Raw genomic sequence first — 49,512 nt, forward strand, 5'->3', positions numbered from 1 at the left:
GGGGCACGGGCGGCGTGGGGGGCGCCGGGCTCACCGCAGCACCTTCCGCATGTCGTGGACGGCCTGCCAGGTGCCGCGCCAGGTGCCGGTGACCTTCGAGCGGCCCGTGCGCGGCCGGTAGGGGACCTCCGCCTCCCGCACCCGCCATCCGGCGTCGGCCGCGCGCACCACCATCTGCAGGGGGTAGCCGCTGCGCCGGTCGGTCAGGCCCAGCTCCAGCAGGGCGAGGCGCCGGGCCGCCCGCAGCGGGCCCAGATCGCGGAGCCGCAGTCCCGTGCGCCGGCGCACCATCCGGGCCAGCGCCAGGTTCCCGGCCCGGGCGTGCAGCGGCCAGGCGCCGCGTCCGACGGGTCTGCGGCGAGCCAGGACGAGGTCGGCCTCGCCCTTGCGCACGGGTGCGGCGATCCGTTCGGCCGCGCCGGGGTCGAGTGAGGCGTCGCAGTCGCAGAAGGCGACGATCTCGGCCTCGGCGGCGAGCAGTCCGGTGTGGCAGGCGGCGCCGAAGCCGCGGCGCGGCTCGTGCACCACACGCGCCCCGAGCTCGCGGGCGACATCGGCCGAGCCGTCCGTCGAGCCGTTGTCGACGACGACGGCCCGCCAGCCGTCGGGAATCCGGGGCAGCACCCAGGGCAGTGCCCGGGCCTCGTTCAGACAGGGCAGCACGATCTCCCCGCGAAGGGCTGTGGGGTGGGTCATCCGCCTCACCTTACGAGAGCAATACGGTCATTTCGGTCATCGGGCACGGCGAAACGCGGCCGCCGACCACCGCAGCACCGCGCGCCCGCCGACGGCCCGGCGGTCACCGGCTCAAGGGGCCACCGCCTCAGGGGGTCACCGTGCCGACCGCGGCCGCCCCCGGCACCTGCGCCGTCACCCGCTCCGGCGGTCCTCCCGAAGGCCCCCGCAGCGGCTCCTTGGCGAAACGCGCCATCCCCTCGGCGAAACCCACCTCCGGCTTCCAGCCCAGCTCCCGGCGCAGCCGCTCCGAGGACGCGGTGATGTGCCGTACGTCCCCCAGCCGGTACTCCCCCGTCACCACCGGCTCGGGCCCGCCGAAGGCCGCCGCCAGCGCCCGGGCGGCCTCGCCGACGGTGTGCGGTTCGCCGCTGCCGGTGTTGTACGCGCGCAGCGACCCCCCGGGCCGCTCGCCGAGCGCCTCCAGGGCCGCGACGTTGGCCGCCGCGACATCGCCGACGTGGACGAAGTCCCGGCGCTGCGCACCGTCCTCGTACACCCTGGGCGGCTCGCCGCGCTCGAGCGCGGAGCGGAAGAAGGAGGCGACCCCCGCGTAGGGGGTGTCGCGGGGCATCCCGTAGCCGTAGACGTTGTGGTAGCGCAGACTGACGGCCCGTCCGCCGGTGGCACGGGCCCACACCGCCGCCAGGTGCTCCTGCGCCAGTTTGGTGGCGGCGTAGACGTTGCGCGGGTCGGCGGGGGCGTCCTCCCCGACCAGGCCGGGTTCCAGGGCGGCACCGCACTCCGGGCAGGGCGGCTCGAAGCGGCCCGCCTCCAGGTCGCGCGGCGGGCGGGGCCCGGGCCGCACCTCCCCGTGGCGGGGGCAGAGGTACCGCCCCTCCCCGTACACCACCATCGACCCGGCCAGCACCAGGCGCCCCACCCCGGCCCGGGCCATCTCCGCCAGCAGTACGGCGGTGCCCAGGTCGTTGGCGCCCACGTACGCGGGGGCGTCCGCGAAGTCCCTGCCCAGGCCGACCATCGCGGCCTGGTGGCAGACCGCGTCCACCCCGCGCAGGGCCCGCGCCACCGCCTCGGCGTCGCGGACGTCCGCCCTCACCCCGCTCCCGCCGGCCTTGGCGTCGCAGGTGGTGTCGGCAGCGGTGTCGAGCACCACGGGCTCATGGCCGGCGTCCCGCAGGGCCTCGACGACATGCGAGCCGATGAAGCCGGCTCCTCCGGTGACCAGTACGCGCATGAGGGCACGCTAGGACCGCTTCCGGCGCGGCGCCCGTCACCGGCCGGGCGCGTCAGCGATCCGAGGGAGAGGCGGTGCCCATGCCCACCCGTACGGAGCAACGGGTGTGTGATCGACCATGCCCGCCCGCCGCTTCTGGCCATCCGGGTGCGGTCCTGCCAGGATCCCTGCCATGGCCAACGATCTCCTGCGTGATGTGTATGTCGTCGATGCGGTGCGCACCCCGATCGGCCGGTACGGCGGGGCACTGGCCGGGGTACGCCCCGACGACCTGGCCGCCCATGTCATCCGCGCCCTGGTCGACCGCACCCCCGACCTCGACCCCGCCCGGATCGACGACGTCGTCTTCGGCAACGCCAACGGCGCCGGCGAGGAGAACCGCAACGTCGCCCGTATGGCCGCCCTCCTGGCCGGCCTCCCGGTCACCGTCCCCGGTGTGACCGTCAACCGGCTGTGCGCCTCCGGTCTGGAGGCCGTCCTCCACGCGGCCCGCGCCATCGCCTGCGGCGACGCCTCCGTCGCCATCGCCGGCGGTGTGGAGTCCATGTCCCGGGCCCCCTGGGTGCTGCCCAAGCCCGAACGCGGCTTCCCGGCCGGTCACCAGCAGATGTACTCCACCACCCTGGGCTGGCGCATGACCAACCCCGCCATGCCCCCCGAATGGACCGTCTCCCTGGGCGAGGGCGCCGAGCAGGTCGCCGACAAGCACGCCGTCACCCGCGAGGCCCAGGACGCCTACGCGCTGGCCAGCCACCGCAAGGCCGCCGCCGCATGGGCGGACGGCGCCCACGACGCCCAGACCGTACCCGTTCCCGGCACCGACCTGGCCCGTGACGAGTCCATCCGCGAGACCACCTCGATGGACGCGCTGGCCAAGCTCAAGCCCGCCTTCCGCGCCGACGGCGGCACCGTCACCGCCGGCAACTCCTCTCCCCTCAACGACGGCGCCGCCGCACTCCTGCTCACCGACGAGGCCGGCCTGAAGGCCACCGGCCGCACCCCCCTGGCCCGCATCGGCGCCTCCGCCACCACCGCCGTCGAACCCAACCTCTTCGGCCTCGGCCCCGTCCAGGCCGTGACCCGCGCGCTGGACAGGGCCGGCCGCGCCTTCCGCGACCTGGACGTCGTCGAACTCAACGAGGCTTTCGCCGCCCAGGTCCTGGGCTGCCTGGCCGAATGGCCCGACCTCGACCCCGCCGTCGTCAACCCCCACGGCGGCGCCATCGCCCTCGGCCACCCGCTGGGCGCCTCCGGTGCCCGCCTGGCCGGTGCCGTCGCCCACCACCTGGCCGCCACCGGCGCCCGCACCGGCCTCGCCGCCCTGTGCATCGGCGTCGGCCAGGGGCAGGCCCTGGTACTGGAGCGCTGAGCGGACCCGTACGGCCGTACGCCCGGCCGTACGCCCACTCACGCGACCGCGTGTCCTGCCACCGGGGCCCGCCGCATGACGGCGGGCCCCGGTGGTACACGTGGCCGCCATGGAGTGGGAATGGTTCGCGGCACCCGACTACTGGCTGAGCCGCCTGGTCCTCCAGCGGGGCCTGGCCGCCGTCTACCTCGTCGCCTTCGTCTCGGCGGCGCTGCAGTTCCGGGCGCTGCTCGGCGAGCGCGGTCTGACGCCGGTGCCGGACTTCCTGCGCCGGGTGTCCTTCCGCGACTCCCCCAGCCTGTTCCACCTGCGCTACTCCGACCGGCTCTTCGCCTCCGCGGCCTGGCTGGGCGCGGCGCTGTCGGCGGCGGTGCTGCTGGGCGCGGCCGACCGGGTGCCGCTGGCGGTGTCCATGGCGATGTGGGCGCTGCTGTGGGTGCTGTACCTGTCGATCGTGAACGTCGGCCAGACCTGGTACGCGTTCGGCTGGGAGTCGCTGCTGCTGGAGGCCGGCTTCCTGGCCGTCTTCCTCGGCAACGCCGACGTCGCCCCGCCACTGCTCACCCTCGTCCTGCTGCGCTGGCTGCTGTTCCGGGTGGAGTTCGGCGCGGGGCTGATCAAGTGGCGCGGCGACCTGTGCTGGCGCAGGCTGACCTGCCTGGACTACCACCACGAGACCCAGCCGATGCCGGGCCCGCTGAGCTGGTTCTTCCACCGGCTGCCGCGCCCGCTGCACCGGGTGGAGGCGGCCGCCAACCACGTCACCCAGCTCGTCGTCCCCTTCCTGCTGTTCCTCCCCCAGCCGGTGGCGAGCGCCGCCGGACTGGCCGTGGTCGTCACCCAGCTGTGGCTGGTGGCGTCCGGCAACTTCGCCTGGCTCAACTGGCTGACGGCCCTGCTGGCCTTCTCCGCCATCGACGGCTCCGCGGTCGCCGGCGCCCCCGCCCACGGCCCCACGCCCCTGTGGTTCGGTGCCGCCGTCATCGCCGTGACCGCTCTGGTGGCGGTGCTCAGCTACCGGCCCGCGCGCAATCTGCTCTCGCGCCGCCAGCGGATGAACGCCTCCTTCGACCGGCTCCACCTGGTCAACACCTACGGCGCCTTCGGCAGCGTGACGCGCGTGCGGCACGAGGTGGTGATCGAGGGCACCGACGAGGAGCGGATCACCGATGCCACACGCTGGCGGGAGTACGGCTTCAGGGGCAAGCCGGGGGACGTGCGCCGGCTGCCGCGCCAGTACGCGCCGTACCACCTGAGGCTGGACTGGCTGATGTGGTTCGCCGCGCTCTCGCCCTCCTACGCGGCCCCCTGGTTCGCCCGGCTGCTGCACAGGCTGCTGGAGAACGACCCCGACACCCTGCGGCTGCTGCGCTCCAACCCCTTCCCCGGCGCCCCTCCCGTCCACGTACGGGCCCTGCTGTACCGCTACCGCTTCACCACCTGGCGGGAGCTGCGCTCCACCGGGGCGTGGTGGGACCGCGAGCTGATCGGCCCCTACGGGCCGCCGGTCTCCCGGCGGCCCGCGGACACTGATTCGAGCGCGGACGGGGAAACGGACACCGACACGGACGCGGAGGCGCCGTGAGGGCGGCCGTCAGCCGCGCAGCCGGGCCGTCTCGGGCGAGGCGGTGTCCAGCGGCACCGACCAGGCGTCCAGCACGCCGAGCTGGACGGCCTGCCGCCGCAGTACGGCGTCCAGCGCCCAGTCGGCGGCCACCCGGATCCGGTTGCCCGGCATCGCGGCGAGGTGGTAACCGCGGGTGACGAGGTTGGCGACCGGGCCGGACAGCGGGATGCCGAAGGGGTTGGCCGCGGCCTGCACCCCGCCCAGGTCCACGACGAAGCCCAGGTCGCTGTGCTTGTACGGGCGGCGGGTGCCGACCCCGTAGGAGGCCATGACGTTGTTCGCGGCCGTCTTGCCCTGCCGGTGGGCGTGCTGGGCGGTCATCGCCGTGTACTGGCCGGGGTTGGTCAGGTCCGGCACCGCCGCGGCGTCGCCGCAGGCGAACACCTCGGGGCGGCCGGGGACGTTCAGGTACTCGTCTACGATCAGCCGCCCCTTCTCGGTCGGCAGACCGAGCTGCTCCACCAGCGGGTCGGGCCGCACCCCGACACACCAGATCAGCGACCGGGTGGGGACGAACTCCCCGGTGTCCAGGAGGACGCCGTCCTTGGTGGCCTCCTTCACCGAGGTCCCGGTGCGCACCTCCACCCCGCGTTTGCGCAGCACCCGGTCGGCGGTCTGCGCCAGCTTCTCGTCCAGCCCCGGCAGCACCCGGTCCGCGATGTCCAGCAGCATCCAGCGGGGCCGGGCGTCGGCCCGCATCCCTGTGGCACTGCGGGCGTGCTGGCGGGCCAGGGAGTCGGTGAACATCTTGCCGTGGGCGGCCACCTCGGTACCGGTATAGCCCGCGCCGACGACCACGAAGGTGGTGCGCGCCCGGCACTCCTCCGGATCCTCGGCGTTGGCGGCGAGGGCGACCTGCCGGCTGATGTGGTCGCGCAGGTACAGAGCCTCCGGCATGCCCCGGAACCCGACCGCGTGCTCGGCCACCCCGGGGATGGGCAGCAGCTTGTTCACGCTTCCGACGGTGAGGACGAGCCGGTCGTAGCCCAGACTCTTCTCGGCCCCCTCGGGGTCGGTGTAGGTGATCGAACGCCCGTCGAGGTCCACGCCGTGCACCTCTCCCAGCACCAGCCGCACCTTCGGCAGCGTCCCGGCCAGCGACACCGAGACCCGGCGGGCCTCCAGGAGCCCGGCCGACACCTCGGGCAGCAGCGGCAGGTACAGGAAGTAGTCGTTCGGGTTCACCAGCACGATCTCGGCCGCCCCGCGAAGCTTCCGCGACAGCGTCCTGGCGGTCTGGTAACCGGCGAACCCGGCTCCGACGATCACAATCCGGGAACGGCTCACGTGCGACTCCAGTCCTCGGGACCAACGACCAGGGCAACCGCGTTTCCCGCCTGCGTCCCGGCAAACCCGTCCCGGCCCCTGCCACGGCCTTCCGGCCCCGGCTCCCCCGCCGGTCTCGTACCCGCACGGGCCCGTACGGCCCGCCACACCCGGACGACTGGGCACACCGACGCACACGGTGGGTGACGAAGCCGCCTCCCCGGAGCCCGACCGGGAGCGAAGTGATCTTCCGGCCCCGGGCCCCGAGGGGTGAGCGAGCACTCCCCGGAATGCGGTATGGTTTCTGTGCGCGAACGGCGAGGGACAAGATCCCGGACCGGGAGAGCATCGGGACGTGGCGCAGCTTGGTAGCGCACTTGACTGGGGGTCAAGGGGTCGCAGGTTCAAATCCTGTCGTCCCGACAGAGGAACACGGGCTTAGTGCCCAGGTCAGGGCCTTGTTTCACTTCGGTGAGGCAGGGCCCTTTGATCGTTCTCGGGGCCTGTTGTCTCACGATTTCTCACTATGCAGTTTTGGATCTTGCTCAGCCGAGCAGTTCGCTCAGCTTCTCCGACCCGACTCTGAGGCTCTGCGGGTCGGGGTGCACGTAGACCCGTTTGGTGAACGACAGGTCACTGTGCCCCGCCCACGCGGAAACCACGGTGTCGGGTACGCCGTTGTTCGCCATCCAGGACAGGCAGGCGTGCCGCGCGTCGTACAGCCGCACCCGCCGGACCCCGGCGGCCTCCATGAGCTTGTACGCCTCGCGCCGTAGCTTGTCCGTCTTGAACGGCCGCCCCAGCTCGTCCACCAGGACGTAGCCACTGTTCTCGTAGCCGTCGCCGGCCGCCGCCTTCTCTCTCTCCTGCAACGCCCGGAAGACCACCAGCGCGGCCCGGACCGGAGCGGGCAGCGGCAGAACACGCCTGCCCGCCTCGGTCTTGGTCGACTTCTCCACCACCTTGTTCCGCTGCCCTGCGGGCAGGGCCCGGTCGTAGACGATGGTTCGGGTGTTTCCGATGGCGATGGTGCCCGCGCCGTTCAGGTCGACGTCCTCAGCCCACCGAGCGCCGCAGACCTCGGCCGGCCGTTCGGCGATCAGGGCGAGCAGCATCGGAGCGAACAGCCGGTGTCCGTGGATGCCTTCGAGGAACTGCCGCACCTCATCCTGATTCCACGGCTTGCCCTTGCGGCTGTTGCCCTCGGCCTTCTGCTTCGCCTCCCGGGAGACGGTGACGTGCTCGGCGACGTTCCGGGTCACGATGCCGCGGCGGACGGCCAGGTTCAGGGCGGACCGCAGGCGACCGAGGGTCAGCCGCACCGACCGGACGCTGAGCCCGGTGCCCGGCTTGCCGCCGCGGCGCCGGCCCTCGGTCACCATCCAGTCGATGAACTCCTCAACGTCCTCTTCAGTGAGCTGCTGGACGCGCTGGTGCCCGAGGCGGGCACGGGCGGGACGGATGGCGTTCTCGTAGTTGGAGGCGGTCGCCTCCTCTACGTCGCGCGTCGCTGTCTTCAGCCACATGTCGAGCAGTTCGTTGACCGTCATCTTGCTGGGCACGATCAGGGTTCCCGCGCTGCGCTGGTGCAAGATGCGGGCCCGCTCGGCAACGGCCTCGGCCTTGGTGCCCTTGGTGACGGTGAGCTGCTTCCGCTTGCCCTCGGGGGTCTGGCCCGCGTCGACCACGAACCGGTACCGCACAGTCCCGTCCCGCAGCGTGATCTTCTTGATGGGGTCACCCATCTCCGCTCCTGTCGTGCTCGCGGTGCGGGTCTTCAAGCGCCGCCTGGCGGCCCGCCGGAGTCATCAGGTTGTAACGACGACGCCGGCCGCGGGGGCGGGACCAGCGAGTGAAGTCCAAAAGCGCTGTTCCGTCGTCACCTTCCGGGACTCGCAGTGGGCGTTTTCCGTCTGCCCAGTCCCATGCCGTCTCGGCGTCCACGCTTCCGCCGCCGGTCAGGTGAGCGCTGCCGTCTGTCGTGTCCGGCAGCAGCAGCGCGGAGGGGTTCACGCCGAGGGCGACGGACAGAACGACCAAGTCGTCGGCGTCCACACGGCGGATGTTCGGGGGCTTCTCCTGGTAGTCCGGCTCGTCAACCAGTCGCCCATTCTCGATCTTGTTCAGGGCGTCCGCGCTGATCTTGCGACCGCTCTCCTCCACCCTCTTGGCGAGAGCTCGGAGACTCAGCCCCTGCGCTTCTCTGAGCCGCTTGATGTTCGCGGCCACCATCTTCCCTGTCGGTCCCAACTCAATCCGTCCTGTCGCCATGATCCTGACGCTATCAGTCTGCATAACGCAGACGATTGCCTGGATCTTGCCGTATCGGGCTGTTCGCCTTACGCTCTGCATCATCACCGACTTTCGCTCGGTGACGCAAGTACTTGTCTCTAAAAAGTAGACAGGAAGTGTGATGACGCAGATGAATCTCACTGAGGGGCAGCTCGCCGAGCGGCTGGGCGTCAGCGTCCGGACGCTCCAGCGGTGGCGGTGGCAGAAGACCGGGCCGCGCTACTACAAGCTCAGCCCCGGGCGGGGCGGACGAGTCCGGTACCGGCTGGCCGATGTCGAGCGGTACGAGGCCGAGCGCCTCGCCGCCCAGGAGCGAGGCGCCGCCGCATGACGACGAAGCGCCAGACCAAGCAGCCGACCCTGGCGGAGGTCAGGAAGTGGCCGGCCACTGTCAGCGTCGCCCAGGCCGCGACCGCGCTCGGCATCTCCAAGTCCCACCTGCACGCGCTCATCAGCCGCGGCGAGGCGCCCGTGCGCACCCTCCCCCTCGGGCGTTGTCAGCGGGTTGTAACCGCAGACCTCGTCACCGTCCTGTCCGGAGGAAGTGAGGCGGCATGAGCCAGAACAGCAAGAAGCCCCGGGGTGGGCGCCCCGGGGCCTTGAAAGCAAACCTGCTGGGTGGCGGGTCTGACACGTGCACTGTAGCGCGCTCCGAGGTCAACCGCGAGAAAGCCCGGTGGCACATCACCCTCGGCAGCATCCGCGCCCACCTGGACGAGCAGCCCAGCCGCCAGTCGCGCCGGGCCGCCGCCCGCCGCTGGTGCGCCGCCATCACCGCCATGGGTGAGGAGTGGACGCCATGAGCACGCTCGACTCCGCCCTCTGGCTTGTCCGTCACGGCTTCTCAGTCTTCCCCGCCGACCATCCCGGCGCCGGCCAGTGCACCGGCATCGGCCGCGGCCACGACCCCGAGACGTGCACCGACCGGGGCAAGCACCCGTGTGTGCCGTTCACCCGTGTCCACACGCTCGACGAGCGGCAGGTGCACCGCTGGTTCGACGGCCAGCTGCGCAACGTCGCCGTCGCGGTCGGGGCCTGCGCCGGCCCCGGCGGCGCGCGGCTCCTGGTCGTCGACTCCGACCGGCCCGGCGCCATTGAGAACGCCGCCAGTGCGTTCGGCCACCGGCACACCCCGACCATGCGCGTGCACACCGCCAAGGGCGCCCACGACTACTACTGGGCCCCGGCGGGTGCGCAGCTCGGCAACGGACTGGGGCAGCTGCGCGGCAAGTTCGACGGCGACGTGCGCGGCAGCCGCGGCTACGTCATCGGCCCCGGCTCGGTACACGCCACCGGCACCGTGTACGAGCTGGCCGATCCCGAGCAGCCGCCCGCCTCCGCACCGGCGTGGCTGGTGACCGCGCTGCAGCCGTCGGCGCAGCAGCCGCCCCGAGGCGCGGCCAGCGCTCCTGCCCGGGGCAGCGGTCCGCTGCTCGCCCTGGTGCGCGTCGTGCTGGAGAGCCCGCAGGGCGCCCGGAACAACCGCCTGTACTGGGCAGCCTGCCGGGCGTTCGAGCACTGCCGCAGCGGCCAGCTGGAGCCGCGCGCCGTGGCGTCCGCGCTCGCCGACGCCGCCACCCATGCCGGGCTTCCCGAGGCCGAGGCCCGCAAGACCATCACTTCCGCATACCGAAGGGGCGCCCGGTGACCGATGACCGCGGCGAGTCCGTCGACGAGACGGCCCGCAAGATCCTGGACGAGAACGGGCTCACCGGCTTTCCGCCGGCGCTGCTGGCGCTCGTCCGCTCCACCGACGGACCGGCCTACCGGGTGCCGGCCGGGTACCGGGTCGACTACTCGGGAGTGTGGGCCGTCCGGGAGACCAAAGACGGCGAGATCCTGACCCGGGTGGCGTGGGCGCCGCTGCTGGTCGCCACGGTCTACGTCGACCCGGCCGGAGACCAGAACATCGAGCTGGCCTGGATGGACCGGGGGCGGCCGGTCACCCGCACCGTGCCCCGGTCGGTGGCCCGGCGCGGCCGGCTGCTGGTCGCCACCCTCGGCGACGCCGGGCTGCCGGTCATCGAGGCCGACGCCAAGCAGGCCGAACGGTGGCTGGCCGCCGTGGAGTCGGCCAACTACGAGGCGATCCCCCGTGTCGACCTGGCCCGGCAGCTGGGCTGGCAGAAGAACGGCGCGTTCGTCACCTCCCAGGACACCCCGAACCGGGTGGAGGTGAAGTACGAGGAACAGAAGTCCGCGCTGGCCGCCCACGTGCCCTGCGGGACGCTGGAGGGCTGGCAGCGGGCCATCAAGCCGATGGACGCCTACCCGGTGGCGCAGATGGCGCTGTACGCCTGCCTGGCCGCGCCGCTGCTGGAGCCGGTCGGGGTGAACTCCTTCACCGTCGACATCAGCGGCCGGTCGACCCGGGGCAAGACCACGGCCGCCATGGGCGGCATGAGCGTGTGGGCCGATCCCAGCGAGAAGGCCGACGGCATGTACTCGTGGCGGACCACGATGCTCGCGGCCGAGAAGCGGCTCAACCTCGTCAACGGCCTGCCGGTGGTGTTCGACGAGACCAAGCTGGTGCGCGACCCGGAGATGGTGCACGCGCTGCTGTACCAGATCCCGAAGAACCACGGGCAGGCCCGCGGCGGCGGCTGGCCGTCCGGCCTGCCCTGGCGGACAGTGGTGCTCTCCACCGGCGAGCAGTCGGTGCTGACGTTCACCACCGACCAGGGCGCCGCCGCCCGCGTGCTGCAGCTCAAGGCCGCGCCGTTCGGCACCGGCGGGGCCGAGTCGGCCGCGGCCGCCATCGAGGTGCGCGACGGGTGCAGCGAGAACTACGGCGTGGCCGGCCCCCAGTTCATCGAGAAGCTGCTCGCCCTGCTCGCCGACGGCGGGAAGGCCCGGCTCCTGGCCCGGCACCGGGAGCTGACCGAGGCTCACCGGTACGAAAGCGACATGAGCGCCCGCCGGGCGCCGATGGTGGCCTGCCTGGCGCTGGCCGCCGAACTCGCCCACTCCTGGGGCATCGTGCCCTTCCCGCCGCCGCAGCACGACGTGTGGGCGCAGCTGTTCGCGGCCAGTGACCAGACCGACAACCGCGGCGAGATGGCGCTGGACGTCGTGCGCGAGTACGTCGCCTCCCACCGGCGGGAGGTGTGGAGTCCGCACACGGCCGACGAGCAGCCGTTCAGCGGCTGGATCGGCCGGGAACTCCAGGTCGACGGGAAGACCACCATGGCGCTGCTGCCCGAGCGGCTGAAGGAGGCGCTGCGCCGGGCCGGATACGAGCTGGAGTCCGTCATCCCCAGCTGGCGGGAGAGCGGCGCCCTGGTGGAGAGCCCGTCCTACCGGCCGCCCTACCTGCTGGCGAAGAAGCTCAACGGTCCCAAGGTCCGCATGTACGTCTTCGCTCCGTCCGTCTTCGCCGCCGACGACGAGGACGGAGAGTGACGTGACGCCCCAGCCGCAGGGGAAAACACTCCCTCTCTCCGGCCCAAGTGCGTACCCCCGGCCTGCTGGGGCGTATGTGCAGGTCGGAGGCGGTATCGCGGGGGTACGCAGCCGTGCGTACCCCCGCCGGGGCGGGACCGGGGGGTACGCAGCCGTGCGTACCCCCTGGCGATCATGCGTCACCGCAGATCAGACGGCTTTCCCCTTTCCTGCCCGGTGGGGGTACGCACCCCCGGCGGACAGAGAGCCTGAACTTTCGGCGCACGCGCCAGAAGGGACACACTCCGTGATCAAAGATCCGGCGGACCTCCGCCACGAGGACGGCATCGTCTGGACCGAGGACACCGAGCGCCTGGACTACGTGCGCGAGTACGTCGACCAGGCCGCCACCAGCCGCCGCCGACCCGTCCCCTGGCGCGGGGCCGGCCGCCGCGTCGGATACTCCGTCCTCGCCCCCGCCGCCCCCAACAACGGCCAGCCCGGCATGTTCACCCGCCGCGTGTTCTGGGTGAACGACCACGACCGCAGCGAGCAGCCCGACGGCGTGTACGCCACCGGCACCCCGAGCGAAGGCGTCGACCCGCGCACCGTCGCCCCCGGCGCCTGGGGGCGGATGACCGACCGGGCCTGGGGCGCCCCTCGTACCCCGGCCGCGGTGGCCGAGCGGATAGAAGCGGCCCGGGCGAAGCAGGAGCGCCGCCGCCGGCAGCGCGCCGAGCTCGCCGAAGCACGCGAGTACGGACTGACCGCCCGGCACGCCGCCAAGCTGCGCCGCTGGCAGCGCCAGGACGACGGCGGCGACGCGGCGTGAAGCCCCCCTCGGCCTACACGCACGGCCCGGGCGTGCACGTGCCCGCCCGGGTCTGCGCCCTGCTCGACCTCCTCGCCCGGCTCGACCGGGTGCGCGTCCAAGTCCGAGGCCGTGACCCCGAACTCGACGCCGTGCTGTGCGCCATCCGCGACGCTGGCCGCCACTGGCGCGCTACCGCCACCGGAAGCCCCGTGGCCGAGCAGCCGGAAGCCGGGCCACGCTCACCGTGGCTGAGCACCACCGAGGCCGCCGGACTCCTCGGCATCACCGACCGGGCCGTCCGTCTCGCCATCGCCAGCGGGCGCCTGGACGCCGAGAACATCGGCGGCCGGTGGCGCGTCAGCCGCGAAGCGGTCGCCCACTACCAGGCGGCCCGCCAGCAGCGCGCCGCATAGGAGCCACCCGTGACCGACCAGCAGCAGACCCCCGAGACCCCCGGGCGGCGCATGAGCCGCCTCATCCGCGCCACCTCCCCCGTCCGCGCCCGCCGCGCCCTGGCCGACGCCATCCGCGGCAGCTGGAACAGGAAGGGGCAGCAGCAGTGACCGCCCAGCTCCCCTGCCCCCCGCTGTTCGACGGGCACACCGCCGGCGCCTACACCCTCCCCGACGAGCTGACCAAGCTGCGCGACACCTACACCGCGGTGCAGGCCCAGCCCTACCCCGAGCCACCCGAGAACCCGTGGGAGGTCATCCAACGCGTCGCCGTGGAAACCGTCGACGCCGTACACCACGGCAAGCCGCTGCCCGACCCGGCGCAGATCGAAGCCGCCCGGGCCGCCGAGCGCGTCCACCAGGACGTCCTGGACATGCTGCAGCAGTGCCTGGACATCGCCGCCCGGCGCGTCTCCAGCGCCCTGCACACCATGGCCGAGGACATCATCACCGAGCATCTGCGGCCCGCCCACGACCAGACCGTGGAAGCGTTCCGCGACGCCCTGGCCGTGCTGCGGGCACACGGGGAGATCCGCCCCCGTCACCTGCTCACCGCGCCGCCGAAGGTCCGCAAGGCCGCCGAGCAGCTCGACGTCCTCGCCGAGCGGTACGACCGCATCCACGCCGCCCGCTCCGCCCTGTGGAGCAAGGGCGTGCGCTGCACCGAGGACCCGCAGAACAAGTACGGGGCCGTGCGCAACTACCACGCGCTGCACCCGGTGCGGCTGGCCATGGCCCGCGCCCCCTGGCACGGCCTGAGCACCCGTGACTTCCTCATCTGGATGCACGACCACGGCGGGCAGCTGTGGCTGCCCACTCCCGACGAACAGGCCCAGGCCGTCGCCGACGAAACCCACATCGGGCAGAGCTTCCCCCGCCGCATCACGGCGTAGGGCAACAGGTCCGGCGTCAAAGCCACCCGCGTGTGGAGTACGCAGGCCGGCCACACAGCGGGAGCCATGGCCGGAGAGCGAGGCTTCTCCTTCGTTCACTCGCACCGACCCGGCCAGCGCCGACCGGCCCGCACCCCCTGGGCATGAGGGTGCGGGCCGGAGCCACACCCCGCACAGACAGGAGACAGCACATGCCGAGCAGGGCACACAAGGCGTGCAGCACCCCCGGCTGCCCCGAGCTGGTACCGCCGGGCAAGGTCGGCCGCTGCCCCGACTGCAGGCGCAAGGCCGAGCGAACTCGGGGCAGCGCGCACCGCCGCGGCTACGGCACGCAGCACCGCGACCGCTTCCGCCGCGGAGTCCTCGACCGCGACCCGGTGTGCGTCGAATGCAGGGCCGCCCCTGCCACCGTGGCAGACCACTGGCCCCGGTCGCGCCGCGAGTTGGTCGAACTCGGACTCGATCCGAACGACCCGAAGCACGGCCGCGGCCTGTGCCACCCGTGCCACGGCAAGGCCACAGCCGCCAACCCGCAGCAGCGCGGCGGCTGGTACGCCGAGCAGTGACCGGGGTGGGGCACGACTCCCAAGAGGGCACCGAGGCGGACCGGGGAGGAGAGGAATTGAGCGCGCCGCAGGTGAAGCCGTTTGCGCGGGAGGCCACCAGGGGTGGGGCATGAACCATGATCCACCCCGAGCCAGACCGCCGGGGAGGGCTCGGAAGATCCGCTCAAGCGGATGGACTCAACCAAACGATCAAGGAGCGAGGTGATCTAGATGCCCGGTCCGAGGCCGAATCCGGCGAAGCCGTACAGCCGCCACCGGCCGAAGGAGACCCGCGGCGGCCTGGTGCTGCTGCCGCCGACGTGTGACCTGCCGGTGCCGCCGTTGCCGCCTGGGCGGGAGTGGTCCGAGGCCGAGCGGCAGACCTGGGAGGAGCTGTGGACGGGCCCACAGGCCAACCAGTGGGATGACTCGTTCATCCCGGTGGTGGCGATGTTCGTCTGCCACTGCTCGGCCATCCTGGCGGGCCGGGCGTCGGCGTGGATGGCGCAGGAGGCCCGGCATCTGTCGGATCGCCTGGGTCTGACGCCGCAGGGCATGGCGGCGCTGGGCTGGGCGCTGCCGGATTCGGCTGCCCCGCCGGCGCCTGTGGTGCCGCTGAGGGGTGCGTGATGGTGTCGCAGCGGCGGGCGGCGCGGGCCGGGCTGCACCGGGCCGCCGGGGCCGATGACACTCCGCCCGCGTGGCTGTGGCAGTTCCGCTTCGCCGACTGGGGCCTGCCTGGTGTGCCCTCGGCCGAGGAGCCGGCCGCGGTCGCGGCGATCGTGGCAGCCCGCCGGAAGTGGCAGCGGGCACGGCATGAGTGGCTGACGTCCCGGGGCCTGGTGATGTGGTCCATGCCGGGCTTGTCGTGGGCGGAGTTCCGCCGGATCGAGCGGGAGGAGCCGCACCGGGTGCTGCGCCCACCGGCTTAGACGTCTTCACCGGCCACGGCCGCGTACAGCCCGTGGCGCGGCTTGCGCACCTGGCCCTGCTCGACCAGGACGCGCAGCGCGGCGTACACCTGCGACTGTGAGCGGCCCGTGGCGCGCACCAGTTCGGCGGCCGCTGCTTCCCCCTCAGCGAGCGCGGCGAGCACCAGCGTGGCGGCCGTCGGGTCGCTGCTGCGGGGTGCTTCCGCTGCCGGCCTGCTCTCGGGCCGCGAGACCGACTGTGGGCGCTTCTGCGGTTCGGCTGTGGTCACGCGTCCGTCGGGCAGCCATACGGCGTGCCCTTGCCCCACGAGCCGTTCGATGGGCCGATAGACGGCCCGCCAGTGAACGCCGAGCATCTGCGCCAGCTCGCGCGGGGCCGCCGGGCCGTCGGCGAGTGCGGCCAGCAGCCGCCCCCGTACCGTGTCGGGCTTCACCCGCCAGGTGGGCCGCGGCGCGGGGATGATGGGCTGCCGGGGCAGCGGGACCACGGGCAGCGGCCCGTAGCCGAGGCGGGCGGCCTCCTCCGCCACGGTCAGGACGGGGTCGGCGTCGCCGAAGTCGAACCACTCGCCGTGCGTGCGGCAGGCCGCGAACCGGTCGTGCAGCAGGGATTCCAGGCGCTGCCCGCCGAGGACCTGCCACAGCAGCACCAGCGGCACGGGCGACCCGGTTTGCAGGTCGGCGAGGCGCTCCTCGGGATCGTCGGATACGCCGATCTTCACGGGGCGGACGACGGGCGAGCCGATCAGGTACACCCATCGCCGGGACACCCGCCCCCGGCTCGGCGGCAAGGGATCGTCGTTGGTCTGCGCAGTCGTCACGGGAGGCTCCTCGCCGGTCTCCGAGGCGGCCCGGGCGGGCCGCGCCAGGTGTGCTGCCGGCAACGTAGCCGCAGCGGCTGACACTGACCCCGGACACACGAAAACCCCCCTCCCAGACGGCCCCGGGAGGGGGGTTTCCCTGTCGTCCCTGCCTCCCTGGCAGAGGGTCTGTGCAGGTCAGGGCAGGGAAGAGGGGCGAGGGAGCCGGTCAGGGAGAACTCCCTTGCCCTGGCGGTCCTCCCTCACTCTTCGGTGCCGTTCTCGGCCCGCCGGCCGAGGGCGGTTTCGACCTTGGCGCGGTCCACGACCATCACCCCGTCGCTCTTGTGGGGGGCGGCGTCGACGGCCTCCAGCACCTCCCGCAGCTCGCGGAACTTCCACCCGCGGTACTCGGCCGGGTTCCGCTCGGCCAGCCGCTGCAGGACCTCCTGGGTGCGCAGCCGCGGGGCGTCGCCGAGGACGGCCGCGATGTCCGCGAGCGGGTCGACGGACGGCCCGCCGGCCACGTGGCTGGCGGTGGTCACCCCGGCCCGCTTCGCCTTGGCCCGCTCGGCGATCGCGGCGGCCTGGTCGCCGTCGATGTAGTGGGTGCGCACCGTGATGGACGTCTGCCCCTTGGGCAGCGGGATGCCGTCGCCGGCCACCACCACCGTGCCCTTGTCCTGTCCGCGGCGCAGCTTGTGCGGGGCGGCGCCGCCGTCGACGGCCGTCTCACCGAGCGCCATCTTCGCCTGCGTCTCGGTGCCCAGCACCAGCGAGGCGCGGATGTGGGCGCCCTCGCGGACCAGCTTGGGCAGGTTCTCGTCGGTGGGGTCCTGGGTGCCCTGCCACAGCGTGACGTTCACGGCGCGGCCCTGGTTGTGCAGCTTGCGGGCGGCCATGAAGTACCGGGAGGTGGCCTTCTTCCCGCCGTAGGGGCGGCCGTCCTCGCCCTTGATGGGGCACATGAACGCCACCTGCGCCTCGTCCACGATGAGCACCAGGGGGCGGAACCGCGGGTCGGTGCGGGCCATCTCCCGGGTGACCCCGTTCGCCGAGCCGGACTCCTTCAGCGCCGCGTTGCGGTCCTCCATGTCGCCCACCGCCTCTTCCAGCATGTGGGTGGCCTCCATGACGTGCTCGTCGGTCGGGCCCTGGATGAGCACCGTGGCCAGGCCCTCGAACATCGCCCAGTCACCCACGCCTTTCAGGTCGGCGATGCGGAACTCCACCGAGCCGTCCAGCGCCAGCCACAGCGCCAGCGCCCGCAGCGCGGCGGTCTTGCCCTGGTTGGACAGGCCGGTGATGAGCAGGTGCCGCTGCAGCAGGGAGACGGCGGCGGCGTCCCCGCGCAGGTCCTGGCCCCACGGGGCGCTGCCGGTGTAGTAGTCGGCGCTCATGTCGGCGTCGACCACCAGCGGGGACGGGCCGATCGGCTCGTCCAGGGCGCCGGAGTCGGCGATCCACAGCCGCACCGTGCGGGCCGCGGGCGGGATGGTGATGAACACCTCGTGCTCGTGGCGGCCGAGGTTCTCCGCCAGCTTCCGTCGCCGGCCTTGCACCTCGTCCGTGGACACCCCCGAGGGCAGGGTGACGTCGACCTCGACGCCGCATCCGGCGATGGTGATGGGCGAGAGCATCGACGCGCCCGCGTCCCCCATCTCGGCGATGGCCTTGCGCAGCGGGGCGATACCGAGGTCGCGCAGGGCCTTGACCACGATGGACGGGGTGATGGGCTCGCCCTCACTGCTGCGCTGCGCGTGCGGCATCGCCCACGCGGGGGCGGTCTGCCGGCGTCTGCCCAGGTCCCACAGGCCCAGCAGGCACAGCCACGGGCCGAGCATGACCAGCGGGCCCCACACCACCGAGCCGATGATGACCGCCCAGTGCACGGCCTCGATCACGGCCAGGGTGGGGGCGAGAATCCAGGTGGGGTCTTCGGTGGCCACCGCCAGGGCGCCGCCCAGGGCGAGCAGTCCGCCCGCGCCGGCGACGGTGCCGACCGCGGCGGACTTGGCCAGCTGCTGCGGGGCCCGGATCAGCTCCATGCGCCGCTGGTGGCGCTGCTGCCGGTAGCGGGTGCCGCGCTCCTCCCACTCCTTGGCCTCCTCCCACTTCCCGGCGGCCTCCGCCGCCCGGATCATCCGCTCGTAGCGGGCGGCGGTGCGGCCGTCCCAGGCGCGGCGGGCCACGATCCGGGTGCCGCCGAGCACGTACAGGCTGTGCCGGACCGCCAGCCGGGCCGCGGTGCGGGTCCGCTCATGGGTGGCCGCGGTGCGCACCGCCCGGCCCGAGCGCACCCACACCGGGGCCCGCACCACCGTCGCTGGCCCCGGTGCGTCGGCGGGCCGGGGCTGCTCGGCGGCCTGGGCGGCCAGCTCGGCGTCGGTGTCGAACTTCAGCAGGGACACCTTCGGCCGGGCGTGCCCGTTGACGCGGGCCGTGGTCTGTTCGGTCATGCTGGATACCTCCGTCTCTCGAAAGTGGGGAACGGGGCCCGGGGCGGGCGGCAAGCTGGCAGGCCGTGCGCCCGCCCCGGGGGTCTCTACCGGCGCAGCGCCCTCTCGCAGCGCCTCAGCCGGTCTTCGGCGGCCTTCCGGGCCGTCTTCGCGGCGGCCCGCTCCTCCCGGCTGGCGGCCTTCTCGGCCGCGCGGGCGGTGGCCAGGTCGTTCTTCGCGTCCTCGAGCTGCCGCTGCAGCGCGGCCTGCTCGCGGGTGGCCCGGTCGGCGGCCGCGGCGTCGATGGCGTCCAGCTGCCGCTGGATGCGCGGGTCGACGGCGTCGGCGAACGCCTGCTTGGTGCCGCGGGCCACCAGGGCGGCCCGCCGCCGGCGCTCGGCCGGGGTGTAGATGCGGGTCGGGGTGCTCACCGCTCCTCCTTCTCGGCGGTCTCGGTGAGGGCGGCGGCCTGGGCGAGCTGGGCCCAGACGGCGGCCCGGGTCACGTACCGGTCGTGCAGCTCGCCCTGCTCGCTGGGCGCCTTCCGCAGCAGCTCCTCGGCCTTGGCGCGGTAGTCGAGCGAGTCCATGACGTTCTCCTTCAGGTGTGGGTGGTCGGGTGGTCAGCGGCGGTTGAGCTGGTCCCACTGGGCGGCGAGCTGGTCGGCGGCCTTCTCGGCCTCGGCCTTGGTGGCGTGGAAGGACACGATGTGTCCGCCGGTCATGCCGGACCGCAGCCCGATGGCGGGCTGTCCGGTCTCGGGGTCGGTGGTGGCCTCGGTGGTGTACGCGGAGCGGGCGGAAGTGGTGCGGCGGAACAGGCCCATAGCGGGCTCCTCTCGGATCGGTGGGCCGGGACTGTCCCGGCTCCCCGCCCCCGCCCGCCGTGGTGGCCGGGCGAGGACAGGCAGCCGGTCAGCCGCGGCGCTCCGCGACGGTGCGGAGCACGTCCTCGATCACGTCGGCGGGCAGCAGGCCCTTGTCGATCGCGGCGAGGGTTGCGAACTGCTGGGCGATCCGCTCGCGGCCCTCCATGAGCTGCGTGGAGTACTTCGCGTTGCTTTCCTCGTTCTTCTGGGCCGACTTGCGCAGCAGGGCGGCGGCCTCTTCGAGGTAGCGAGACATGAGTGGTCCTCTCAGGTGGACTGGCTAGGTGGTTAGGCGCGCTTCTCGCGGTCGGCTCGGATGTCCTGCCACACCGACCGCAGCACCAGCAGGCACACCGTCAGCGCGACGGCGGAGACGGCGACCGCGACGGCCGAGACGGCGACGGCCAGCAGGAAGACCGAGCCGCCGACTCCGGCGGCCACCCACTTCCCCGTGTTGCTCGACTGCGGCGCCGGCACCGGGTGCGGGTGCTGGCACACCGGCCGCTGCTGGGCCTGGGCGGCCTGGACGGCGGCCAGCAGCAGCGCGTACTGCTCCGACTGCTGGGCAGCCTGCACCGCCTCGGCGGCGGCCTTCTCCACGTCGCTCATGACTGGACTCCGTTCGACTCGGGCCGGTAGCCACCGGCCAGCAGCTCGGCGGCCTGGGCGCGGTACTGCGAGGCGGTCGACTCCGCCACCCCGAGCGCTTCGGCGACGCGGCCCAGCGGCAGCCGCTCGGCGTCCCCGCCGGCCTCGGCCAGCACCATCCGGGCCACCCTCCGCACGGCCCGCTCCTTAGGCGTCAGCCGCAGCTCGTCCTCGGCTTCGACCGCGCGCCGCTCCACTTCGAGGGCACGGGCGCGCGCTTCGGCAGCAGCCAGCCGGGAGCGCTCGGCGTCCGCCCGCCGGGCCTCTTCGCGGGCTTCGGCGGCGGCCTTCTCCTCCTCGGCTTCGGCTGCGCCGCGCCGCGCTTCGGCGGCGGCCCGCTCGACTTCGGCGGCACGCTCGTTCACTTCGGCCGCGCGCAGCCGGGCTTCGGCAGCAGCCGCCGTCTCCAGCGCCCGTTCCTCCACCTCGGCCGCCCGCGCCGCCTTGTCCGCCTCGGCCCGCTCGGCAGCGGCCCGCCGCTCCAGCTCGGCCGCCTCCAGCGCGGCAGCGGCAGCGGCCTTGCGCTCCTGCGCCTCCTTGCGCTCCGCCTCGGCCTCGCGGGCGCGGGCCTCGGCCAGGACGGCGGAGTCCAGCGCCTCGGCCTCCAGGACGGCCAGCCGCTCCGCGGCGGCCGTCTCCGCCTCCACCTCGGCCGCGGTGGTCTTCACCGAGCCGTCGGCCCGCAGCTCGGCCCGGCGGCGCTCCGCCTCCCGCTCCTTGGCCCGGATCGCCTCCTGGGCCTTACGGTCGGCCTCGGCCTCCCGGCGCTCCCGCTCGCGCTCCTCGGCCGCCTGGGGCAGCGCCAGGGCCTCCTCCACCGTCAGCCCGTAGCGGGCCATCGTCAGCGGCAGACGCTCATCCGAGGGCGCCTTCTTGGCCTTGCCGTAGCGGCGCTCCAGCATCACCCGGTAGACGCGCAGCGCCTGCTCCCGCGCCACCACGGCCGAGTAGGACAGGCCCCACAGCTTCATGCGGCGCCACATGCTCCAGGTGCGGGCCGGGGACAGCAGCCACCGCAGCAGCGGCACCCCGCCGGTCTCCCGGCCGGCCTCCAGGTCGGCGGTGCGGATGACCAGGAAGCGGGCGGCCTCCACCGCCACCACGAACAGGCACGGCATGACCGCGTGCATGGCCGCGGCCACCGGATCGGCCAGCGGCCCGTGTTCTCCGGCGTTGGCGTTGAACCACACCGTCGCCAGCGTCAGGCCGTGCGCCACCGGCCGCAGCCACGGCCAGGACACCCCCCGACGCAGCAGGTACAGGTCGGCAGCCAGCGCCACGATGATCCCGGCGTCCACCCCGATGGGGAACCACGGCGCGAAGCCCCCGAAGCCCTTCTCCACGGCGAGCTGCCGCAGGGCGGAGTAGGACCCGGCGAACCCGATCCCGGCCACCACCGCGCCACCGAGAACGGCGACGCACAGCAGCAGCCGACCAAGGATCGCGGCCCGGTCCCGGCCCGTGCCCGAAGCGGCGGCCCGCGTGCCCGAAGCCGCGCCCGGTGTGCTCGAAACGGCGGTCACAGCGGTACTCACTGCGCGCCCACCTCCTTCAGGACGGCCCGCACCGCGCGGTGCGCGGACAGGCACACGCCGTGCCGGTCACCGGACCGGTGGGCGGTGATCAGGGCATCGAGCAGCAGCTCGACCGGGGGAAGCGGCCGGGCCGACCGGCCCGCCGCCGAGATGGCGGCGGACTCGGTCGGGCGCGGCACCGTCACGTAGCGGGAGGTGCTCACCGCTGCTCCTCCTTCGGGGCGAGCAGCACCCGGCGGGCCGTCTCGAAGCGGGCCAGCCGCTCGGCCGCGCCCTTGATGGCGCCCAGCTCCACGTCGACCGCGCGGTTCAGGTTCGCCAGCTCCTCGCCGTGCTGCACTGCCAGCCGCTCGGCCGCCGGCTGCTCCTCCAGCAGCTCCAGCAGCCGCTCGATGACCACCGACATGCGGCCCACCATGCGGGGCGCCGCCTGGTCCTCGGCGAAGTCCAGCGCGGCCACGTCCTCCAGGACCCGGCGGGCCGTCTGAACGGCCGCGAGCCGCTTCACCGGGCACCGCCGGCGGTACGCGCGGCGGCGGCCAGACGGGCCAGCTGCCGCAGCTTGTCGGCGTGCGCCTCCAGCTGGTCCGCGAACGCCTCCAGCGCCTCGGGCGCCAGCTCGGCGCACAGCGAGTCGCCGCTGGCGTCCAGCGACACGAACGGCTCGGCGGTGTGCCCGCTGGAGAACGGCCACTGTGAGACGTCCGCGGTCAGGATCTCCTCCGTCTGCGGGTCGCCGAACGTCGGCGCGGGCAGCGAGATCGGCAGGCTGTGGTGCGAGACGTCCTGGATGAACGCGGCGTCGTCCTCGACGTGGTCGACCACGCACCAGGTGGGGCAGGGGATCGCCACCAGGGCGCCGCCGATGCGGGCCTGCACCATCCGGCCGGCGGCCTCGGACCGCGGGGCGGGGATGGCCGGCGCGGCCAGCGCCTCGGACTTCGGGGTCAGGAAGAACGGGATCGGCTCATCGGCCGAGTTGACGGCACTCTGTACCTTGTTGCTCATGGTCTGGACTCCCTTGTGTCTTCGCTTCGGAAGGGGTCCGGCCACAGGCGCCGTACCGGTGGTGGTGCACCGGGCGGCGCCGTCTCACAGATGTCTCACGGACTCTGCGATGAGGGCCGGTCTTTGGAGTCCTGACCTGGGCTTTAGCCGCTCTCTCTGTACTGCATGGACCGTGTGGACGATTCCTCGTTCACTGGGGGTCAAGGGGTCGCAGGTTCAAATCCTGTCGTCCCGACACTGTGACCAGCGGGTCTGCCGGATACGGCGGGCCCGCTGTTTCACGTTCGGGTGACGGTGATGCCCGGGTGATGCCACCGCCCGGGTCGGCCGGTCACCCGTCACCGTCCGGCGTCTCGGCTCACGCGGCCTGAGCCGTTCCGGTCGGCCCGTGGTCGCGGTCGGCGCGCTCCAGGGCCAGCTCCCCCATCAGCCGCTCGACGGTGCAGCGGGCCACGTGCACACCCTCGCGCCGCAGCGCGCGGGTGATCCGGCGGGCGTCATAGGTGCCGCCGGACTCAGCAGGGGCCTGTTCGATCAGCGGCATGAGCTGCTCGTCACGCAGCCGGCGTACGGACTTCGGCCGCCCCTGCGGGCGTAGTAGGCGGACTCGGGCCAGCCGTGATGTGTCCCGGCATCGGGTGAGCGGACGGCACCGGGAACAGCACGAGAAGGGCGCCGATGTCAGCTCGACAGGTCCATGAGACGCCGCATCAGGTTCTGCTCCTCCTCGGCGGCCTCATGAACCCTCTTCGAGGCATCCCGGAGGCACTCCCGCGACGACGTGACTCCGGCCTCGTGCACCAGCCCGGCTACTTCGGTCCACCTCTTCGCAACTTCCCGGTAAGATTCCGAGATGTCATGAAAGTCACCGATGCCGGTGAGTTCGGCTGTCTCTTCGAGGAAATCCGCCCACATCGTGCGGAACAGCCCTCCGCCGGTTCCCGCATCCTCCATGACCGTGGAGATCTCGGGAAGACCGTCCTCGGGCGACTCGAGGGCGTCGAGCCACTGTGGCATCAGATCGGCGACTTTGTGCATGCCCTTGAAACCGAAGTTGGAAATCGGAGGGTTCAGGAATCTCTCTGCCGCCGCCCTGATGCCCCTACGGGCGGCTTCCCCCAGATCAGGAAGGCCACCCTTCCGGGGCTCCAGGGTGAAGGCGCGGTTGCGCGAACTCATCGGACCTCCGGGCTTACGCGCGGACGCGAGGGATTCACCGGAGGCCCATCGCAGACCGAGCGGCCGGGTTTCCACCAGGGCGAAACGGTCTCCGTCGTATCCGACGCAGGCGACATAGTGGGCCGCGAACCGGAAGTCATCGGTTGAGTAGTCCAGCAAGTAGCGGTCGAGCTTGAGTCCGACAAAGTTTCCGGAATCAAGCTCTGCCAGCAGATTTTCTTTCGCCCGCCTCGCCGAGGACGTCTCGTGCACCGACAGCCGCAGGTTCAGTGCGTCCGCGAGGTTCGCGGACAGCAGGTCGGGCTTGATGCGGCCACCGACGAACGGCGTCGGCATCTGCTTTGTCCGCCAATAGATGAACGACAGACCACCTGCCAGACCGAAAACGAACGACTCCGACAGGTCGATGTCCCGCTGCCGCAGCAGATTCACGAGGGTGGTCGACTCACAGTGACTACCGACGAACGGGTGTTCCTCCAAGAGCGACACCTGTCCACGCCTCCCTTCCTCCGCGGTAGAGCGTAGCGCAACCCTCTGGAATGCAATTGCGGACTTCCAAGATCGGAAAGCAGCTCACTCGGTCACATGACGCGACACCAGGAAGTTTCCCAGAAACAGGTGATCCATCTCCGTCTTGAGGAAGCAGGACAGGGCATCCGCGGGTGAGCAAACGATGGGTTCACCGGCAACGTTGAACGAGGTGTTGATCAGACAGGGAACCCCGGTCAGCTCGGTGAACTCACGCAGCAGCTCGGCGAGCAGCGGGTTGCTCCGCTCAGCGCTGTCCCGTAATCTCACGAGGCTGAGGGTCATGCCGTGTCCGGGTCGGCGCCGATGGCACCGGCCGAGCGAAGCGAACGCCCGAGGTCTTTGGTGAGGATGCGGGGGTGGCGCCGCCACCACCACAGGTCGGGGCCGGGCAACCTGTGGAACTGATCGAGTGCTTGGCCGTCGTCGTCGATGGTCACGGCCTTGTACTGGTCGTCCAGAGCTTTGATCCGCGGGGTCCAGAGCTGGACGACGTGTTCGTCCAGCAGGAGCCACGCCTCGTGCAGCCAGTTTCGGCAGTAGAGGTCGTTGGTGTACTCGTGGATGTCGTCGCCGTAGCCGCGCTCGATGACGCTCACCAGGGCAGCCCACGCGTTCACCCTTTCAGCGACCGTGAATGCCGTCCGCCAGCCGCGCTGGTGCAACAGCTCTCCCACCTCGGTTTCAGTAGCCACGGGCGTGAGGCTCTCATGCCGAATCCGTCCGGGCGACCGAGATGTGTCCCGTCAGAGGCCGGCGGCCCCGCAGCATGATCAAGATGAGACGATCTCGCCGTGGCTGGTGTGATCACGGCGTCGGAGCCGTCCTGGATAGCCCCGTTCAGCGGGCTGAGCCCGAGGCAGTTCGGGAAGCTGGTGACCGTTCTGCGGCGCCAGGGTGCGGACGCCGTCCGCAAGGGCCGGCCGTGGAGCCTTCCGCTGGAGGACCGGGCCCTGCTGGTCGCGGCCTACTGGCGTACGAACCTGACCATGCGGCAACTCGCCCCGCTGTTCGGGGTGTCCAAGTCGGCGGCGGACCGCATCATTGACCACCTCGGGCCGATGCTCGCGCTTCAGCCCCGCAAAAGGTTCGCCAAGGACACCGTACTCATCGTGGACGGCACCCTGGTCCCCACCCGCGACCACACCATCGCCGAGCGGTCGAAGAACTACCGGTACTCCACCAACCACCAGGTCGTCATCGACGCCGACACCCGCCTGGTCGTCGTGGTCGGCCGGCCGCTCGCCGGAAACCGCAACGACTGCAAGGCATGGGAGGAGTCCGGCGCCAAGGCCGCCGTCGGCAAGACCATGACGATCGCCGACGGCGGCTACCCGGGCACCGGACTCGTCATCCCGCACCGCCGCGAGCGCGGCCAGGCCGGACTCCCGGACTGGAAAGAGGAACACAACAAGTCCCACAAGCAGGTCCGAGCCCGCGTCGAGCACGCCTTCGCCCGCATGAAGACCTGGAAGATCCTCCGCGACTGCCGCCTCAAAGGCGACGGCGTCCATCACGCCATGCTCGGCATCGCCCGGATGCACAACCTCGCCCTCACCGGATAGCGAGCGGGCCGCACAGCGGCCAACCATGCCCGAGGCAACCCGAAGATCATTTACGGGACAGCGCTTAGGTGTCGAGCAGGACTTCGTTGTAGCCCTGCAGGTCGAGCAAACCGGAGCCGCTGGCCAGGACGACGATCACCGGTTCAAGGGCGTGCGCGTCGGCCTTGGCCACCACGTCCAGGGCCGCGGCGACCGCGTGACCCGCCTCGGGGGCGAGCAGCAGGCCCTCGGTCCGCAGCAGGAGCCGGCCGGCCTCGAGCGCCGTGCGCTGGTCGAAAGCGACGGCGTCCAGGACTCCCTTGTGCCGCAGCAGGCTGACCAGGGGGGAGCTGTGATGGTTGCGCAGGCCGCCGACGTGGTTGGGCGGGGGTATGAAGTCCTCGCCCAACGTGTAGCCCAGCACCTCGGGTGTGAATCCGCCCAGATCGGTGCGGCCGTACTCGTAGACGCCCTTGGTGAGCCGGGGCGCCGCGGTGGATTCCGCGGCGAGGAAGCGAAGATCCGCTCCGTCGGCCTTGGCCCTCAGATGAGGGCCGATGAGTCCGCAGAGGTTGCTTCCGCCACCCGAGCACGCGATGAGGTGGTCGCCACGGCCCTCGACGCCGAGGGCCTCGCCGTGAATCTCCCTGAGCTGCGTCGCCACCTCGAGCCCGAGCAGGGTCTGGTGGAGGTAGACGTGCGGCATTCCGCTGCCGGCGAGATACGCGGCGGAGGGCCGGCCCAGGGCGTACTCGATCGCGTCACTGATCGCGGTGCCGAGGCTGCCGGGGTGGTCCGGCACGTCCTGGAGGATCTTCCGTCCGATCGCGGTCCGAGGCGATGGTGACGGCTGGACCTCGGCGCCCAGGAGTTCCATGTAGTGCCGCCGGTATGGCTTCTGCTCCAGCGAGCACCTCACCATGAAGATCTCGGCCCGCAGACCGAACATCCTCGCGGCCAGCGCGACACTCATCCCCCACTGGCCGGCCCCGGTCTCGGTGACGAGCGTGGTCCGTCCCTCCTCGGCCGCATAGTAGGCCTGAGCGATCGCGGTGTTCAGCTTGAAGCTGCCGGTGGGCAGGACGTCTTCACGCTTGAGGTAGATCCTCGCGCCCGTACCGAGGTGTTTCTCGAGTCGGCGTGCCCGATGCAACGGTGTAGGCCGACCGCACTGCCGCAGCAGCTCCGTGACCGGTTCGGGTATCGCAATCCTCTTCTGGTCCGAACCGTTCTGCTCGACGAGGGCGCGGGGCCGAATCCTTGCGGATATCTCAGCGGCGGTGGGACTTCCGGAGTCCCGGACCTCGGGCATGGGGCCGGGAAGATCCCCCCAGGAAGTTGTACCACCATGTTGGCATGACCGGTGGCGGAAGATCGCTAAGAGTACTCGATTTCACGTTCCCCCCGCTTCGGATGTGTGAAGCCATCGTACGCGCGCGGTCGAACACCGCACAATATGACGGTCGAAGGCCGTGGCTGCTCTCCGGCCTGTTGTATCGGCTTTTCACGGAAGAGCCGGCAGGAATCGACAGGAGGGATTACCGCCATGTCGGCGAAATCAGCCAGAGATGTCGAGCCGAGTTTTTCGGCAGCAGTGCCCGATGAACCGGACGGGTATCTATGCGTCAGCTTCTCGGAAATTTATCCGTTCCGTCAACGATTCCGCCAGGAGCTGCCAGCTCGCGGCCTGGCGCCGCGCCAGCTCGGCGATCACCGGCGCGCAGTGGATCGGGAGGCTGCTCGCCATGGCCGCCCAGTCGTTCGGCTGGGTGGCCGAGGGGTCCAGTGTCCGCAGCAGCTTCCGGCCCACCTCGGTGAACCGGAGGGAGGGGTCGGCCCGCAGCCGCTGGACCGCCAGTGAGAGGTCCTCGTACGCCGGATGCCTCCTGGAGCGCCTCACGACCGCGGCGCTGCCGGCTCCACCGTCCCGGTCCGGCCCATCATCCGGCTGGGGCGCCGTCGGGGGTTCCTCCCGGGCGGCGCGTGCCCGCTTCCGCACGTCCTTCGCCGTGGTGAGCGAAATACCCGCGGCACGCGCCACCTCCCGCGCCGGTGCGTCGGGGTGCGCGGTGAGGTACACCATCGCGCGTCGGCGGCCTTCGGCGGCCGCGAGCGGATAGGCCACGCCGTCACGTCCGAGTCGCACGGCGGTCGGGTGCGGAAGTTCCGCACCCGACCGTTTCCTGAGCGCCGCGATGGTCTTGTCGGACAGCCCGGTGATCCCTGCCAGCCGTCGATTGGACCATTCCGGGAAGTCGGCCAGCATCTGGAGAGCCGCGGCCTTGCGGTCGGACAGCGTGAGCGGCAGCCCATGGCTGCTGTTCAGCTTGACCGCGAGCACGAAGGCTTCCCGCTCGTCGCCGTTGAAGAGGACAGCACTGATGTGGGTGGCGCCGCTGTTCTCCGCCGCCCTGAGCCGGTGCACACCGTCGATGACCGCCATCGTCTTGCGGTGGACCACAATCGGCGGCAGTTCGGAACACACTTCGGCCAGCGCATTGATGTGTCGTGGGTCCTCTCCTCCTGTACGAGGTGAACCCGCGACCAGAATTCTGCTGATCGGTACTCGGATGACCTCCGACAGGAGCCCGCCGAGGTGCGGATCCGGACAGCGGAAGTGGTGCTGTAACGGCTTCTCTGCGGAAACAGAGACGTGACCCATCTTTCTTCCCTCCCGTCAAATCTCCAGCGGAGCCACCGGTGGCAGCACGACGCGTCCGGATGGGAACGGGTCAGGCGGAGCCGCGGGCCGAGGAACGAGGAAAGAAAGAGCCGCCCCAGGCGGCCGCAAAGTCATGGAACATCGAGTCCCCCCCCTGACGCAATGCCGAGAACCTGCTCCAGCACCCTGCCAGGAGGACCGGACCGGCGCAAGACCTGATGCCCGGCGATCCTATGGGGAAATTCGACAACTTCTTGATCGTCGATCAAGTGCCGACGCGAAGAGGAAAGAAAGATTCCGGAAGCGTCGGTCTCGCAGGCCGCAACAGGAAATAGACCGGCCGGGCGGACTGGTTTCGCCGGCATTCTCGGCATCGGCGTGGGATCACCGGGAACGGCATCGGCCGGCCTCCCTGCGTTCCCCGACCGCCCGCGGCCTGCCGGTGTTCGACCGACCGCCTCCGACACCCACGCGCCGGCCCGGCCGGCGCGGCCCCGGCCGAGCGGAACGACGCGTGGAGGCAGGCCCGCCGCTGTGCGGCCTCGTACCGCGCCAAGGCCCGGCTCCGCCCGGTCGAGCCGGAAACCGGCAATACCACCCTGCCCGCCGGACCCACCGCGTAGCCTCGGAGCCGAGAGCGCCGAGCGGCCGCCGGTACACCGTTCCGGCGGAAGCGCCCCGCCGGAGGCCGTATACGACGAATCCAGCGGAGGGAGGGGTCCGACAGCTCCATCCGGCGCCAAGGTCACAGGACCACCGTGCGCGCCGCGAGGAGTTCTGTGCGCACCGCACAACAGGGTCGGCCCCGGGACGCGCCCGGGCACGGGTGGCCGGGCGCCGCCGGGGCGGTCACCTCCTCCCGGTCTCACCGGTCCCCGCCGTGGTGGCCGCCCCGGTACCGGCCGCCTCGCCGAGGCCGGGGGCGACCGAGCCGCGGCCTTCCACACCGAGGGCCACCTTCGTCCAGCCCGACTCCCGGCGGTCGAACGTCCGGTACGCCTCCACCGCGTCCGGGACCTCGGCCCAGCGGGTCAGCAGCGGGGTCGGGTCCAGCTCGCCGGAGGCGACCATGGACACCAGGCGGGGCAGGTAGCGGCGGTGGTTGCAGTTGCCCATCCGCAGGGTGAGGTTCTTCATGAACGCCTCGCCGAACGGATAGTGCCCCACCTGCGGCGGATAGACCCCGATGGTTCCCACCGTGCCGGCCTTGGCCGCCATCCGCACCGCCCAGCGGGCCGCCAGCGACGGCGCGTCGCCGGGGACCCAGGTGTCGCCGTCGGGCCGCTGCTCGGGGGCCACCTCGTCGCGCTCGCGGTCGAACTCCCGCGCCTGTCCGGCCAGGGCCTCGGCGGCCGGGCCGCGGGCGGGGCGCTGCGCGTCGACACCGACCGCGTCGATCACCCGGTCCACGCCGATGCCGCCGGTCAGGTCCAAGGCCGCCTCGACGGGTTCCTCGGCGTTGAAGTCGACCGTCTCGGCGTGCTGGTCGCGGGCCAGGTCGAGACGGTCGGGGACGCCGTCCACCACGATGATGCGCCCGGCGCCCTGGAGCCGGGCGCAGGCGATCGCGGCCTGGCCCACGGGGCCGGCGCCGAGGATCGCGACCGTGTCGCCGGAGCCGATCTCGGCCAGCCGCGCGCCGAACCACGCCGTGGGATAGATGTCGGACAGCAGGATCGCCTGCGCGTCGTCGACGGTGTCCGGCAACGGCACCAGCCCGACGTGCGCGTACGGGATCCGGGCGTACTCCGCCTGCAGTCCGTCCAGACCGCCGGCCGCCTCGGGACCGCCGAAGAACACCGTGCCCGCCCGGCGCCCGCCGGGGTTGGCGTTGTCGCACTGGGCGTAGTAGCCGGCCCGGCAGTAGCTGCACGTCCCGCAGGCGACGGTGGAGGGCACCACCGCCCGGTCGCCCGGGCGGAAGTTCCGCACGCCCGCGCCGACCTCCTCCACGATTCCGACGGCCTCGTGGCCCAGGATCCGGCCCTCCTTCATGCCCGGCATCGTGCCGCGCACGAAGTGCAGGTCGGTCCCGCAGATCGCCGACGAGGTGATCCGCACGATCGCGTCGTACGGCTCGTGGATCTTGGGTTCCGGCACCTCCTCCACCCGGATGTCGCCGACGCCGTGCCACACAACAGCCTTCATGGGCCCTCCTCGTCCTCGGTCGGCCGTGTACGCCGAACGGGTCGCGGGTGCCCTGGGCCCCATCGCCGAAACAGATCGCCGAAACAGGGGCTCCACCGCCGGAACGACCGTGTGCGCCTCCCCTAAACGGTCCGGCGCCACGGCGCCTCGCTCCGGCTGGACCGCTCCCGGGTGCCGGGCCACCGCACCCCGGTACGGTGGCCGGCCGCCTCTTCTCCGCGCGGCTCCGCCGTACGCACCCGTTTCACCGGCCGCGCGTGAGGTTACGCGGTATCAGGCCGCCTGTGTCCCGCACGCGGCCGCGCGAGTGACGAGAGCGGGCAGGAGGGCGCCTGGCGCCATGACCGATGTGAACGAGGAGCCGCACGCCCACCGCGCTCCCGCCCCCGCGGGAGGCGGGGCGGGGCTGGGCCGGCCGCTGCTGCGCTGGCTGACCACCACCGACCACAAGGTGATCGGCAATCTGTACATCGCCACCGCCTTCGCCTTCTTCCTGGCCGCCGGGGCGATGGCCCTGGTGATGCGGGCCGAGCTGGCCGCACCGGGGCTGCAGCTGGTGAACAACCACCAGTACAACCAGCTCGTCACCATCCACGGCACGATCATGATGCTGCTGTTCGCGACCCCGATGTTCGCCGGGTTCGCCAACGCGGTGATGCCGCTGCAGATCGGCGCGCCGGACGTGGCGTTCCCCCGGCTGAACGCCTTCACCTACTGGGTGTTCCTGTTCGGCGGTCTGATGGTGGTCTCCGGCTTCCTCACCCCCACCGGTGCCGCGTCCTTCGGCTGGTTCGCCTACGCCCCGCTCAACAACGAGGCGTACTCGCCCGGCCTGGGCGCCGATCTGTGGACGATGGGCCTGGTGGTGGCGGGGCTCGGCACGATCCTGGGCGCGGTCAACTTCATCGCCACGATCATCTGCCTGCGCGCTCCGGGCATGACGATGTTCCGGATGCCGATCTTCACCTGGAACGTGCTGTTCACCTCGATCCTGGTGCTGATCGCCTTCCCGCCGCTGAGCGCCGCGCTGCTGGCCCTCCAGTCCGACCGCACCTTCGGCTCGCACGTCTTCGACGCCTCCAACGGCGGCGCGCTGCTGTGGCAGCACCTGTTCTGGTTCTTCGGCCATCCGGAGGTCTACATCGTCGCGCTGCCGTTCTTCGGCATCATCACGGAGATCATTCCGGTCTTCAGCCGCAAGCCGATCTTCGGCTACCTCGGCCTGATCGGTGCCACGATCGCCATCACCATGCTGTCGGCGGTGGTCTGGGCGCACCACATGTTCGCCACCGGGGCGGTGCTGCTGCCGTTCTTCTCCCTGATGTCGTTCCTGATCGCGGTGCCCACCGGCGTGAAGTTCTTCAACTGGATCGGCACGATGTGGAAGGGTTCGCTGAGCTTCGAGACGCCGATGCTGTGGGCGATCGGCTTCCTGGTCACCTTCCTGCTCGGCGGGATCACCGGTGTCATCCTGGCCTCCCCGCCGCTGGACTGGCATGTGACCGACTCCTACTTCGTGGTGGCACATCTGCACTACGTGCTGTTCGGCACGGTCGTCTTCGCGATGTTCGGCGGTTTCTACTTCTGGTGGCCGAAGTTCACCGGGAGGATGCTCGACGAGCGGCTGGGGAGGATCCACTTCGCGCTGACCCTGGTCGGCTTCCAGCTCACCTTCCTGGTCCAGCACTGGCTCGGCCAGTTCGGCATGCCGCGCCGCTACGCCGACTACCTGGAGGCCGACGGATTCACCGCCCTCCACCTCGTCTCCACGGCCGGCTCGATGATCCTGGGGATCTCGACGCTGGTGTTCCTGTACAACCTCTGGTGGACCGCCCGGTACGGGAGGAAGGCGGAGGGGAACGACCCGTGGGGTTACGGCCGCTCGCTGGAGTGGGCGACCTCCTGCCCGCCGCCGCGGCACAACTTCACCGCCCTGCCGCGCATCCGCAACGAGGGCCCCGCCTTCCGCCTGCACCACCCGGAGATCACTTCGCACGAGCAGCGCAAGCCGCTGGAGCCACCGGAGCCGGAGAAGCAATGAAGGTCGAGACCTACCTGTTCGGCGGGGTGGCGCTGTTCTTCGCGCTGACCGCCACCGTGTACGCCGTCTTCGCCGACGACCCGGCCGGGACCGCCGCCCTGTTCATCGCCTTCCTGATGGCCTCGCTGGTCGCCTTCTTCCTCGCGGTGCAGCACCGCAGGGCGGGCGGCAGGCCGGAGGACCGGCGCGACGGCGAGATCGCCGACCGCGCCGGGCCGGTGGACTTCTTCCCGGACGGCAGCCCGTGGCCCCCCGTCACCGCGCTCGGCGTCACCCTGACGGCGGCCGGGGTGGTGCTGGGTCTGTGGTTGTTCCTGATCGGCTCCGGCGTCCTGGCGGCGGGGGTGTCCGGCTTCGTCCTCCAGTACGCCCGGCGGAACTGACCGGTACGCCCGCCAGTACGCCCGGCGGAGCCGTAGCGGTCACTCCCGGGTGCCGGCACGCTCCAGTTCGCCGGGGTCGCCGGAGTCACCGGGGGGTCCGGGCATGGGCATCCGTGCCGCGTCGCGGTAGTACCAGCGGCTCAGCGCCGCCCGTACGCGCCGTGCCCGCCGTCCTCGCGGGCCGGGCTCCAGCGGGCGCGGCACCTGCCGTGCCCTGGCCCGCAGCACACCGCGCTCGTGCGGGGACAGCTGCCGGTGGGAGGGCTGGAAGCCGCCCTCCACCGACTGCCGCACCTGCCCCGTCGGCTCGCCCTCGGCCAGTCGCTCGGCGTCCCGCTCCCGCAGGGCCAGGCACAGTCGCTTGGTGACGGCGAAGACCAGCACGGGCGCGAGGAAGAGGGCCACCCGGAGGAACCAGACCAGTCCTTCCAGCGGGATGCGCAGGGCGTGGGAGAGCACGTCCTGGCCCCCGGCCGCCAGGAGAACCGCGTAGAAGGTGGTGCCGGCCGCTCCCAGCCCGGTGCGGACCGGATGGTCTCGGGGCCGGTCGCACAGGTGGTGCTCGCCGGGGTCGTGGGTGACCCACCGTTCGAAGAACGGGTAGGCGTACAGCGCCAGGAACATGGCCGCGGGCAGCAGCAGTGCGGGGACCAGGGGGTTCCACGCCACGGTGTGGCCGGCGACCGTCGTCTCCGCCCCGGGCATCAGCCGCAGCGAGCCCTCCAGGAATCCCACGTACCAGTCCGGCTGGGATCCGAAGGAGACCTTGTCGGGGCGGTAGGGGCCGTACGCCCAGACGGGGTTGATCTGGACCAGGCCGCCGGCGAGCACGAGGACGCCGGCGACCGCGAAGAACAGGCCGGCCGACTTGGCGGCGTACTGGGGGAAGAACGGCTTTCCCGCCACGTTGCGGTTGGTGCGTCCCGGCGAGGCCCACTGGGTGTGCTTGTGGTAGACGATCAGGAACAGGTGGAGCACGATCAGGCCGACCAGCAGCCCCGGCACCAGCAGGATGTGCAGCGAGTACAGACGGGGGATGACGTCCTCGCCGGGGTACTCGCCGCCGAAGGCGAAGAAGGCGAGGTAGGTGCCGATCACCGGGACGGACAGCATGATGCCCTCGGTGATCCGCAGTCCCGTCCCCGACAGCAGGTCGTCGGGGAGGGAGTAGCCGCTGAACCCCTCCACCGTCGCCAGCAGGAACAGGGTGACCCCGACCATCCAGTTGGCCTCGCGCGGCCTGCGGAACGCCCCGGTGAAGAAGATCCGCAGCATGTGCACGGCGATCGAGGCGAGGAACACCAGCGCCGCCCAGTGGTGGGTCTGGCGCATCAGCAGGCCGCCGCGCACGTCGAAGCTGATGTCCAGGGCGGAGGCGTACGCCTGGGACATCGGTGTCCCCCGCAGCGGCGCGTACGAGCCGGTGTACACCGTCTGGGCCATGCTCGGTTCGAAGAACAGCGTCAGGTAGACACCGGTCAGCAGCAGTACCGCGAAGCTGTACAGGGCCAGCTCGCCCAGCAGGAACGACCAGTGGTCGGGGAAGGCCTTGCGCAGCAGTTCGCGGGCGGCCTCGGACACCGGCAGCCGCCGGTCCAGTGTGCGGTAGCCGTGACGCGCCGCCTCCTGTGCCTCGTTCCTCCACCGCGCTCGTCTTCTCGACAGCAACATCGGCGCCCTTTCTCTCCCTCACCACGCGAAGCGCGCCAGTGCCCGCCGTTCCGTGTGCCAAACGCCAAAGGCCCGTAAGTCCCGGCGGGAGGAGGGCGCGATCTCGGTGGAATGGGCATCCGGGGGACCGCCGACCGGGTCCGCGCCCCCGGCCGCCCGGGGTTCTGCCCCCGGCGTCCGTTGCCGGGGGCGGCGCCGGGGAGCGCGGTGGGCGGGGTGCTCACCCGCCCTGTTCCTCCTCGGGGCGCTTGCCGCCGGGCAGGAACTCCTGCACCTTGGCCTTGACCCCCTGCCGGACCATCGAGCCCCGGTCGCTGTCGCCGCGCAGGATCGCGGAGGCGGTGGCCCCCATCTGGTCCCAGGTGGCGTGCGGGGGGATCGGCGGCACGGCGGGGTCGGTGCGCACGTCGATGACGAAGGGGCGGTCGGCCGCCAGTGCCCGCTCCCAGGCGGGCCGGACGTCGTCCGGCTTCTCCACGCGCGTCCCGTCCAGACCGAACCGGGTGGCGATCTCGGCGTAGGGCAGGTCGGGGATGTGCTGGGACTCCTCGAACTGCGGAGCGCCGCTCATCGACCGCATCTCCCAGGTGACCTGGTTGAGGTCACGGTTGTTCAGCACGCACACGATCAGCCGCGGGTCGGACCACCGGGAGTGGTACTTGGCGGCGGTGACCATCTCCATCAGGCCGTTCATCTGCATCGCCCCGTCGCCGACCAGGGCGATGGCCGGCCGGTCGGGGTGGGCGAACTTCGCCCCGACGGCGTAGGGCACGCCCGGCCCCATGGTCGCCAGCGTGCCCGACAGCGAGCCGCGCATCTCGCCCCTGAAGCGCAGGTGGCGGGCGTACCAGTTGGCGGCCGAGCCGGAGTCGGCGGTGACGATGGCGTCCTCGGGCAGCAGTCCGTCCAGCGCGTGCACCACGTACTCGGGGTTGACCGGGTCCGCCTCCAGCGCGGCGCGCCGCTGCATCACCTCCCACCATCGGGAGACGTTCTCCTCGACGGTGTGCCGCCAGGCGCGGTCCTCCTTGCGGTGCAGCAGCGGCAGCAGCCGCTCCAGGGTGGCGCGCGCGTCGCCGACGAGGTTCACCTCGAAGGGGTAGCGCAGGCCGACCATGTGCGGGTCGATGTCGATCTGCACCGCTCGCGCCTGGTCGAGTTCGGGCATGAACTGGGTGTACGGGAAGCTGGAGCCGATCACCAGCAGGGTGTCGCAGTCGCGCATCAGCTCGTAGCTGGGCCGGGTGCCCAGCAGCCCGATGGCGCCGGTGACGTAGGGCAGCGTGTCGGGCAGGGCGTCCTTGCCCAGCAGCGCCTTGGCCACTCCCGCGCCGAGCACGTCGGCGGTCCGCTCGACCTCGCTCCGCGCGCCCCGGGCGCCCTGGCCGATCAGCACGGCCACCTTCTCGCCGGCGTTGAGCACCTGCGCCGCCCGCGCGAGGTCCTCGTCCGCCGGGATTGGCGCGGACCTGCCCAGCCCGAGGCTGGAGGGCACCATCTTGAACTCGTGTCCGGGCGGGGTGTAGTCCAGCTCCTGCACGTCGGCCGGGAGGATGATCGCGGTCACCGTGCGCCGGCCGTAGGCGGTGCGGATCGCCCGGTCGATGAGGTTGGGCAGCTGCTCGGGCACCGTCGCCGTCTCGCAGAAGTCGGAGGCGACGTCCTTGTACAGGCTGTGCAGGTCGACTTCCTGCTGGTAGGAGCCGCCCATCGCGCTGCGGTTGGTCTGGCCGACGATCGCCACCACCGGTACGTGGTCGAGCTTGGCGTCGTACAGGCCGTTGAGCAGGTGGATCGCCCCGGGGCCGGAGGTCGCCGCGCACACCCCCACCTTGCCGGAGAACTTCGCGTAGCCCACCGCCTGGAAGGCCGACATCTCCTCGTGCCGGGACTGGACGAACTTCGGCCTGTCCCCCGCCCGGCCCCACGCGGCCAGCAGACCGTTGATGCCGTCTCCCGCGTAGCCGAAGACGTGGTCCACTCCCCACTCGCGCAACCGCCGCAGAACGTAGTCGGCCACCTTCGTGTTCGCCACTCGTCTCTCCGTTCCCTGTGTCCTGGAAGTGCCCGGCCACCGCATCGCCGTGGACGCCCTCCCCCGCGGCCGGTGGCAGAGCCGGCACCTGTCCGTTCCGGGGGCGGCGGGTCATCGCCTGGGTAACCGTGCCGTCCGGTGCGAAACATCGCACCGCTCCGTCCGCCCGGCACCGGCGGCAGGGCCGGAGAGTGGCCGCACGGCGGCCGGTGCCGGCCGGGAACACACCGGTGTGTCCGGCGGCGGAACGCCCGCCGGACAGCCGTGGGAAGGGCCCGCCGCGTGAGCGGCGGGCCCCGGTGGCCTCAGGCGCTGGGCGGCACGTGCCGCGGGCGTCCCGAGCCCCGCGTCAGCGCGTATCCCCCGATGCCCGCGAGCGCCGCCAGCACCGCGCCGGAAGCCGTCCACACCCAGCGGTCGGACCACCGGCCCGACGACCAGCCGTCGTCCGGCTCGATGGCCGACAGCACCGCCGGCACGCCGGAGTCCTCCTCGTCCTCGTCCTCGTCCTGCCGCTGCGCCATCGCGACGCCCGGTATCAGCGGCTCGGCCAGCCGGCCGTCCACGGCCGCCGCCCCGCCCATGTCCTCCGACTCCACCCGCACCTCGGCGGCCACCGGCTGCCCGAGGTCGGCCGTCCGTACGCCCACCGCCGTCAGCCGGAGGTAGTACGTGCCCGGCAGCGGATCATTGGCCCACGGCTCCGACCAGGCCCGCACGGTGCGCAGCACGCACGCCAGCTCCACCGACTCGGTGCCCGCGGCGGCGGTGCGGGTCTGCGCGCCGTACTGGCACGCCTGGCGGCGCCTCAGGCCGTCGTAGACGTCGATCTGCCAGGTCTGCGCCGCGTGCTCCGCGGGGAGCTTCACCGTCGCCCGCACGGTGGGGCGCTGACCGGTGTCGGCCGGGAACGACCAGTACAGGTAGTCACCGGCCGAGGCGTTCGCCGTCGCCGTCCGCCCCTGGTCGATCTCCGTCGCCGTACGGAACGACGTGCCCGCCGACGTGGGCGCCGCGCTGTCGTCGGACGGGCTCGGGGAAGGTGTCGAGTCGGCCGCGGCGGGTCCCGCCGCGAGGCCGACCGTCAGCAGCGCGGCACTCACCACGCGTGTGATCCGCATCAGTTGGTCCTCCACACCGCGACACGCCAACGCGACAGCCAGCCCCACAGCACACCCGCGAGGAAGCCGGCCACCACCAGGACACCGAGCAGCCACCAGCCGCGGCCGAGTCCGAAGGAGGCCACGTCGCCGGCCTGCGACGGACCGTCGACCACGTCCACGGTCAGCTCCAGCGGCATGCCGGGGCTGGTCTTGACTCCGGACGCCGCCGAGAAGGAGTTCGTCACCCGAAGGCACACCGTCTCCGCCTCGGCCTCCGCCTCCTCGCCGTCACCCCCGCCGTCGGCGTCCGGCTTCGGGTAGCGCAGACCGGTGGAGATCACGTCGGTGCGGCCGTTGCCGGCCGCCTCGCCGCGCACGATCTCCCGGCCGTGCTCCGTGACCGCGCGCAGCAGCACCCCGTAGTTCGGGTTGACCGCCCGGTCCGCCGCCACGCTCACCGAGGCGCGCAGCTCCTGACCGGGCGCCACGTCCACCCGGTACCAGCGCTCCTGGCCGAACTCCTCGCGGTCGGTGTACAGGCCGGACTTCAGGACCGGCGCGTCGGCGCACCGCGCCGCGCCCTCCACGGCCACCGGCGTCACCACCGGGTCGGCCGCCCGTTCCACCAGCTGGTTGACCTTCTCGGTGAGTTCGTCGGTGTGCTCCACCGAGGTGTAGGTGCCGCCGGTGGCCTCGGCGATGCAGCTGAGCTGCTGCCGCATCTTCGTGTTCGGCACCAGGCCGAGGGTGTCGATGGTCAGGCCGATGCCCTTGGCCGCGATCTCCCGGGCGACCTCGCACGGGTCGAGCGGGGCGCAGGTGTCCTCTCCGTCGCTGATCAGCACGATCCGCTTGGAGCCGGTGCCGCCGTCGAGGTCGTCGGCCGCCTTCAGCAGGGCCGGCCCGATCGGTGTCCAGCCGGTCGGCGTCAGCGTGGCCACAGCCGTCTTGGCCTCGGTGCGGTCCAGCGGGCCGACCGGGTACAGCTGCGCGGTGTCCTTGCAGCCCGTCTTCCGGTCGTCGCCGGGGTAGTCGGCGCCGAGTGTGCGGATGCCGAGCCGGACCTCCTCGGGGGTGGCGTCCAGCACCTCGTTGAACGCCTGCTTGGCCGCGGCCATCCGCGACTGTCCGTCGATGTCCCGCTCGCGCATCGAACCGCTGACGTCGATCACCAGGTTGACCTTCGGCGCGTCCGCGGTGGTCTCGTCGGCGGCCGCCCCGGCCGGGAACGCGAGCCCGGCGGCGAGTACGGCGAGCAGGGCTCCCAGGCCCATCGCCGACCGTTGTTTTCTGATCATCGGCGGATCCTATTGATCCTCGCCGTCGTGGGCCAAAACACGCTTGGGGCTCGACAGTTCGGGCTGCCCGCCTCGCCCGGCTCGTCGAGGACCCGAACCGGTGTCCGGCCGCCGTCCGGATCGGGATCACCCCGGCGGGCTTCCTGGCGTCGGCGACGGCGGGCGGGGTGCCCGGGGCCCCCGGGGAAGCCGGCCCGGCCGGCGCCCTTCCGGAGATGTCGGCGCAGGGGTCGCCTCACGGCCGGGGCTCCGGCCGTGAGGCGACCGGCACGCTCACGCCGCGTGGGTCAGGCGGGCGATCAGGTCGTCCAGGCTCACGATCCCGGACAGCCTTCCCCCCTCGTCCCGGATGACGGCCAGGGTCGCGCGGCGCTGCCTGAGCAGTTCGATGCCGTCCGCGACCGTGTCGTGCGGCTCCAGCTCGGGAACCGGGCGGGCCAGGGCGCGGGCGGTGGCCGCGCGGCCGCGGGTGCGGGCCACCAGCACGTCGCGGGCGTGGACCGAACCGACGACCCGGGGGCCGTCCAGCACCAGCAGCCGGGTGCGGTCGTGCCGGGAGGCGGTGGCCAGGACGGTGTCGGCGTCCGCGTCGGCGGGGACGGCGATGACGCGGTCGGCGGGGACCATCAGTGCGCCGACCGGCTCCTGCGGCGCGGTGAGCGAACGGGTCAGCAGACCGGACTCGCCCTTGGTGATCAGGCCCAGGCGCTGGGACTCGGCGATGAGGTGGGTGAGCTGCTCGCGGTTGTGGACCGGGGCCAGCTCCTCGCGCGGGGTGACCCGGAACAGCCTGACCAGTCCGTTGCTGATCCTGTTGAGGATCCACAGCAGCGGCCGCACCAGCAGCGTGATGCCGCGGAACGCCGGGGCGAGCAGCATCGCGGACTGCTCCGGGTGCGCGATCGCCCAGGATTTGGGGGCCATCTCGCCGACGACCATGTGGAGGAAGACGACGACCGCCATGGCGAGGAGGAAGGCGATGGCGTAGGACAGCTCACCGGGCAGGCCGGCGGCCTCCAGCAGGGGCTCGACCTGGTGGGAGACGGCCGGTTTGGAGATGCTGCCCAGGCCGAGGGTGGCCACGGTGATGCCCAGCTGGGCGCCGGCGAGCATCAGGGACAGCTCCCGCATCCCGGCGAGCGCCGACTTCGCTCCTCTGCGGCCCTCCTCCGCGTAGCGCTCCATGCGGTGGTGCTTGGCCGCGACGAGGGCGAACTCGGCGGCGACGAAGAATCCGCTGGCCGCGAGCAGCAGGACGGTGACCAGCGCGGCGGTCCACGGGCTCATGCGTTCTCCTCCCGGCCGGTACGGCCGGTACGGTCGGTGCCGTCGGTGCGGCCGGTCCCGGCGGTGGTGCGGGCCAGCCGTACGCGCTCGGGCACGTGCCGGTCCAGGGACAGCACCTCGACGGCCGCGTGCCCGTCCTGCGTGGGCAGGGCGATGGTGATGCGGTCACCGACGGTGGGGAAGCGGCCGAGGCGGTCGATGACCAGGCCGGCGACCGTCTCGTAGTCCTCGGCCTCGGGCAGGTGGATGCCGGTGGCCTCGGCGACCTCGTCCAGCCGGCGGCCGGCGTCGACCCGCCAGCCGTCGCCGTCGGGCACCGCGGTCTCGGCCAGGCGGTCGGTCTCGTCGGCGATCTCGCCGACGAGTTCCTCCGCGATGTCCTCGAAGGTGATGATCCCGGCGAGACCGCCGTGCTCGTCCAGGACGACGGCGAACTCCTCGTCCCGCTCGCGCATCCGGTCGACCGCGTCCGGCAGCGGCTGGGTCTCGGGCAGCAGCAGGGCGGGGCGGGCCAGTTCGCCGGCGGTCGCCGTCGCGATGGAGGCGGCGCCGAGCCGCATGAGTTCACGCACGCCGACGACGCCCACGACGTCGTCGGGGCGGTCGCCGAGCACGGGGTAGTTGGAGTGGCCGTGGGCTGCGATCAGCTCGACGACCTCGGTCGCCGGGGCGTTCGCCGCGACGAAGGCGGTCTCCACGCGGGGCACCATGACCGTGCCGGTGTTGCGGTCGCCGAACTCCAGGGCGTGGTCGACGAGGTCGGCCGTGTGCCGCGGGAGATGGCCCTGTTCGTGCGCGGCCTCGATGAGGTGGCCGACCTCTTCCAGCGTCGCGCCGTGGTGGAGTTCCTCCACCGGCTCGATTCCGATCCGCCGCAGCAACTTGTTCGCGGTGCTGTCGAAGACGTGGATCAGCGGGCCGGTCACCTTCAGATAGGCCAGTGTGGAGGAGGCCAGGGCCTTGGCCAGCCGGTCCGGGACGGCCAGGGCCAGGTTCTTGGGCGCGAGTTCGCCGATGACCATCTGCAGCGCGGTGGCCAGGACGAACGCGACCGTCAGCGCCACCCCGCCCACGGCGGCCTCCGGCACCCCGGCGCCCGTGAGGACCGGGCGCAGCAGCTCGGCGAGCGCCGGTTCCGCGAGGAAGCCGACGACCAGACCGGTGACGGTGATGCCCAGCTGGGCTCCGGAGAGCATGAACGACAGCCGGCCCAGCACCTTCACCGCGCGTGCGGCGCGTTTGTCGCCGGAGGCGGCCTGCCGTTCCAGCGCGAGCCGGTCGGCGGCGACGTAGGCGAACTCCTGGGCGACGAAGTACCCGGTGCCGAAGGTGAGCACGAGGACGGCGAGCAGTCCGAGCCAGGCGGTCACCGCTCACCACCCCCCTGGCGGTTGACGGAGCGGGGCCGGCCGGCCTCACCCTGTGAGCGGGGTGGCAAGAGTGACTCCTGGGTTCGGTGTACTGGTTCGGTGGGCTTGGTGCGCAAGACGATACGGCCGCGCTCCGCGGTCGGCGCGCAGGTGACGGCGGGCACGCCCCGCCGTCGGGCCCGGTGGCCCGTCGCGCCGCGCGGTCCGCGTCTTCCGTGCAGGTGACAACTGCCGTCCGGTCCGTCGAGTTCCCGCGGTCCGGCGTGTGTGTCCCCGGACACGGTCCGCCACGGCCGCGGGCCGGTCATGTTCTCCATCTCTCCCAGCCGTTCACCGGGCCGACGGCGAGCAGCACGACCGCCACGACCGGCAGCCGGCTGGCCCAGTGCGGGCACCGGCCGGCCGAGCACCGCGAGTGCGACCGCCACCAGCAGGACCACCGCCCACACCATGCCTTGCCTCCCCGGCGTTCCGCGCCTCGCCCTCCCCGTCCGCCCGGAAGAGGGCGGGCGGGCCGGTCTTCCCGCTCCGTTCGTCCGGGCGGGAACACGGGGAGGACCCAGTAGCGCGACCCGCTCTTTGTTTCTACAGCAACGTAGAAGATAGCCTGACTCCCGGGCCGCGCCTTCGCGGTCCGGACCTCGGCGACGGATGGAGTGGACATGGCCCTGTGGGACCGCATCAAGGAATCCGCCCAGACCATGCAGGCTCAACTGGAAGCGAAGAAGAACGACCTCAAAAGCGGTGCTTTCCGCGACGCGTCCATGGCGATGTGCGCCCTGGTCGCGGCGGCGGACGGCACGATCGACCCGGCCGAGCGCCGGCGCGTCGCCCATCTGATCACCGGCAACGAGGTGCTGAAGAACTTCCCCGCCGACGATCTGCACCGCCGCTTCGAGGCATACCTGGACACACTGACCGCCGATTTCGAACTGGGCAAGGTGAGCGTGATGCAGGAGGTCGCCAAGGCGAGGAAGAAGCCCGCCGAGGCCCGCGCGGTGGTTCAGATCGGCATCGTCATCGGGGGTGCCGACGGCGACTTCGACGCGACCGAGCGGGCCCTGGTCCGCGAGGCCTGCTACGCGCTCGACCTGCCGCCCCACGAGTTCGACCTGTAACCCTCACCCGCCTCCCGGCCGCGCCGGCCGTACGTCGCGGGCGGGCGGTGGCCGGAACGGCACCCGCACATCTTCTACATTGATGTAGATTCACACTGGCGGCCGCCGGCGCAGAGGCCGGCGCGGCAGAACGGCAACAGGAGGAAAGCGTGGGAGTTTCCCTCTCCAAGGGCGGCAACGTCTCGCTCAGCAAGGAGGCGCCGGGCCTGAGTGCGGTCCTCGTCGGCCTGGGCTGGGACGTACGCACCACCACCGGCACCGACTACGACCTGGACGCCAGCGCCCTGCTGTGCGACTCCTCGGGGAAGGTCGCCTCCGACCGGCACTTCGTCTTCTACAACAACCTCACCAGTCCCGACGGCTCGGTCGAGCACACCGGCGACAACCTCACCGGTGAGGGCGAGGGCGACGACGAGGTCGTCAAGGTGGACCTCGCCGCCGTGCCCGCCGATGTCCACCGGATCGTCTTCCCGGTGTCCATCCACGACGCCGAGGCGCGCGGGCAGAGCTTCGGCCAGGTCCGAAACGCCTACATCCGCGTGGTGAACCAGGCCGGCGGCGCCGAGATCGCCCGCTACGACCTGAGCGAGGACGCCGCCACCGAGACCGCCATGGTCTTCGGCGAGCTCTACCGCCACGGCGCGGAGTGGAAGTTCCGCGCGGTCGGCCAGGGCTACGCCTCCGGCCTGGCCGGCATCGCCAAGGACTTCGGAGTGAACGTCTGACTCCGCGCGGGCCGCGCAGCGGTACCGCGAGTGGCTTCCGTACCGCACAGACCTCCGGAAAGGACCCATGGTGCTCGGGATCAGCGAGACAGCCATCCTCATCATCGTCGTCATCGTCGTCCTCGGCGCCAAGAAGCTCCCCGAACTCGCCCGCTCCGCGGGGAAGTCCGCCCGCATCCTCAAGGGCGAGGTCAGGGCGATGAAGTCCGACTCCTCTCCTGGCCGGAGCGCACCGGTGCCCCATGTCGTCAAGCACACGGAAAGCGGGCCGTCCTCCGCCGGAGCGGGCAACGCCGCCGACGGCGGAACTCAGCGCTGACACCGGCATCGCCGGCCGGGCCGCCTGCCTCGCGGGCGGCCCGGTGGGGACGAGACGGCACAGGGATGCGGGCCCCGGCCCACGCGCCCTTTCACCTCTGAATCCGCAGGACGTAATATCACCTGGTCATCACCGCGACGGGAGACAGGAAGCCGGTGCGAATCCGGCACGGTCCCGCCACTGTGACCGGGGAGTGCACCCCTTCGATACGCCACTGCGCGCCGCGCGGGAAGGCAGGGGGAAGCGTCGATCCGGGAGTCAGGACACTGGCCTGTCGCGGGCCCGTTCCGAGGAGCGCGGACTCCCCAGGAGGCTTCACATGTCCACCACCCCTGCGCGTGCCCATCTCCCCTCCCCTCCCCTCCGGCGCCGCGTCCTTCGGGCCGCGGCCGCGGCCCTGTCGGCGGCCCTGCTGGCCGCGGGCTGCGGCTCCCCCGGCGACGCCTCCCGGAACCCGAAGGCCGCGTCGGAGCCGGCCGAGGGCTTCCCCGTCACCGTCGACAACTGCGGTGTGACGACGACGTACGACAGGCCGCCGTCGCGGGTGGTCACCATCCACCAGCACCCTGCGGAGCTGATGCTCGCACTCGGCCTGAAGGACCGCATGGTGGGCACCGCCTTCCCCGACTCCGCTCCCCTGCCCGAGCTGAGGGAGGACTACGAGTCCGTCCCCCAACTGGCGAAGAGGGAGCCCTCCTTCGAGACGGTCCTCGACGCCGAGCCGGACTTCGTCTACGGCGGCTACCGCAGCGCCTTCGACGAGCACGAGGGCCGCTCCCGGAAGGCGTTCGCCGACGCCGGCATCGACACCCACCTCAACCGCGAGTACTGCGGAAAGAAGCGGGTGACGATGGAGGACACCTACGAGGAGATCCGCACCATCGGCGAGGTCTTCGGCGTCTCCGACCGGGCGGACAAGCTGGTCGCCGACCTGAGGGAGCGGGTCGACGAGGCCGCCGCGGCCGTCGAGGACGAACCCGAGGTGCCCGTCTTCGTGTACGACAGCGGCGACAAGGCGGCCTTCACGGCGGGCGGCAGGAGCCTGGGCACCGAGCTGATCCGGCTGGCCGGGGGCGAGAACGTCTTCGCCGACCTCGACGACGTCTTCGGCGACGTCTCCTGGGAACAGGTCGTCGAGCGCAAGCCCGAGGTCATCGCGATCTACGACTACGCCGGCGCCGGCAGCGTCGAGCGGAAGAAGGAGTTCCTGCTCTCCCGGCCCGCCCTCGCCGATGTGCCCGCCGTCAAAAACGAGCGGTTCGTCGTGCTGCCGCTGACCGCGACCCTGGTCGGCATCCGCTCGGCCCACGCCGTGGAGGACCTGGCCCGCGGACTGCACCCCGAGAACTTCCGGTGACGGCCCCGGCCGCGAGTGCGCCCGCCGATGCGGCCGTGCGGCGCCCCTCGCGCGACGGAAGGCGGGCGGGCCGGGGATCCCTCGCCACCGCCCTGCTCGTCCTCGCCGCCCTGCTGGTGGTATCGGCCACGGCCGGTCTGGCCATCGGCTCGGTGCGGGTGCCGCCCGGCCAGGTGTGGGGCATCGTGGCGCACGCGCTGGGCGCCGACTGGGCGGTCCCCGACTGGTCCCGGGCACGGGAGACCATCGTGCTGGACGTGAGGGCGCCGCGCGTGCTGCTCGGCGCGGTGACCGGCGCCGGACTCGCGGTGGTGGGCACCGCCCTGCAGGCCCTGGTCCGCAACCCGCTCGCCGAGCCCTATCTGCTGGGGGTGTCCTCCGGCGCGTCCCTCGGCGCCGTCGCCGTGATCGTGTTCGGGGTGACCTGGCTGGGACCGGTGTCGCTGTCGGCCGCCGCCTTCGCGGGTGCGCTCGGCGCGCTGCTGCTGGTGTACGTCACCGCTCGTACCGGCGGCCGGATCACCTCGGTCCGGCTCGTCCTGTCCGGCGTGGCGATCGCGTCGGTCCTCACCGCGGTGCTGAACCTCCTGCTGCTCACCACCGACCGGGGCAACGAGGCCCGCGCGGTCCTGGCCTGGACCCTCGGCGGCCTCGGCGGCGTCGGCTGGGACACTCTGTGGCTGCCCGGCGCGGCCCTGCTCCTGGGCACCGCCGTCCTCGTCGTGCAGGCACGCAACCTGAACCTGCTGCTGGCCGGCGAGGAGGCGGCCACCACGATGGGGCTGGACGTGGCCCGGTTCCGCGCCCGGCTGTTCGTACTGCTCTCCCTGGTGACCGGCGTGCTGGTCGCGGCGGCCGGGCCGATCGGCTTCGTCGGCCTGATGATGCCGCACATCGTGCGCCTGTTCGTCGGCGGCGACCACCGCCGGGTGCTGCCGACGGCGGCCCTCGGCGGTGCGGTCTTCCTCATCTGGGCCGACATCGCCGCGCGGACGGTCGCCGCGCCGATGGAGATCCCGGTCGGCGTGCTCACGGCCCTGTGCGGTGGGCCTTTCTTCCTGTGGCTGATGCGCCGGGACGCCCGGCGGGGCACCGACCGGGGAGTGGCATGACCGCGACCGACCTCCACATCGACGGCGTCACGCTCACCGCGGGAGCCCGGCACCTGGTACGGGACGTCTCCCTGAGCGCCCGTCCGGGCGAGACCATCGGGCTCGTGGGGCCCAACGGCAGCGGCAAGTCCAGCCTCCTGCGCGCCGTCTACCGCGTCCTGCGCCCCGACTCCGGCCGGGTCCGCGTCGACGGCGGCGACGCCTGGTCGCTGCCGGTGCGGCGACTGGCCCGTACCGTGGCCGCGGTGGTGCAGGAGTCGGCGGCCGACTTCGACCTCGCCGTCCGCGAGGTCGTCGCCATGGGCCGCACTCCGCACAAGCGGCTGCTCGACGGCGACAGCCCCGAGGACGCCTGTCTGATCGAGTCGGCGCTCACCGCGGTGGGCGCCGGCGATCTGGCCGACCGCTCCTTCGCCCATCTCTCCGGGGGCGAACGCCGGCGGGTGCTCATCGCCCGTGCCCTGGCCCAGCAGCCCTCCCTGCTCGTCCTGGACGAGCCGACCAACCACCTGGACATCCGTCACCAGCTCGAGGTCCTGGGCCTGCTGCGCCGCCTTCCGGCGACCGTGCTGGTCGCCCTCCACGACCTCAATCTGGCCGCGTACTACTGCGATCGCCTCTACGTCCTCAAGGACGGCGAGGTCACCGCCTCGGGTCCGCCCGCCGACGTTCTCACGCCCCGGCTGCTGGCCGAGGTGTACGGGGTGGCGGGCGAGGTGGTCCTCCATCCCCGCACCGGCAGGCCCCACATCACCTTCCTGCCCGGGGAGACCGCACCGGGCGCGGAGGAGGGCTCGGGAGCCCGGCCCGGCGGCGGCTGACACGGCTCCCGAGCCGCCCCCTCACACCGCATCCCTCACGGCGCGTCCTCCCCGCCGCGTGCCGCCGCTGCGCCGGCGCGCGGCGCGGGGCGCAGGCGGTGGACGACGACCGCGATGACGGCGAGCAGCGCGGCCAGCCCCACCCACACCTGTGTCTGGGTGACGTTCAGACCGGCGCCGGCGACGCCCGGGGTGCGGCCCCCGTCCCGGCCGGTCGCGGCCACCACCAGCAGGGCCACCACGGTGGCCGCGGCCGCGGCCCGCCCCGCCAGGCGGGCCGCCAGGGGCAGCGCGCCCGGCCGCCTGGCGGCGTCGCGCAGGTGCAGGCGCTCACCGCGCCGCGCGGGGGCCAGCAGCCGGATCAGGAGCAGGGCGGCGACGGGCAGTTGGAGGAGCCACACGGTGGTGCGGAAGGCCCCGTCGTACCAGAGGTTGGTGCCGTACAGCAGGGTGTGCCACACACTCAGGACGTAGACGACGATGACGAACCGGTGCAGGGCCCGCCACATGCGGGAGCCGGTGGCCTGCCGCAGGTAGAAGGCCAGGCCGAGCGGGATGGCGAGGTAGAGGGCGAGCAGGCCGATCAGGATGGCGATCCGGCCGGTTCCGGAGGAGTAGACGCCGGGGACGAAGACCTCGGCGAAGGAGGTCGCCAGACGCCCCGCCCAGCCCGCCCCGTCCTCGTTCGCGCGCACCAGTTCGGCGAAGAACAGGGCGGCGTGCGCGAACATCAGGCCGATGGTGGTCAGGCTGGTGGTGCGGTGCCAGCGCTCGATCCGTGCCACCGGCAGCCGCAGCCACCCCGGTCTGGCGCTCGATCTGACCAGGCCCAGCATGACCGTGATCCAGGCCCACAGCAGGCCGGTCCAGCCGAACGCCTGGCATAACCAGTACATCCAGTACCGGTCGGCGTCCGCCAGCTCGGGCATCACCTGGAGCGTCATGGAGGCGCCGGACTCCACGCGCGCGTACAGCCACGCGAAGACGCCCGCGGTGATCACCAGCGCGGCGGTGGCGTCGGGCACCGCCGCCCGCAGATCCGCCCGCAGCGCGGACCGGTCGAAACGTTTCCGGCGGGTCGTCGGAGTCGTCGGGGCAGAGGTCTGCGGCATGGCGGGACGCGTCCTTCTCGTGTGGGGGCGGGAGGAGTCGCTGCCCGGCCCGGCGGGTGAATCCGGGCAGTGCGCCCCGAGAGTAACCACGGCCGAGCTCCCCGGAAAGACCCGGCAACCGCCACAGAACCTCGCCGGGTCCGGCGCTTCACTCCTCCGACGGCACCAGACCCGTCCCGGATCCGTCCCCGTTGCGGTCACGGGTGCGGCCGCCCCCTGTGCTCCGGCTCCCCGTCCTCCTGGCCCGCTTCCGCCCCATGGTCGGTGCGCACCACGGGGGCGGGGTCGGTGGTGACGGGGTCCACCGCGTTCCCCACTCCGTACGCGACTCCGAACGCGGCCGCGAGCGCGGCGGTGAACGCGGCGATCTTGAGTCCGGTGTTCATGGTGCTCTCACCCTCCTTGAACGTGGCCTGCCCAATCAGGTCCCGCCACGGAAGCATATACCTGGAGGGGGTATACACAGGCGAGCGGCGAGGACTTGCCAAACATAGGGGAGGGGGGTATACATGACGGCACCAGGAATACCCCCCTAGGGTATTAACGAGATCTCCCGGAGGAACACCATGTCGTCCTGCTGCACCCCCGACGGAAGCTGCTCGACCGGCACCGCCCGGACCGCCACCACCGAGGGCACCACCACGGTCTACACGGTCTCCGGCATGACCTGCGGTCACTGCAAGGCCACCCTCACCAAGGTCATCGGCGACCTCGACGGCGTACTGGACGTCGAGGTCGACGTCGCGGCCGGCCGGGTCACCGTCACCACCGCCGGCGCGCCCGACGACGCCCGGATCGCCGAGGTCGTCGACGAGGCCGGATACGAGCTCACCGGCCGGGCCGCCTGACCTCCCCCTTCCCCGTGCCGGGCCCCGCTCGACGGGCCCGGCACCCGCCC

General features: G+C 72.2%; 55 protein-coding genes, 1 tRNA gene and 1 riboswitch. Of the genes, 25 read left to right on the forward strand and 31 right to left on the reverse strand.

From position 1 onward, the window contains the following. Nucleotides 1-30 precede the first annotated feature (30 nt). Both L7D48_RS01035 and L7D48_RS01040 read right to left on the reverse strand, forming a co-directional pair. Complete coding sequence (locus L7D48_RS01035; RefSeq protein WP_237876123.1) at nt 31-696, reverse strand: glycosyltransferase family 2 protein; 666 nt, start codon at nt 694-696, stop codon at nt 31-33. A 127-nt stretch (nt 697-823) separates the two neighbouring features. Further along, nucleotides 824-1,933, reverse strand: a complete 1,110-nt coding sequence (locus tag L7D48_RS01040) for an NAD-dependent epimerase/dehydratase family protein (RefSeq protein ID WP_237876125.1) — start codon at nt 1,931-1,933, stop codon at nt 824-826. Between the two features lie 172 nt (nt 1,934-2,105). Here L7D48_RS01040 and L7D48_RS01045 point away from each other — a divergent pair, with 172 nt between their 5' ends. Both L7D48_RS01045 and L7D48_RS01050 read left to right on the forward strand, forming a co-directional pair. Further along, nucleotides 2,106-3,302 carry a thiolase family protein gene (locus tag L7D48_RS01045; protein WP_237876127.1) on the forward strand — a complete coding sequence of 399 codons (1,197 nt, stop codon included), beginning with the start codon at nt 2,106-2,108 and terminating at the stop codon, nt 3,300-3,302. 109 nt (nt 3,303-3,411) lie between these two features. Continuing rightward, entirely contained in the window at nt 3,412-4,887 is a 1,476-nt protein-coding gene (locus L7D48_RS01050) for a lipase maturation factor family protein (RefSeq protein WP_237876130.1), read from the forward strand. A 9-nt stretch (nt 4,888-4,896) separates the two neighbouring features. Here L7D48_RS01050 and L7D48_RS01055 read toward each other — a convergent pair whose 3' ends face one another. Beyond that, nucleotides 4,897-6,216, reverse strand: a complete 1,320-nt coding sequence (locus L7D48_RS01055; protein WP_237876132.1) for an NAD(P)/FAD-dependent oxidoreductase — start codon at nt 6,214-6,216, stop codon at nt 4,897-4,899. Between the two features lie 328 nt (nt 6,217-6,544). On the opposite strand from L7D48_RS01055, the gene L7D48_RS01060 reads away from it, so the two are divergent. Next, a tRNA-Pro gene (locus L7D48_RS01060) sits at nt 6,545-6,618 on the forward strand. 122 nt (nt 6,619-6,740) lie between these two features. Here the strand turns inward: L7D48_RS01060 and xerC are convergent. Together xerC and L7D48_RS01070 are read right to left on the reverse strand one after the other, a co-directional pair. Next, a complete protein-coding gene (gene xerC, locus L7D48_RS01065) occupies nt 6,741-7,940 on the reverse strand; it encodes a tyrosine recombinase XerC (RefSeq protein ID WP_237876134.1) in 1,200 nt (399 codons plus the stop codon). Beyond that, a complete protein-coding gene (locus tag L7D48_RS01070) occupies nt 7,933-8,466 on the reverse strand; it encodes a helix-turn-helix domain-containing protein (protein WP_237876136.1) in 534 nt (177 codons plus the stop codon). Before L7D48_RS01070 ends, xerC begins: the two co-directional genes overlap by 8 nt. Before the next feature lie 142 nt (nt 8,467-8,608). On the opposite strand from L7D48_RS01070, the gene L7D48_RS01075 reads away from it, so the two are divergent. The 12 genes from L7D48_RS01075 (at nt 8,609) to L7D48_RS01130 (ending at nt 15,504) form a co-directional block, all read left to right on the forward strand. Beyond that, entirely contained in the window at nt 8,609-8,818 is a 210-nt protein-coding gene (locus L7D48_RS01075) for an AlpA family transcriptional regulator (RefSeq protein ID WP_237876137.1), read from the forward strand. Beyond that, complete coding sequence (locus L7D48_RS01080; protein ID WP_237876139.1) at nt 8,815-9,045, forward strand: helix-turn-helix domain-containing protein; 231 nt, start codon at nt 8,815-8,817, stop codon at nt 9,043-9,045. Before L7D48_RS01075 ends, L7D48_RS01080 begins: the two co-directional genes overlap by 4 nt. Beyond that, entirely contained in the window at nt 9,042-9,290 is a 249-nt protein-coding gene (locus L7D48_RS01085; RefSeq protein ID WP_237876141.1) for a hypothetical protein, read from the forward strand. Before L7D48_RS01080 ends, L7D48_RS01085 begins: the two co-directional genes overlap by 4 nt. Further along, on the forward strand, nt 9,287-10,135 hold the full coding sequence (locus L7D48_RS01090; RefSeq protein ID WP_237876144.1) for a bifunctional DNA primase/polymerase: 849 nt from the start codon (nt 9,287-9,289) through the stop codon (nt 10,133-10,135). Before L7D48_RS01085 ends, L7D48_RS01090 begins: the two co-directional genes overlap by 4 nt. Beyond that, nucleotides 10,132-11,889, forward strand: coding sequence for a DUF927 domain-containing protein (locus L7D48_RS01095; protein WP_237876146.1), 1,758 nt, complete (start codon nt 10,132-10,134; stop codon nt 11,887-11,889). Before L7D48_RS01090 ends, L7D48_RS01095 begins: the two co-directional genes overlap by 4 nt. A 286-nt stretch (nt 11,890-12,175) precedes the next feature. Next, nucleotides 12,176-12,700: a DUF6009 family protein gene (locus L7D48_RS01100; protein ID WP_237876148.1), complete on the forward strand. Its 525-nt coding sequence runs from the start codon at nt 12,176-12,178 to the stop codon at nt 12,698-12,700. Continuing rightward, nucleotides 12,697-13,095: a helix-turn-helix domain-containing protein gene (locus L7D48_RS29340; protein WP_237876149.1), complete on the forward strand. Its 399-nt coding sequence runs from the start codon at nt 12,697-12,699 to the stop codon at nt 13,093-13,095. The genes L7D48_RS01100 and L7D48_RS29340 overlap by 4 nt, the downstream gene beginning before the upstream one ends. Before the next feature lie 9 nt (nt 13,096-13,104). Then, nucleotides 13,105-13,245, forward strand: coding sequence for a hypothetical protein (locus L7D48_RS01110; RefSeq protein WP_237876151.1), 141 nt, complete (start codon nt 13,105-13,107; stop codon nt 13,243-13,245). Then, nucleotides 13,242-14,027, forward strand: coding sequence for a hypothetical protein (locus L7D48_RS01115; protein ID WP_237876153.1), 786 nt, complete (start codon nt 13,242-13,244; stop codon nt 14,025-14,027). Before L7D48_RS01110 ends, L7D48_RS01115 begins: the two co-directional genes overlap by 4 nt. Before the next feature lie 191 nt (nt 14,028-14,218). After that, a complete protein-coding gene (locus L7D48_RS01120) occupies nt 14,219-14,593 on the forward strand; it encodes a holin (protein WP_237876154.1) in 375 nt (124 codons plus the stop codon). A gap of 210 nt (nt 14,594-14,803) precedes the next feature. Then, the gene (locus L7D48_RS29260) at nt 14,804-15,202 is read left to right on the forward strand and encodes a hypothetical protein (RefSeq protein ID WP_305853118.1); all 399 of its coding nucleotides are present in this window, start codon (nt 14,804-14,806) and stop codon (nt 15,200-15,202) included. Then, nucleotides 15,202-15,504: a hypothetical protein gene (locus tag L7D48_RS01130; RefSeq protein WP_237876156.1), complete on the forward strand. Its 303-nt coding sequence runs from the start codon at nt 15,202-15,204 to the stop codon at nt 15,502-15,504. The genes L7D48_RS29260 and L7D48_RS01130 overlap by 1 nt, the downstream gene beginning before the upstream one ends. Here L7D48_RS01130 and L7D48_RS01135 read toward each other — a convergent pair. The 15 genes from L7D48_RS01135 to L7D48_RS01205 form a co-directional block, all read right to left on the reverse strand. Beyond that, a complete protein-coding gene (locus L7D48_RS01135) occupies nt 15,501-16,325 on the reverse strand; it encodes a GIY-YIG nuclease family protein (protein WP_237876158.1) in 825 nt (274 codons plus the stop codon). The two genes, L7D48_RS01130 and L7D48_RS01135, sit on opposite strands and share 4 nt — an antisense overlap. A 242-nt stretch (nt 16,326-16,567) precedes the next feature. Beyond that, entirely contained in the window at nt 16,568-18,763 is a 2,196-nt protein-coding gene (locus tag L7D48_RS01140; protein ID WP_237876160.1) for an FtsK/SpoIIIE domain-containing protein, read from the reverse strand. Nucleotides 18,764-18,849: 86 nt separating this feature from the next. Beyond that, a complete protein-coding gene (locus tag L7D48_RS01145) occupies nt 18,850-19,173 on the reverse strand; it encodes a hypothetical protein (protein WP_237876162.1) in 324 nt (107 codons plus the stop codon). Then, the gene (locus L7D48_RS01150; protein WP_237876164.1) at nt 19,170-19,331 is read right to left on the reverse strand and encodes a hypothetical protein; all 162 of its coding nucleotides are present in this window, start codon (nt 19,329-19,331) and stop codon (nt 19,170-19,172) included. Before L7D48_RS01150 ends, L7D48_RS01145 begins: the two co-directional genes overlap by 4 nt. A gap of 33 nt (nt 19,332-19,364) precedes the next feature. Beyond that, nucleotides 19,365-19,568, reverse strand: a complete 204-nt coding sequence (locus L7D48_RS01155) for a hypothetical protein (RefSeq protein ID WP_237876166.1) — start codon at nt 19,566-19,568, stop codon at nt 19,365-19,367. An 88-nt stretch (nt 19,569-19,656) separates the two neighbouring features. After that, complete coding sequence (locus L7D48_RS01160) at nt 19,657-19,866, reverse strand: hypothetical protein (RefSeq protein WP_237876169.1); 210 nt, start codon at nt 19,864-19,866, stop codon at nt 19,657-19,659. A 32-nt stretch (nt 19,867-19,898) separates the two neighbouring features. Then, a complete protein-coding gene (locus L7D48_RS01165; protein WP_237876172.1) occupies nt 19,899-20,219 on the reverse strand; it encodes a hypothetical protein in 321 nt (106 codons plus the stop codon). Further along, nucleotides 20,216-21,793, reverse strand: coding sequence for a DUF2637 domain-containing protein (locus tag L7D48_RS01170; protein ID WP_237876174.1), 1,578 nt, complete (start codon nt 21,791-21,793; stop codon nt 20,216-20,218). The genes L7D48_RS01165 and L7D48_RS01170 overlap by 4 nt, the downstream gene beginning before the upstream one ends. Next, complete coding sequence (locus L7D48_RS01175) at nt 21,790-21,996, reverse strand: hypothetical protein (protein WP_237876179.1); 207 nt, start codon at nt 21,994-21,996, stop codon at nt 21,790-21,792. Before L7D48_RS01175 ends, L7D48_RS01170 begins: the two co-directional genes overlap by 4 nt. Next, nucleotides 21,993-22,301: a hypothetical protein gene (locus L7D48_RS01180; protein ID WP_237876184.1), complete on the reverse strand. Its 309-nt coding sequence runs from the start codon at nt 22,299-22,301 to the stop codon at nt 21,993-21,995. The genes L7D48_RS01175 and L7D48_RS01180 overlap by 4 nt, the downstream gene beginning before the upstream one ends. Next, a complete protein-coding gene (locus L7D48_RS01185; protein ID WP_237876189.1) occupies nt 22,298-22,801 on the reverse strand; it encodes a hypothetical protein in 504 nt (167 codons plus the stop codon). Before L7D48_RS01185 ends, L7D48_RS01180 begins: the two co-directional genes overlap by 4 nt. A gap of 358 nt (nt 22,802-23,159) precedes the next feature. Beyond that, on the reverse strand, nt 23,160-23,486 hold the full coding sequence (locus L7D48_RS29510; protein WP_374490585.1) for an IS3 family transposase: 327 nt from the start codon (nt 23,484-23,486) through the stop codon (nt 23,160-23,162). Next, complete coding sequence (locus tag L7D48_RS01195; RefSeq protein ID WP_237876199.1) at nt 23,483-24,469, reverse strand: BtrH N-terminal domain-containing protein; 987 nt, start codon at nt 24,467-24,469, stop codon at nt 23,483-23,485. Before L7D48_RS01195 ends, L7D48_RS29510 begins: the two co-directional genes overlap by 4 nt. A gap of 84 nt (nt 24,470-24,553) precedes the next feature. Then, on the reverse strand, nt 24,554-24,793 hold the full coding sequence (locus L7D48_RS01200) for a carbamoyltransferase C-terminal domain-containing protein (protein ID WP_374490574.1): 240 nt from the start codon (nt 24,791-24,793) through the stop codon (nt 24,554-24,556). Beyond that, on the reverse strand, nt 24,790-25,203 hold the full coding sequence (locus L7D48_RS01205; protein WP_308312206.1) for a hypothetical protein: 414 nt from the start codon (nt 25,201-25,203) through the stop codon (nt 24,790-24,792). Before L7D48_RS01205 ends, L7D48_RS01200 begins: the two co-directional genes overlap by 4 nt. 99 nt (nt 25,204-25,302) lie before the next feature. Here L7D48_RS01205 and L7D48_RS01210 point away from each other — a divergent pair, with 99 nt between their 5' ends. Then, on the forward strand, nt 25,303-26,073 hold the full coding sequence (locus tag L7D48_RS01210; protein ID WP_237876213.1) for an IS5-like element IS112 family transposase: 771 nt from the start codon (nt 25,303-25,305) through the stop codon (nt 26,071-26,073). Nucleotides 26,074-26,137: 64 nt separating this feature from the next. Here L7D48_RS01210 and L7D48_RS01215 read toward each other — a convergent pair whose 3' ends face one another. The 3 genes from L7D48_RS01215 to L7D48_RS01225 form a co-directional block, all read right to left on the reverse strand. Next, on the reverse strand, nt 26,138-27,364 hold the full coding sequence (locus L7D48_RS01215) for a TrpB-like pyridoxal phosphate-dependent enzyme (RefSeq protein ID WP_237876218.1): 1,227 nt from the start codon (nt 27,362-27,364) through the stop codon (nt 26,138-26,140). A 306-nt stretch (nt 27,365-27,670) separates the two neighbouring features. Then, the gene (locus L7D48_RS01220) at nt 27,671-28,714 is read right to left on the reverse strand and encodes a ParB/RepB/Spo0J family partition protein (protein WP_237876222.1); all 1,044 of its coding nucleotides are present in this window, start codon (nt 28,712-28,714) and stop codon (nt 27,671-27,673) included. Nucleotides 28,715-29,563: 849 nt separating this feature from the next. Beyond that, nucleotides 29,564-30,862 carry a zinc-dependent alcohol dehydrogenase gene (locus L7D48_RS01225; RefSeq protein ID WP_237876227.1) on the reverse strand — a complete coding sequence of 433 codons (1,299 nt, stop codon included), beginning with the start codon at nt 30,860-30,862 and terminating at the stop codon, nt 29,564-29,566. 340 nt (nt 30,863-31,202) lie between these two features. On the opposite strand from L7D48_RS01225, the gene ctaD reads away from it, so the two are divergent. Then, nucleotides 31,203-32,903 carry a cytochrome c oxidase subunit I gene (gene ctaD, locus L7D48_RS01230; RefSeq protein WP_237876232.1) on the forward strand — a complete coding sequence of 567 codons (1,701 nt, stop codon included), beginning with the start codon at nt 31,203-31,205 and terminating at the stop codon, nt 32,901-32,903. After that, nucleotides 32,900-33,286, forward strand: a complete 387-nt coding sequence (locus tag L7D48_RS01235; RefSeq protein WP_237876236.1) for a cytochrome c oxidase subunit 4 — start codon at nt 32,900-32,902, stop codon at nt 33,284-33,286. The genes ctaD and L7D48_RS01235 overlap by 4 nt, the downstream gene beginning before the upstream one ends. A 39-nt stretch (nt 33,287-33,325) precedes the next feature. Here L7D48_RS01235 and L7D48_RS01240 read toward each other — a convergent pair whose 3' ends face one another. From L7D48_RS01240 to L7D48_RS01265, 6 genes are all read right to left on the reverse strand, one after another. Next, a complete protein-coding gene (locus L7D48_RS01240) occupies nt 33,326-34,957 on the reverse strand; it encodes a ubiquinol-cytochrome c reductase cytochrome b subunit (RefSeq protein WP_237876242.1) in 1,632 nt (543 codons plus the stop codon). A 220-nt stretch (nt 34,958-35,177) separates the two neighbouring features. Beyond that, nucleotides 35,178-36,992 (reverse strand): thiamine pyrophosphate-requiring protein, encoded by a 1,815-nt coding sequence (locus tag L7D48_RS01245; RefSeq protein WP_237876247.1) that lies wholly within the window; start codon nt 36,990-36,992, stop codon nt 35,178-35,180. Between the two features lie 305 nt (nt 36,993-37,297). Further along, on the reverse strand, nt 37,298-38,113 hold the full coding sequence (locus tag L7D48_RS01250) for a hypothetical protein (RefSeq protein WP_237876252.1): 816 nt from the start codon (nt 38,111-38,113) through the stop codon (nt 37,298-37,300). After that, nucleotides 38,113-39,393 (reverse strand): VWA domain-containing protein, encoded by a 1,281-nt coding sequence (locus L7D48_RS01255; RefSeq protein ID WP_237876257.1) that lies wholly within the window; start codon nt 39,391-39,393, stop codon nt 38,113-38,115. Before L7D48_RS01255 ends, L7D48_RS01250 begins: the two co-directional genes overlap by 1 nt. A gap of 273 nt (nt 39,394-39,666) precedes the next feature. Next, entirely contained in the window at nt 39,667-40,680 is a 1,014-nt protein-coding gene (locus L7D48_RS01260) for a hemolysin family protein (RefSeq protein ID WP_237876261.1), read from the reverse strand. Beyond that, complete coding sequence (locus tag L7D48_RS01265) at nt 40,677-42,050, reverse strand: hemolysin family protein (protein ID WP_237876265.1); 1,374 nt, start codon at nt 42,048-42,050, stop codon at nt 40,677-40,679. The genes L7D48_RS01260 and L7D48_RS01265 overlap by 4 nt, the downstream gene beginning before the upstream one ends. A 662-nt stretch (nt 42,051-42,712) precedes the next feature. Between L7D48_RS01265 and L7D48_RS01270 the strand changes: the two genes are divergently transcribed. The 6 genes from L7D48_RS01270 (at nt 42,713) to L7D48_RS01295 (ending at nt 47,502) form a co-directional block, all read left to right on the forward strand. Then, a complete protein-coding gene (locus L7D48_RS01270) occupies nt 42,713-43,168 on the forward strand; it encodes a tellurite resistance TerB family protein (RefSeq protein ID WP_237876269.1) in 456 nt (151 codons plus the stop codon). A 149-nt stretch (nt 43,169-43,317) separates the two neighbouring features. Beyond that, a complete protein-coding gene (locus L7D48_RS01275; protein WP_237876275.1) occupies nt 43,318-43,893 on the forward strand; it encodes a TerD family protein in 576 nt (191 codons plus the stop codon). 70 nt (nt 43,894-43,963) lie between these two features. Beyond that, nucleotides 43,964-44,212, forward strand: coding sequence for a twin-arginine translocase TatA/TatE family subunit (locus L7D48_RS01280; RefSeq protein ID WP_237876306.1), 249 nt, complete (start codon nt 43,964-43,966; stop codon nt 44,210-44,212). 106 nt (nt 44,213-44,318) lie between these two features. After that, nucleotides 44,319-44,502: riboswitch (cobalamin riboswitch) on the forward strand. 29 nt (nt 44,503-44,531) lie between these two features. Continuing rightward, the gene (locus tag L7D48_RS01285; protein ID WP_237876279.1) at nt 44,532-45,569 is read left to right on the forward strand and encodes an ABC transporter substrate-binding protein; all 1,038 of its coding nucleotides are present in this window, start codon (nt 44,532-44,534) and stop codon (nt 45,567-45,569) included. Continuing rightward, nucleotides 45,566-46,681, forward strand: a complete 1,116-nt coding sequence (locus tag L7D48_RS01290; RefSeq protein ID WP_237876285.1) for an iron ABC transporter permease — start codon at nt 45,566-45,568, stop codon at nt 46,679-46,681. Before L7D48_RS01285 ends, L7D48_RS01290 begins: the two co-directional genes overlap by 4 nt. Then, nucleotides 46,678-47,502, forward strand: coding sequence for an ABC transporter ATP-binding protein (locus tag L7D48_RS01295; RefSeq protein ID WP_237876290.1), 825 nt, complete (start codon nt 46,678-46,680; stop codon nt 47,500-47,502). The genes L7D48_RS01290 and L7D48_RS01295 overlap by 4 nt, the downstream gene beginning before the upstream one ends. A 35-nt stretch (nt 47,503-47,537) precedes the next feature. On the opposite strand, the gene L7D48_RS01300 is transcribed toward L7D48_RS01295, so the two are convergent. Beyond that, nucleotides 47,538-48,614 (reverse strand): ferric reductase-like transmembrane domain-containing protein, encoded by a 1,077-nt coding sequence (locus tag L7D48_RS01300; protein WP_237876296.1) that lies wholly within the window; start codon nt 48,612-48,614, stop codon nt 47,538-47,540. 197 nt (nt 48,615-48,811) lie between these two features. Next, the gene (locus L7D48_RS01305; RefSeq protein WP_237876311.1) at nt 48,812-49,000 is read right to left on the reverse strand and encodes a hypothetical protein; all 189 of its coding nucleotides are present in this window, start codon (nt 48,998-49,000) and stop codon (nt 48,812-48,814) included. A gap of 180 nt (nt 49,001-49,180) precedes the next feature. Between L7D48_RS01305 and L7D48_RS01310 the strand changes: the two genes are divergently transcribed. Continuing rightward, the gene (locus tag L7D48_RS01310) at nt 49,181-49,462 is read left to right on the forward strand and encodes a heavy-metal-associated domain-containing protein (RefSeq protein WP_237876301.1); all 282 of its coding nucleotides are present in this window, start codon (nt 49,181-49,183) and stop codon (nt 49,460-49,462) included. Nucleotides 49,463-49,512: the final 50 nt, after the last annotated feature.

Origin of the sequence: Streptomyces sp. ICN903, from assembly GCF_022015835.1 — a bacterium.
Lineage (GTDB): Bacteria > Actinomycetota > Actinomycetes > Streptomycetales > Streptomycetaceae > Streptomyces > Streptomyces fenghuangensis.

Bases quoted from the DNA above. Each gene is read 5' to 3' on its own strand.
- L7D48_RS29260 (WP_305853118.1), top strand. From the start codon at position 14,804: ATGCCCGGTCCGAGGCCGAATCCGGCGAAGCCGTACAGCCGCCACCGG.
- L7D48_RS01045 (WP_237876127.1), top strand. From the start codon at position 2,106: ATGGCCAACGATCTCCTGCGTGATGTGTATGTCGTCGATGCGGTGCGC.
- L7D48_RS01160 (WP_237876169.1), bottom strand. From the start codon at position 19,866: ATGTCTCGCTACCTCGAAGAGGCCGCCGCCCTGCTGCGCAAGTCGGCC.
- L7D48_RS01300 (WP_237876296.1), bottom strand. From the start codon at position 48,614: ATGCCGCAGACCTCTGCCCCGACGACTCCGACGACCCGCCGGAAACGT.
- L7D48_RS01220 (WP_237876222.1), bottom strand. From the start codon at position 28,714: ATGGGTCACGTCTCTGTTTCCGCAGAGAAGCCGTTACAGCACCACTTC.
- L7D48_RS01090 (WP_237876144.1), top strand. From the start codon at position 9,287: ATGAGCACGCTCGACTCCGCCCTCTGGCTTGTCCGTCACGGCTTCTCA.
- L7D48_RS01150 (WP_237876164.1), bottom strand. From the start codon at position 19,331: ATGGACTCGCTCGACTACCGCGCCAAGGCCGAGGAGCTGCTGCGGAAG.
- L7D48_RS01270 (WP_237876269.1), top strand. From the start codon at position 42,713: ATGGCCCTGTGGGACCGCATCAAGGAATCCGCCCAGACCATGCAGGCT.
- L7D48_RS01080 (WP_237876139.1), top strand. From the start codon at position 8,815: ATGACGACGAAGCGCCAGACCAAGCAGCCGACCCTGGCGGAGGTCAGG.
- L7D48_RS01165 (WP_237876172.1), bottom strand. From the start codon at position 20,219: ATGAGCGACGTGGAGAAGGCCGCCGCCGAGGCGGTGCAGGCTGCCCAG.
- L7D48_RS01070 (WP_237876136.1), bottom strand. From the start codon at position 8,466: ATGGCGACAGGACGGATTGAGTTGGGACCGACAGGGAAGATGGTGGCC.
- L7D48_RS01260 (WP_237876261.1), bottom strand. From the start codon at position 40,680: ATGAGCCCGTGGACCGCCGCGCTGGTCACCGTCCTGCTGCTCGCGGCC.
- L7D48_RS01225 (WP_237876227.1), bottom strand. From the start codon at position 30,862: ATGAAGGCTGTTGTGTGGCACGGCGTCGGCGACATCCGGGTGGAGGAG.
- L7D48_RS01295 (WP_237876290.1), top strand. From the start codon at position 46,678: ATGACCGCGACCGACCTCCACATCGACGGCGTCACGCTCACCGCGGGA.
- L7D48_RS01285 (WP_237876279.1), top strand. From the start codon at position 44,532: ATGTCCACCACCCCTGCGCGTGCCCATCTCCCCTCCCCTCCCCTCCGG.
- L7D48_RS01035 (WP_237876123.1), bottom strand. From the start codon at position 696: ATGACCCACCCCACAGCCCTTCGCGGGGAGATCGTGCTGCCCTGTCTG.
- L7D48_RS01050 (WP_237876130.1), top strand. From the start codon at position 3,412: ATGGAGTGGGAATGGTTCGCGGCACCCGACTACTGGCTGAGCCGCCTG.
- L7D48_RS01240 (WP_237876242.1), bottom strand. From the start codon at position 34,957: ATGTTGCTGTCGAGAAGACGAGCGCGGTGGAGGAACGAGGCACAGGAG.
- L7D48_RS01235 (WP_237876236.1), top strand. From the start codon at position 32,900: ATGAAGGTCGAGACCTACCTGTTCGGCGGGGTGGCGCTGTTCTTCGCG.
- xerC (WP_237876134.1), bottom strand. From the start codon at position 7,940: ATGGGTGACCCCATCAAGAAGATCACGCTGCGGGACGGGACTGTGCGG.
- L7D48_RS01200 (WP_374490574.1), bottom strand. From the start codon at position 24,793: ATGACCCTCAGCCTCGTGAGATTACGGGACAGCGCTGAGCGGAGCAAC.
- L7D48_RS01185 (WP_237876189.1), bottom strand. From the start codon at position 22,801: ATGAGCAACAAGGTACAGAGTGCCGTCAACTCGGCCGATGAGCCGATC.
- L7D48_RS01130 (WP_237876156.1), top strand. From the start codon at position 15,202: ATGGTGTCGCAGCGGCGGGCGGCGCGGGCCGGGCTGCACCGGGCCGCC.
- L7D48_RS01215 (WP_237876218.1), bottom strand. From the start codon at position 27,364: ATGCCCGAGGTCCGGGACTCCGGAAGTCCCACCGCCGCTGAGATATCC.
- L7D48_RS01155 (WP_237876166.1), bottom strand. From the start codon at position 19,568: ATGGGCCTGTTCCGCCGCACCACTTCCGCCCGCTCCGCGTACACCACC.
- L7D48_RS01305 (WP_237876311.1), bottom strand. From the start codon at position 49,000: ATGAACACCGGACTCAAGATCGCCGCGTTCACCGCCGCGCTCGCGGCC.
- L7D48_RS01310 (WP_237876301.1), top strand. From the start codon at position 49,181: ATGTCGTCCTGCTGCACCCCCGACGGAAGCTGCTCGACCGGCACCGCC.
- L7D48_RS01255 (WP_237876257.1), bottom strand. From the start codon at position 39,393: ATGATCAGAAAACAACGGTCGGCGATGGGCCTGGGAGCCCTGCTCGCC.
- L7D48_RS01120 (WP_237876154.1), top strand. From the start codon at position 14,219: ATGCCGAGCAGGGCACACAAGGCGTGCAGCACCCCCGGCTGCCCCGAG.
- ctaD (WP_237876232.1), top strand. From the start codon at position 31,203: ATGACCGATGTGAACGAGGAGCCGCACGCCCACCGCGCTCCCGCCCCC.
- L7D48_RS01075 (WP_237876137.1), top strand. From the start codon at position 8,609: ATGACGCAGATGAATCTCACTGAGGGGCAGCTCGCCGAGCGGCTGGGC.
- L7D48_RS01040 (WP_237876125.1), bottom strand. From the start codon at position 1,933: ATGCGCGTACTGGTCACCGGAGGAGCCGGCTTCATCGGCTCGCATGTC.
- L7D48_RS01140 (WP_237876160.1), bottom strand. From the start codon at position 18,763: ATGACCGAACAGACCACGGCCCGCGTCAACGGGCACGCCCGGCCGAAG.
- L7D48_RS01085 (WP_237876141.1), top strand. From the start codon at position 9,042: ATGAGCCAGAACAGCAAGAAGCCCCGGGGTGGGCGCCCCGGGGCCTTG.
- L7D48_RS01250 (WP_237876252.1), bottom strand. From the start codon at position 38,113: ATGCGGATCACACGCGTGGTGAGTGCCGCGCTGCTGACGGTCGGCCTC.